Below are 56,585 nucleotides of genomic sequence, written 5' to 3'. Positions count from 1 at the left end.
TGGTGGACCGCCTGCTCGGACCCAGCATCGCCACGCGCACGGCGCAGTTTCTGGTGATCGAACACAGCGACAGCGCTAGCCAATGCGGCAGTAACTTTGCGCCCATCCTCGGACACGGTGACGCGGCCATTCTCAAGGTCCAGCACTGGTTGCAAGGCAGCGGCGCAGTGGACGTTTCCCTCGGTGCCATGGCCGAACAGGCCGGGCTGGAGGAACGCACCTTCCTGCGCAGGTTTCGCGCCGCCACTGGGCTCAAACCCACCGAGTACTGCCAGCACCTGCGCGTCGGCAAGGCCCGGGAAATGCTGGAGTTCACCAATGGCACCATCGACCACATTGCCTGGACGGTGGGTTATCAGGACCCGGGGGCTTTTCGCGCGACGTTCAAGAAAATTACCGGGTTGGCGCCCAGTGATTATCGAGCGAGGTTTGGGGTGAGTCCGATGAATGCTCAAAAGTAGTCATTGATCCTCTCCATCGTCGCAGCCGTCGTGCAATTTGCCGGATGGCCTCAGGGTGTCGTGCAGAATGAAACAGGCCCGGTGCTATCAATTCCCCCTCAGGCGCCCGTTTCGTTGCTCGTCCTGGCTTGTAACACCGTTGGCCTGATCTCTGCACCCCTTTACCTAAAGCCATCGAGCGCAGTTAAAAGGGCACCGCATGACGACGGTCAATCGCAACAAACGGGTAGTGGACCATTCGATCAACCCCCACGCGCCGCTTCATGAAGTCGAAACCAATCGGGCGCTGGCCCGCTGGTTGGCGCAGATTCTCGGGCTTGAATACGGCGGCAGTTATGACCAACAGCTTCATGCTGGCCATGATCTGTACTTGCTGCCCACGCAAACCGTCATAGGTGCAGAGACCGCGTTGCGCTTGGGCGTCAAAGGGCCAGAGGATCTCTGGGGCGGTTACGTCGAGCATGATTTTATCTGCACCAAGGCCATTACCCACGGTCTGCTGAACCGGCATGCGGTCGCGCCTTTGGGCTGGTCGCCGTTGTTTGCCAAGTTGACCCGGGGGGCGGTGCTCGATGGTGTGACGGTGTTTGCGCTCAAGGATGCGCGCCAGGCGGCCGAGCATCTGCTGTACACCGGAGCGATCCGCTTCAAGCCTATCCATGCCTGTGCCGGCCGCGATCAGCGGGTGATCAAGAGTCTGGCGCAATTCGATGAAATCGCCGCCGACCCCGAGGCCCAGACGCTGTTTCGCGACGGTGTGGTGCTTGAGCAGAACCTCGAACAGGTCAAGACCCAGAGCGTCGGCCAGAGCTTCATCAACGGCCAGGTCTTGAGCTACTGCGGTGTGCAACATCTGACGCGCGACAGTGAAGGGCTGGAGGTTTACGGCGGCTCGGACCTGTTGGCGGTGCGGGGCGGCTATATTGAGTTGCTCAAACTTGAGCTGCCCGACGATGTGCGTGAGGCGGTGCGGTTGGCGCAGGTGTTTGACGATGCTGCCAATCAGGCCTTTCCAAGTTTCTTTGCCTCGCGGCGCAATTACGACATCGCCCAAGGTATTGATGTCAGCGGTCAGCCTCGCGGTGGTGTGCTGGAACAGTCATGGCGCATGGGTGGCGCCAGCAGTGCTGAGCTCGCGGCGTTGCAGGCGTTCATTGAGGACCCTTCGTCCAGCGCGGTTCGTGTGTCCTCGGTGGAGACCTACACTGACCAGCCTCTGCCCCCAGGCGCCAGGGAGGTCTATCGCGGCCCGGCGCACAATGGTGACTTTCTTCTTAAATACGTAACGGTTCATTCCTATGACGGCTAGAAGCGAAACCATTCAGATCGAGATCGACGACGAATACATGAACGGCACCTTTCTGAGCCCTAAATCGAAGGTTCCGGGAGTGTTGTTCGTCCACGGTTGGGGCGGTAGCCAGGAGCGTGACCTGGAGCGAGCCAAAGGCATCGCCGGCCTGGGCTGCGTCTGCCTGACCTTCGACTTGCGCGGGCATACCGGCGGGGCGGGCATTCCGTTGTCCCGGGTGACCCGGGAAGACAACCTGCGGGATTTGCTCACCGCCTACGACCGGCTGCTCGCTCATCCAGCCCTGGACACTTCGGCGATCGCCGTGGTCGGTACTAGCTACGGCGGTTACCTGGCGGCGATCCTGACGTTGCTGCGGCCGGTGCGCTGGCTGGCATTGCGGGTGCCGGCGTTGTACCGCGACGAGCAATGGCACACGCCCAAGCGTGACCTGGACAAGACTGACCTGCTGGATTACCGCAGTACCCTGGTGCACGCCGACACCAACCGCGCCTTGCACGCGTGCTCGCAGTTCACGGGTGATGTGTTGCTGGTGGAGTCGGAGACCGATGACCATGTGCCCCACGCGACGATCATGAGCTACCGAGCGGCGTGCCAGCAGACCCATTCGCTGACGCACCGGATCATCGACGGCGCCGACCATGCCTTGAGCGACCCGGTGTCACAACAGGCCTACACCTCAATCCTGGTGGATTGGATCACCGAGATGGTGGTGGGCGAGCGGTTGAGCATCATTCAGTCGCGGTGATGGCGCGGGGGGCAGGCGGGCCCCATCGCGAGCAGGCTCGCTCCCACAATTGATCTCGTGTGAACATAAAATCTCATGATCACCACAAATCCTCTGTGGGAGCGAGCCTGCTCGCGATGAGGCCCGCTCAGACAACCCATCACTCAGAACCCCGTCACTTAGGCCCCGGCTTGACCCTCAACGCCTTGGCCTTCGCCTCGATCACCAGGTACATCACCACCGTAACCAACAACGGCAAGATGAAATAGATCGCCCGATAGGCAATCAACCCCGCCAGCAGGCTGCCGCGAGAAACCTCATGCTGCAGCAGGGCAATGAACACCGCCTCCAACACCCCCAATCCCGCCGGAATGTGCGTGATGACCCCGGCGATGCTGCTGATCATCAGCACCCCGAGTACCACCGGATAATCCAGTTTGCCCGGCAGCAGGGTAAAGATCACCGCCGCCATCAGCGACCAGTTCAACGCCCCCAGCGCCAGTTGCAGCCCTGCCATGCGCAGCGACGGCAGGTTGATTTCCATGCCACGGATGGTCCAGGCCCGGCGTTTGGAAAACCGGCAGGCCACCAGGTAACCGGCACTGATACACAGCAACAGCACGCCCACACCTTGCAGCGCAGTGCTGCTCAGTTTCCAGCCCGGCGGCATCGTGACCAGGCCGCTGCTGAATACCACCCCGGCCAACGTCATGTAGCCGAACCAGTTCGTGGCCAGGCTCAGGCCGAGGATCTTGGCGATGTTCCCGTTGCTCACCCCCAGCCGCGAATACAGCCGGTAGCGCATGGCGATGCCGCCGACCCAGGCGCTGAGGTTCAGATTGAAGGCGTAGCTGATCACGCCCACCGGGAGGATCTGCCGCCAGCCCAGTTTCTGCCGTATGTAGGTGCGACCGATCAGGTCGAAGCAAGCGTAAGTGATGAAACTGGTCACGGTCAGCGCACCGGCAATGAGCAATGTGCGCAGTTTGAAGTCCGCCAGAGTGGCGAACACTTCCGCCCAGTCGATGCGCCGGGCCAGGGCCGTGAACAACACGATCAGCAGCAGGAAGAAGGCCAGGGTCAGTGGGCGTTTCCAGCGGCTCCAGCGTGATTTGGCTTTGCTTTGTTCGCCCGCGTGGGCATCACTTGGCGCCGTGTGCGCGTCAGAGTGGTTCATGGGGTTCGCTCCGAACCGCGGTGGGCGGCGAAAAAGGTTTCAGACGCGGCTTATGGGCCGGCAGCCAGCCGGCCCAGGCCGGAAAGTGACGCAGGAAGTGAAACACCATGAAGCCGATGGTCATGCGCCACAGCAGGCCTCTCGGGGCGGGGTTGGCCGGCATGGCAGTGCAATGGTTGCGACTCAGATGATCGAGGCGCTCGAACAATTCACGGTTGAAGGCCCGGTCACGGATCAGCACATTGGCTTCCAGATTCAGGGACAGGCTCAGAGGGTCGAGGTTGCTTGAGCCCACCGTGCTCCAGTCCTCATCCACCAGTGCGACTTTGCCGTGCAACGGCCGTTCGCAATATTCGTAGATCACCACGCCGGCCTTGAGCAGATAGTTGTAAAGCATCCGCGCTGCGAGCTTGGCGATCATCATGTCCGGCTGGCCCTGCAGGATCAGCCGTACTTGCACGCCACGCCGCGCGGCATTGCGGATCTCGCGCAGCAGCCGGTAACCGGGGAAGAAATAGGCATTGGCAATGACCACGCGCCGCTGGGCACTGCGCAATACTTGCAGGTACACCTCTTCGATGTCGGTCTGATGCTCATGGTTGTCGCGATAGACCAGCCGCACCTGACCGTCATGATCGTTGAAGGCCAACTCGTTGCGCCGGCTTCGGCGGCGTTGCCACCAATATTTTGCCCGGCTGGGCCGACCGCTCTGCAACAGCGCGAAGTGGTGGATATCCACCACCGCCGGTCCTTTGACCTCCACGGAATAATCCTGCTTGGCCTCGGGGCCGAAGTCGCCGAGATGGTCGGCGGAAAAATTGATCCCGCCGATAAACGCGATCACACCGTCCACCACGACGATTTTGCGATGCAGGCGTCGGAACCAGTTGGTGCGGATCCCCAGGTGCCGTGGGGCGGGGTCGAATATCTGCAAGCGCACCCCGGCATCGCTCAATGTCGCGAGAAATTCCGGGGTCAGCTCGCCGCAACCAAAACCGTCCAGGCTCACGGTGATGCGTACGCCGCGTCCGGCCGCGTCCACCAACAGGTCCCGTAGCTCGATACCGACTTTGTCCTCGAACAGAATGAAGGTCTCAAGGAGTATTTCCTTTTCGGCCCGGCGTATCGCCTCGAAGACCCTGGGGAAATATTCCTCGCCGTTCTCCAAAAGCGTGACCCGGTTATTGCCGTGCCAGCCGTACTCGATGTCCACCAGCGCCGGGTTGCGCTCGGTCGGCGGAACCTCCACCTGTTCCACCGTCGCCTTGTTCATAGTCGCGCTCATAGTTCGATCTCCACCGAAAGCGGGGCATGGTCGGAAAGGTGCGACCAGGGGCGTACGTGCAATACCTTGGGATGACGGGCCTTGAGGTTGCGCACGTAGATGCGGTCCAGACGCAGGACCGGCAGGCGCGCCGGAAAACTGCGGGCCGGCTTGCCCCATTGTTCGGCGAACACCTCCCGCAGCCCGCTGGGTTCGAGCAGCTCGCTGGCTTTGCCGCGCCAGTCATTGAAGTCGCCGGCGACGATGACCGGCGCCTCGGGCGGCAGTTCGCTCAAACGCTGGCAAAGCAGTTTCAATTGCTCGACACGATGCCCCTCGCGCAACCCCAGGTGCACGCAGATGGCGTGGACTTCGCGCTCATCGCCGCCCGGCAGGCGCAACACGCTGTGGAGCATGCCGCGGCTTTCATGGCCACTGATGGAGACGTCCAGGTTTTCGTGGCGAATGATCTGGAATTTGGACAGCAATGCGTTGCCATGGTCGCCCGCCGGGTACACCGCGTTGCGTCCGTAGGCGAACTGTGGCCAGAGACTATCGGCGAGGAATTCGTACTGCGGCATGCTTGGCCAGTTGGAATAGCGCTGCGGGTGGTGCTCGTGGGTGCCGTGCACTTCCTGCAAGAACACCACGTCGGCGGACACACTGCGCACCGCCTCGCGCAGTTCCGGCAGGATGAAGCGCCGATTCAGGGCGGTGAAACCTTTATGGGTGTTGACCGTCAGGACGGTGAAGCGATTGATCCGGTCGAGGTCTTGCGTCCGTTCCTGGGTTGGATCGCGGGTCGTTTCGGTGAACTCCGGGATGCTCATGGCAATACCCCCTCGGCCGGGCGCTCGCCGGGCGTGGTGGCCAGGTCCTTGTCCAGGTCGAAGTGCTCCAGCAAATGACGCGCGTCATAGGGCGCACGGACTTTGATGTCATTGTCGAAATAGCAGAACACCTCCCGGCTCTTGCGGGCGCGGGGTTTCTTTTTCGGGTCGATCAAATGGGCATCGCGCGGTTGTGTGCCGTGGCTCCAGGCCTCGATCCGCTCGCCCCAGCGTTTCAAGGCCGCGTCGGTGTAGCCGCTGGCGTACAACTCCTCGGCTCCGTGCAGGCGCAAGTACACGAAGTCGCTGGTCACGTCTTCGCGATAGGGCCATTTGCCCGCAGTGTCAGCGATCACCAGTGCCACGTCATAGCGTTTGAGCAAGGTGATGAAGTGTGGATCGATAAAACTGTCATGACGGATCTCCACGGCGTGGCGCATCGGCCGTTTTTTATCGGTGTGGGTGCTGGCGTGACCGTTAAGGCGCGGTTCGTGCTCCCGGGCCAGGGCGGCGGCATCTTCGGTGTTGTGGGGCAGTTGCTTAAGGAAATCTTCGAAAAGCTCGGCATCGAATTTGAAACTGGGAGGAAACTGCCAGAGGATTGCGCCGAGTTTTTCCTTGAGCTCCAGCACGCCGGAGGCGAAGAAATTGGCCAACGGCTTGTGAATGTCCCGAAGACGTCTGATGTGGGTGATGAAACGCGGTGCCTTGACGCTGAAGACGAAGCCGGGCGGTGTCTCGGCGTACCACTGGGCATACCGTTCAGGGCGTTGCAGGGCGTAGAACGATCCATTGATTTCGATGCTGTTGACCGCTCGCGAGGCGAATTGCAGTTCCCGTTTCTGGGTCAACCCTTTGGGGTAGAAATCCCCCCGCCAAGGCGTGTAACGCCAGCCGGAAATGCCAATGTGGATCGCCGTCATGTGTCCCTCCCGTGCCAATGACCTCGTACCGCCTGTGTCTTTTGATGACTGTCGCGCGGGGTAGAAAGTTTCGATGGGCTTACCGGCGGTGGGTGCGTGAGCGTTCCATGTTCTGGTTGCCCTACTTAGTCACCCGTGGCGAGGGAGCTTGCTCCCGCTCGGCTGCGTAGCAGCCGTCGCTGTTGGGCTGATCTTTGAATCGAGCCGATCAGGATTTTGGGTCTGCTGCGCAGCCCAGCGGGAGCAAGCTCCCTCGCCACGGATTTTTGGGGTGTGGGTTAAAAGTGTTGAATCAGCTTATTCCTCACCTCAGCCATGCCCTGCGCATCCAGCTCCAGCCACAGATGTTGCTTGCCGGCGATCTGCGCCGCCGCCGGCAAACCATCGCGATACACCAACCGATTGTTCGCCAGGGCCGGCACTTTTGCGCCCGGCAACAAGGTCCCGGCCAGGTTCAGCGGGTCGACGCCGCACACCGCCACCAGGCTGCCATCCGTGGGGCGGCGACGCACTTCACGCAACAGCGGGATGGCTTCGGGCAGGGCGAATTGCTCGCCCGCCAGGCCGCTGACAAAACGTCCGCCGCGAATCTCGCCCCGCGCCTCCAGGCGATGAAAAGTGCGCAGTAACTCGCGCCAACTCGGCAACCAATCCGCCTCCCGCTCCAACAGGCGCCAGAACACCACGCCATAACGGCGCAGCAAGGTCATGGCGATGTGTTCCAGGGTGTCGGGCGGCAGGGTCGCTGGCTGGTTTCCTTCCTCGGGCACTGGGGCGTTACGGCGTAACAAGGCCCAGCGCCCGGCATCGTCCATGCCGCCCACGAACGCTCCACGCCCGCGCCGACTGCTGCGCGCCTGGCGCTTACTGGCAGGGGTGATCAGCGCGCGTAACCCGGCGAAGCTGTCGGCATTCACCAGCCCGGCGCCGACCAGTTCCTGTAGCGCGATCTCCAGTTCGCTGCGCAGCAAGTGCGCCTCGTGCAACAACTCATCGAAAAACAGCGCGCCGTGTTCGCTGAGGGCCTTATGGACTTTTTGCGTCTTGGGTGACAGCTCGCTGGGTGGGGTCTGTTCAGTCAGGCTGCTCCAGAGGGCGACCTGATTGCGCGCCAGTAACACAATCGGCGTGCTGCGCAAGGCGCTGGAGGATTGCTTCTGGCGCGCGCTCAGGCGAGTCCACACCAGCTTGCCACTGCGGCACAGTTCATCGAGCCAGCTCGGGGAATAGTCCTTGATCCGTGCCGGCAACAGGTCGCTGTCCCACGCCGAAGCGGCAGCCGGGTAGCCTTCGAACTGACTGATGATCGATGGCAGCACCGCGCTGCCCCGGCCCTGAGTGGCCGGCGACAGATGCTGCCAGTCGAACAGGAACCGCATGAAGTCCTGCAACATCACCGGCTCGATTTCCCGGCGCAGGCGCTTGACGGTGTAGCGGTGGATGCGCGCCAGCAAATGCCGCTCGCACCATTCTTCCTGTCCGCTGCCGGGGGTGAATCGACCGCGTAGCACATAGCCTTGCTGTTCCAGCTGCGCCAGGGACTGACTGATTGACGGGGACGATAAACCGAGGGGATAGGCGATGGCCTCCAACGGCAGTGGACCAAAGGCGCTGAGCCGCGCGCGCAGTACCTCCACCATGGCTTCATCGCGGTCCCAGGGTTCATCGAAACCCGCCAGCGGCGTCAGCGGCGGTCGCCATTGAGCCTGTGGATAAATGGCTTGCAGACACGTCAGCCGTTCCAGCGCCACCCACAGACCGTGTTCGGCGCTGATCTGTACATGACTGGCGCGGCCGCGCTCGGCCAGGGCCTGCAGCCAGTCCAGCCACGACGGCTGAGCAGTTGCCTCGCTATCGGCGATGCAGGCCAGGCTCATCAGGGCTTCGTGCATTTCATCGAGGTGGGTGGGGGCCGGCCAGGCTTCGTCCCGTACCGCCTGGATGGCGTCGGCGTCCAGTGCGCCGAGGTCGTCGGTAGACTGCGGGTCGCTCCAGCGCCGGTTGATCACCGCTTGAGTGCGGCGTTCTTCCAGCGGTGCGTCGTCGAGAAAGGTGTAGGGCCGGGCACTGAGAATCTCCGCCGCCAGGGGCGAGGGCGCCGGCAGATCGCGGCTGATCAGGCGAACTTCACCCGCTTCCATGCGCCGCAACAGCGTCAGCCAGCCTTCGCTGTCCATGGCTTCGTGCAGGCAGTCGTCTAGGGTCTGTTCCACCAGTGGGTGATTGGGGATTTCCCGCTCGCCGGCGAGGTTTTCCAGGCAGGCGATCTGGTCCGGGAATACGCTGGCGATCAGGTCTTCGCTTTTCATGCGCTGGATCTGCGGAGCGACTTTGCGTCCGCCCGTGTAGCGCGGCAAGGCCAGGGCGACACTGGCATTCCAGCGCCAGCGCACGCCGAACAGCGGCGCGTCCAACACCGCCTGGATCAATATCTGTTCGGCACTCTGGCTATTGAGATAGCGCCAGACCTCGTCCAGCTCGAAGCTGTGGCTGGTGGACAGCGACAGCACGATAGCGTCTTCGCTGGCGGCGGCCTGCAACTCGAAGTTGAAGGTGCGGCAGAAACGCTTGCGCAGGGCCAGGCCCCAAGCGCGGTTGATGCGGCTGCCAAAGGGCGTGTGGATGATCAGTTGCGTGCCGCCGGATTCGTCGAAAAACCGCTCCATCACCAGCGTGTCCTGGGAGGGCAGGGCGCCGAAGGCCAGACGTGCCGGGGCCAGGTAATCCACCAGTTGCTCGGCACTGGCCTGGTTCAGTTGCAAAGTGCCGGTCAGCCAGTCGAGGGCCGGTTGCAAGTTGCCCGGCGTGGCACCGAGCAGTTGGTCCAGTTGGGCTTGCAGACGGGCTACCGCCAGGGACAACTCGGCGCTGCGCCCAGGGGCTTCGCCAAGCCAGAACGGAATGGTCGGCGGCTGGCCCTGGGCATCCTCGACCCGCACCCGACCGGTTTCCACGCGAATGATGCGGTAAGAGGTATTGCCCAACTGGAACACGTCGCCGGCGATGCTTTCTACGGCGAAGTCTTCGTTGACGCTGCCGATGTTCAATCCCTGGGGTTCGAGCAGCACGCTGTAGTCGGCGTTGTCCGGGATGGTGCCGCCGCTGGTCACGGCGGTCAGCTTGCTGCCCCGACGCCCGCGTAGGGTCCGGGTGACAGCGTCGCGATGCAGGTACGCACTGCGCACGCCCTGACGACCATTGAGGCCCTCGGCGAGCATTTGCAGCAATGCCTGATAGTGTTCGTCATCCAGCTCGGCATAGGGCGCGGCGCGGCGAAAGGTTTCCAGCAGCGCCTGTTCCTGCCATTCCTGGCAACTGACCTCGGCGACGATCTGCTGGGCCAGCACATCCAGTGGCGCCTTGGGAATATGCAGAATGTCCAGCTCGCCACGGCGCACGCAATCGAGCAGGGCGACGCATTCGATCAAGTCGTCGCGGGTGGTGGCGAACAGGCGCCCCTTGGGCGTGCCGCCAACCTGATGGCCCGAGCGGCCGACCCGTTGCAAAAACGCCGAGATCGACCGCGGCGAGGCGATCTGACACACCAGATCGACGTCGCCGATATCGATGCCCAGCTCCAGGGACGCGGTGGCGATCAGCACCTGCAACTCGCCGCGTTTGAGCCGTTGTTCGGCGTCAAGGCGAAACTCCTTGGCGAGGCTGCCGTGGTGGGCAGCCACGGCGTGCTTACCCAGGCGTTCGCTCAAATGACGGCTCAGGCGTTCGGCCAGCCGTCGGGTGTTGACGAAAATCAGGGTGGTGCGGTGTTCCCGGGCCAGGTCGGCGAGGCGGTTGTAGACCAGTTCCCAGACGTCATTGGCCATCACCGCCGAGAGCGGCACTGGAGGCACCTCGATATCGAGGTCCCGGGGGCGGGCGTGGCCGATATCGACGATTTCACAGCTGCGCCCCTGGCCGACGAGAAAGCGCGACACCGCTTCGATGGGTTTTTGCGTGGCGGACAGACCGATGCGCATCAGCGGTTCGGCGCACAGCGCTTGCAGACGCTCCAGGCTCAAGGCCAGGTGACTGCCGCGCTTGCTGGCAGCAATGGCGTGGATCTCGTCGACAATGACGGTGCGGGTGCTGGCGAGCATTTGCCGGCCGGAATCGGAGCCAAGCAGCACGTAAAGCGATTCGGGCGTGGTCACCAGAACATGCGGCGCGCTCTTGCGCATCGCAGTGCGGTCTTTTTGTGGCGTGTCGCCGGTGCGCACGGCGGTGGTGATGTGCAAGGGCGGCAAGCCCATCTGCCGCAATTGTTCGGTAATGCCGGCCAGTGGGTTTTGCAGGTTGATCTGGATGTCGTTGCTCAGTGCCTTGAGCGGCGAGACGTAGACCACCAGGGTCTGGTCCGGCAGCCCGCCCTGTTCCAGGCCTCGGTGTACGAGGTCATCCAGTACGGCAAGAAATGCTGTGAGGGTCTTGCCCGATCCCGTGGGCGCGGCCACCAGGGTCGAACGGCGCTGCCCGATCAACGGCCACGCCCGGGCCTGAGCGGCCGTGACCGCCGGGAATGTCTGGCTGAACCAGGCGCGAACGGCGGGATGAAAGCCTGCCATGGCGTGGTCGGCTGGGAAGGGCAGATTCATGTGGGCAGTTATGCGGGTGGGATGGGGAAGATGCAAGTACCGTCCGGGATCTCTATCGCCAGATAGGGGCCCCTTCGCAAGCAAGTCGGATCGCCGCACCGCCGCTCCCACATTTGGAATGCATTCCCATGTGGGAGCGGGCTTGCTCGCGAAGGGGCCCTAAAGAACAGTACAAAATACCGGATCTGCACTTTACGGATGACGGTTGCGCACTAAACCCGCAAAATGCAACGATTCCGACAACGCCTGCGGGCGTTGTCGACCCCAAATCTTTTGCCAACAGACCGGGCCTGCTGACTTTATGCGAATGCGCCTTATGTTACTGGGCGGCGGAAATGCCCTTGGGCAGGCGCTGATTCGCCTCGGTGCGGAAGAAGACATCGGTTTTCTTGCCCCCCGCCCCCCCGAAGACGGTTGGGATGCCGCGAGCCTGACGCAGCTGCTGGACGACACTCGACCGGACGCCTTGATCAACCTGGCGTACTACTTCGACTGGTTCCAGGCCGAAACCGTCAGCGAGCAGCGCCTGGCCAGCCAGGAGCGCGCCGTCGAGCGCCTGGCCGAGTTGTGCCAGCATCACAACATCATTTTGCTGCAACCGTCGAGCTATCGCGTGTTTGACGGTTCCCGCGCCACGGCATACAGCGAAAAGGACGAACCCGTACCCTTGGGCCTGCGCGGCCAGGCGTTGTGGCGAATCGAGCAGAGCGTGCGCGCCACCTGTCCGCAACATGTGCTGCTGCGTTTCGGCTGGCTGCTGGACGACAGCGCCGACGGCATCCTGGGACGTTTCCTGGCCCGAGCCGAACAACCCGAAGACCTGCTGTTGGCCGACGACCGTCGGGGCAATCCGACGCCGGTGGACGACGCGGCGCGGGTGATCATTTCGGTGCTCAAGCAACTCGATTGCGCCGCGCCGTTGTGGGGCACCTACCACTATGCCGGGCACGAGGCGACCACGCCGCTGGCGTTGGGACAGGCGATCCTCACCGAAGCCCGGGCCTTGCATCCCCTGGCAATCGAATCGCCCACCCCCCAGGCACACGCCGCACGACCGGACGCCGCGGAAGAACCGCAACACGCAGTGCTGGCCTGCAAGAAAATTCTGCACACGTTCGGGATCAAGCCCCGCGCCTGGCGCGCCGCACTCCCGGGCTTACTGGATAGGTTTTATCGTCATGGCTGAAGGTCCTGTTTTAATCACCGGCGGCGCTGGTTTCATTGGTTCGCACTTGGCCGACGCCTTGCTCGCCAAGGGGCATTCGGTACGCATCCTCGATGACCTGTCCACCGGCAAGCGCAGTAACCTGCCGCTGGACAACCCTCTGGTTGAATTGATCGAAGGCGACGTGGCCAATGCGGCACTGGTAGCCCGGGCCGTGGCCGGTTGCAGCGCCGTGGCGCACCTGGCAGCAGTGGCTTCGGTGCAGGCCTCGGTGGACGACCCGGTGCGTACGCACCAGAGCAATTTCATCGGCACCCTCAATGTCTGCGAAGCCATGCGTCAGGCCGGGGTGAAACGGGTGCTGTTCGCCTCCAGCGCAGCGGTTTATGGCAACAACGGCGAAGGCCAGTCCATCGACGAGGAAACACCCAAGGCCCCGCTCACGCCGTATGCCTCGGACAAGCTGGCCAGTGAGTTCTACCTGGACTTTTACCGTCGCCAGCACGCGCTGGAGCCGGTGGTGTTCCGTTTCTTCAACATCTACGGCCCGCGCCAGGACCCGTCCTCGCCCTATTCCGGGGTCATCAGCATCTTCAGCGAACGGGCGCAGAAAGGCCTGCCGATCACGGTGTTCGGCGATGGCGAGCAGACCCGGGATTTTGTTTACGTCGAAGACCTGGTGGACCTGTTGGTGCAGGCCATCGAAACACCTGAGGTGCAAGTGGGCGCGGTGAACGTCGGCTGGAACCAGGCCACGACCCTCAAGCAATTGCTCCAGGCCCTGGCCACGGTAGTGGGCGATCTGCCGCCGATCAGCTACGGCCCGGCGCGCTCCGGCGACATCCGCCATTCCCGGGCTGATAATCGCCGCCTGTTGGAGCGCTTCAGCTTTCCACAACAAACGCCCATGAGCGTGGGGTTGGCGCGGTTGCTGGGCCACTGAATGAGAAAAGGCGCCTTGCAAGGCGCCTTTTTTGTCACGGCATACACTGTTGTGGCGAGGGGATTTATCCCCGCTGGACTGCGCAGCAGTCCCTGTAATCGCCACCGCAGTGCGTCAGGTTCACCTCATGTGTTTATTTGGGGCTGCTGCGCAGCCCAGCGGGGATAAATCCCCTCGCCACAGGATGTGTTGTCAACTTGCCATTGTGCTGCAGGTTAAAACTTGTAACCCAACCCCACCATGTAGATCCACGGGTCCACATCGACATTCACCTTGGCCCGGGTGCCGCTGGCCACGGCGTTGTTGTCCACATAGGCGGTGGTGTCGATGTCGATGTAGCGAATCTGGCCGTTGACCATGATGTTGTCGGTCAGCATGTAGTCGGCGCCCACTTGCCACGCCATGCCCCAACTGTTGCTCGCCCGGAAGTTGCTGAAGCCGTTGGCGCTGGCTTCGCTGCCGACGTGTTCATCGTAGATCCAGGTGTAGTTGATGCCGGCGCCGACGTAAGGCTGGAAGGCCGACTTGGCGTCGAGCGGGTAGTAGACCAGGCTCAGGGTCGGCGGCAGGTGCTTGAGGGTACCGAGCTTATTGTTGGCCGCGCCCAGGGCGGTGCCTTTGATCTTCACATCGTGCTCGAACGGCGATGCCGCCAGCAGTTCGATCCCCAGATTATTAGTGATCATGTAGGCGAAGTTCAGACCCAGCTGAGTGTCGCTGCTCATGGTCGCCTTGCCGCCCAGGTCGGCGCCGGCCAGCGGGCCACGGTCGACCTTGACGCTGGAACTGTCGGCTTCCGGATTGACGGTGATAGCGCCGGCGCGAACGATGATATCGCCGGCGGTGTGCGCCTGGGCGAGCGGGGCCGCGAGCGCGAGGGCGACGAGGGAAGCGCTGAGCAGAGACTTTTGCATGGGGGCTCCAGAGGGCATCTAAAATTGATGTCCCATGGTATGCAGCGCTCTAATCCGGTCTTTTGACTCAGCTCAATGAGTCAGGGTCTATTAATTGACTCAGCTCAATAAAATGATGATGAGGAAATCTTGAGGGCCCTTCGCGAGCAAGCCCGCTCCCACATTCGACCGCATTCCTTCTGACGAAACTCGGTCAACTGTGGGAGCGGGCTTGCTCGCGAAAGCTATTTCAAAGGCGATACATAACCGCCGGATTCACTCCGGCAGCTCATACACATAAATCTTCTCAGCCGCCATCTGATACCCGGCATCGGCCAGTTCACTGGTGGACGGTTTGACCTGCATCGGCCCTTCGACCCAGTACGGCTGGTACAACTCGTCGAGCTTGACCCCGATTTCACTTTTCACATGCACGATCTGATTCGACGGCGGTGGCGGTACGTGGATGCACGCGCCGAAATACGGCACCAGCAAAAAGTCCGTGGTGCGGCCTTCCTCGCTGACTTCCAGCGGCACGATGTAACCCGGCAAACGAATCTGCTGGCCGTCGAGTTCCTTGACCACCGGCGCGTTGGGCAAATCCTGCTTGGCCGCCGGGGCCGCTTCGGCGGCCAGGGCATCGCTCATCTGCGACAGGTCGTGCAGCGGGGTCATGTTCGGCACTTCCGCCGGGGCGTCCGGCGGGATCATTTCCTGCCACGACAAGTCCCTCGGTTCGGCCGCCCACAGCGGTAGGGCGACCGTCATCAACAGCGCAAGCAAAGCGCGGGGCATCTTCAACGTCCTCATAAACGGATCGACAGGCCATCGGCCAACGATTGGCGATAGGCGCGCCAGGCCGGCACGCTGCCCATCAGTAAAGCGGCGACCAGAATGCCAGCCATCAGCGTCCATTCATATTCGCTTGGCCAGGCCAAGGGCAGATACAACCCATAGGCCGACTGCACATAACCCTGCGCGGCGGCGATGCCGATGTACAGCAGGGCCAGCCCGGCGGCGACCCCGGCCAGCGCCAGGGCGAAGGCTTCGAGCACCAGCAGGGTCGCGATGTGCCACGGCCGCGCGCCCACCGAACGCAGAATCGCCATCTCCCGACGCCGCTCGTTGAGGCTGGTGAGAATCGCTGTGAGCATGCCGATCAGGCCGGTCAGCACCACGAACAGCGAAATCACGAACAGGGCTTTTTCCGCGGTGCCCATCAGACTCCATAACTCTTGCAACGCTACGCCGGGCAGGATCGCCAGCAACGGCTCGCCGCGGAACTCGTTGATCTCGCGCTGCAAGGCGAAGGTGGAAATCTTGCTGTTGAGGCCAAGCATGAACGCGGTGATCGCCTTGGGCGTCAGGTCCATGTTGCGGGCCTGGTCGGCGCTGATGCGGCCCTTGCCCTGGGCCGGTACACCGTTTTTCCAGTCGATGTGGATCGCCTCCATGCCGCCGAGGCTGATATGCAGCGTGCGGTCCACCGGGGTGCCGGTGCGCTTGAGAATGCCGACCACGGTGAAGGGCTTGTCATCGTGCTTGACCAGGCTGACCACCGCCACGCCGTGGGCCAGCACCAGTTTGTCACCGAGCTTGTAATGCAGCGCCTCGGCTACTTCGGCGCCGAGCACCACTTCGAACGGATCGGTGGCGAAGGCGCGGCCCTCGGCCAGTGCCAAGTGTTGCCGGCGACCGTACTGATAATGCTCGAAGTAGGCCTCGGTCGTGCCCATCACCCGGTAACCGCGATGGGAATCGCCCAGGGACATGGGGATCGCCCATTTCACTTTCGGGTTGCTGGCGAATTGCTCGAAGCTGTCCCAGCGAATGTTGTTGGTGGCGTTGCCGATGCGAAACACCGAATACAGCAGCAGGTTCACCGAACCCGAGCGAGCACCGACGATCAGGTCGGTGCCACTGATGGTGCTGGCGAAACTGGCCCGCGCCTCGGTGCGTACCCGCTCTACCGCCAGCAGCAGGCACACCGAAAGGGCGATGGCGAAAGCGGTGAGGATCGCGGTGAAACGGCGGTTCGCCAGGCTGGCCATGGCAAGACGGAACAAATACATCTCAGACCTCGAGTGGCGTGGCGGCGCGATTGAGATCGGCCAGCGAGAGGTGGCGGTCGAACAGCGGCGCCAGGCTCTGGTCGTGGCTGACGAACAGCAGGCTCGATCCGGCCGCACGGCATTCGGCGAACAACAGCCGCAGGAAGTTTTCCCGGGCATCGTAGTCCAGGGCCGAGGTGGGTTCGTCGGCGATCACCAGTTCCGGTTGGCCGATCAACGCCCGGGCGGCCGCGACCCGTTGCTGTTGGCCGATGGACAGCGAGTCGGCGCGGCGCCCAAGCAGATTTGTGTCGGTCAGACCCAGGTGCGCCAGCAGTGTGGCAGCGGCTTGATCGACGCTGCCGTGACGCTGGATCGCCCGTTGTGCACGCAGTTTCGAGAAGTGACAGGGCAGTTCAACGTTCTCGCGCACCGAGAGAAACGGCAGCAGGTTGAATTGCTGGAAGATGTAGCCGGTGTGGTCCACGCGAAAACGGTCGCGGGCCCCGGCGCCCAGTTCAGTGAGTTCCTGGCCAAGCAGGCGAATGCTGCCACGGTCCGGTGTCTGGACGCCGCCCAGAAGCCCCAGCAGCGTGGTCTTGCCGCTGCCGCTCGGCCCCTTGAGGAACAAGGTTTCACCCGCTTCCAGGCGAAAGGCCGGAATATCCAGCAACGGCGGATGCCCGGGCCAGCTGAAGCCCAGGTCGGACAGTTCGATGAGTGCTTGGGTCATGTTTACCGCTTCAAAATATGAATACCTGTGGGAGCGGGCTTGCTCGCGAAAGCGGTGTGTCAGTCGACTTCAAAGTTGAATGTGCCGTCGCCTTCGCGAGCAAGCCCGCTCCCACATGAGGGATTCAGTGTATTCAGAACTTCAGGGCAGGTGCCTTGGCCGTCACTTCCACGCCTTGCTGGCCGCTCGGGCTGATCAGTTGTACCTGAATTTTCTGGGTGGCCGGGAAGGTTTTGAACAGGGTCGCCAGGTCCAGGCTCTTCAGCGCCCCTGGTGTGGCGCAGGTGAACTGGTAGTGGGCATGGATTTCACTGTGTTCGCCGTGGTGTTCGTCGCCATGGTCATCTTCGTCGTGGTCATCGTGGTCCGGTTCATCTCCAAACAACGGGCTTTCCAGTTCCTGCTGGGCCACGGTGCATTTGGCGGCGGCGGGCAGGCTGAACAGCGCCAGCGGCTTGTCCAGTTGCGCACGCACGGCGGCGACCTTGGCCTTGTCGGCATCGCTGGTGGCGGCGTGTTCAAAGCCCACCAGGTTCATCGCCGGGCTTTCCAGCTCCAGTTCCAGGGTTTGGCCATCCAGTGCAGCATTCAGCCGGCCGACACCGTGTTCATGGGCGCCGAGGCTGCCGTGCGCGTGATCATGATCGTGGTCATGCTCGACCGCCGCATGGGCGACAGCCAAGGGCAGCAGGGCGAACGGCAGGGCGAGAAGCAGACGGCGCATGACGAGTCTCCAGATAAAATGAGTGTTCTGTTATGTAATCTTATAACGAAAGTGCGCAGAGTTTGACCGGCTGCTTGGCGTCGCGCAAGGCCCATGGGAGCATGGGCACATGAAATTTTCAGGAGCACGGTAATGTTGCGGATACGCGGAACCGTCGGTGATTGGCCGGTGGACTTGTCGATCGACATGGATGAGGGCGACTGGGCGCAGCTCGGCGCGCAGTTGCAAGCGGTCAAACCCGATAACGCGGCGACGCCTGCGAGCCGGCCGGCCAATCAGGACGATGCCTTGTGGCAGATCGCCAGGGAGCTGCTGCGCAAGGCCGGGCAGTTGAGCGGCCCGGACCTGCTGGAACAGCTCGAAGGCCTGACCGGCAGCGCCCCGGCCGGCAAACGCCTGTTAGTGCGCTTGCGCCATAGCCCGGACGTGAAAGTCATCAGCGGCGGCGATACACCGCTCTACAGCTGGCACGAAACCGCGTAGGCGCTATGTAGGAGCTGTGTAGGAGCTGACGAGCGAAGCGAGGCTGCGATCTTTACCCCCTGACGCTTGAATCCCAAGCGAAAGATCAAAAGATCAAAAGATCAAAAGATCGCAGCCTTCGGCAGCTCCTACAGGGGTGTGCGGTGTATTTAGTACAACGCCGCGAACAGCTTGCGGCGATAGGTCGTCACCAGCGGATGGTCGTTGCCCAGCAATTCGAAGACTTGCAGCAAGGTCTTGTGGGGCAGGCCTTCGCTGTAACTGCGGTTGCGGATAAACAGCTTGAGCAGCGCATCGAGGGCCGGCTCATACTGCTGGCGGGCCAATTGCTGGATTGCCAGTTGATACACCGCTTCGTCATCCTGCGGGTCTTTCGCCAGGCGGGCCTTGAGGTCGGCGGCGTCCGGCAGATCCTTGGCCAGGCCGAGGAACTGAATCTGCGCCTTGGCCCCGGCCAGTGCGGCCTTGTGCTCATCGCTTTTCACCGCGTCGAGCACGGTTTGTGCCTCAGTCAACTCACCTCGCTCGGTCAGGCAACGGGCATACAGGATCAGGGCCTTGGCGTTGGTATTGTCCTCCCCCAGCAGTGCAGTGAGTACGGCCTCGGCATCAGCGAAACGCCCCTCGTCGAACAGCGCCTGGGCCTGTTCAAACGGGTCGGCGGCGGCCGGAGGCGGCATCTGTACATGAGGTTCGAGCATCGCCCGCACGGCGGACTCCGGCTGGGCCCCGGCGAAACCGTCGACGGGCTGGCCGTCCTTGAACAGCACCACGGTAGGCAAGCTGCGAATGCCGAAGCGGGCGACGATGTCCTGCTCGATGTCGCAGTCGACCTTGGCCAGCAGCAGTTCGCCCTGATAACTCTCGGCAATGCCCTGCAGCATCGGCATCAGCGCCTTGCACGGCGCGCACCACTCGGCCCAGAAATCCACCAGCACCGGTTTGTGAAAAGAGTTGGCGATCACCGACTGGTCGAAATCGGCGGTGGTGGCGTCGAAGATGTACGGGGTGTCCTGGGTCATGGGGATCTCGTAGAACGCTTTGAATGAGGCAACTATACGGCTTGGTGGGGGTGGGCTGAAAGCGCAGGACTTTAGTCTTGTGGTGTCTGATAGGGCGCTATCGCGAGCAGGCTCGCTCCCACAGGGGATTTGTGATGAACACACATTTAGTATCCGGCACGAAACCCTGTGGGAGCGAGCCTGCTCGCGATGCTTTTAAGGCTGACGCCGCGCGTGGTACAGGCTCACATGCCGAAACTCCTCGGGCTCGGCCAGATCTGGCAGGGTCATGGCTTCGAGCATTTCGATGCGCCGGTACAGCGGATGCTGGAAGTCCCGCACCCGGGAGTCGGCCACCAGAGCCTCGCGGCCGCGACTGAGGAACTGGTCGAGCAACGGCAGGTTGGCGCGGTCGTAAAGCACATCCGCGACCAGGATCAGGTCGAAGCGATCGTCCTCAGCGAAAAAATCCTCCGAATACCCAAGCTTTACGTCATTTAGCAGGGCGTTGGCCTGGCACGCAGCAAGCGCCAGCGGATCCAGATCACAGGCCACCACTTCCAGCGCCCCGGCCTTGAGCGCCGCGATACCCGCGACGCCGGAGCCGGCGCCGAAGTCCAGCACCCGCTTGCCTTCGACCCAATGTGGCTGTTCGACCAGATAGCGTGCCATGGCCAGGCCGCTGGCCCAGCAGAAGCTCCAGTAAGGGGGCTCGTGGAGAATGCGCCGGGTTTCTTCCGGGCTGAACGCGCGGTCCATGTTATCGCCGTCGATCAGCCACAGTTTCAGGTCAGTGCCAGGCAGCGGGCAAGCCACCAGGTGCGCATCTCCAAGCAACTGACCCAATGCGTGTTGCAGGTCTTGCGGTGAATTCATGGCGCTTTGACAAATTGCAGCGCGCCCAGCGCCTGAGTGGTCGGCTGGCTGATGCGTTGCTCCGGCAGATGCAGGATCAACTGGCCGGACTGGCTGGCGCGGCCGCGCAGTTCCACGCGGGCGCCAACCGGGAAGGCTTCGGGGTTGAAGCGCAGGCGAAAGGGCAGGGCCTGGTTATTGCCGATCAGGCTGGAGCTGGCGAGTAATTGTTGCGGCCGGTCCTTGTCATCGATCACCAGCAGTGCCAGTTCGACCTCGGCCCCGGCCGGTATCCCTTGCAGGGTGCCGCTCAACTCCCGCTGATGCGCCGGCAGCGGTCCCAGTTCGGCGGCCTGGCGGGCTTTTTCCTGGGCCTGTTTCGGCGCAGGGGTCTTGGCCGGGGCGGGGGCATCGGGTTTGGGGGCGTCGCTGCTGCACGCCATCAGCAGGCTGAATAGACTGAGCAAAACGAGCGATCGTAGCGGCATGTGTGGCTCCAGCAAGGTAAATTCCAGGGGTCTGACGGTAACCCCGTCTGTATACCGTAAACCCTATGGCTTGTCTTGCCAGTGGGATGCGCTACCATGGCCCTCCCTTTTTTTGTTGCCTGCCACCATGCACTGTCCCTTCTGCGGTGCCAACGACACCAAGGTCATCGACTCGCGACTGGTCGCCGAGGGCGAACAAGTCCGCCGCCGCCGCGAATGCCTGGCCTGCGGCGAACGTTTCACGACGTTCGAGACCGCTGAACTGGTGTTGCCGCGCCTGATCAAAACCGACGGCAGCCGCCAGCCGTTCGACGAAGAAAAACTGCGCGCCGGCATGCAGCGCGCCCTGGAAAAACGCCCGGTGAGTGTCGAGCGCCTGGAAGCGGCGCTGGTGCACATCAAGCACAAGCTACGGGCCACTGGCGAACGCGAGGTTAAATCCCTGGTGGTCGGAGAACTGGTGATGGCCGAGCTGCAGAAGCTCGATGAAGTCGCCTACATCCGTTTCGCCTCGGTGTACCGGCGCTTCCAGGACCTGAACGAATTCCGCGAAGAAATCGACCGCCTGGCCCGCGAACCGGTGAAAGAATGACCAGCCCGGCGCAACAGGCCATCCTCGACGCCCAATACATGGCCCGCGCCCTGGAACTGGCGCGGCGCGGTCACTACACCACGCATCCCAATCCCCGGGTAGGTTGTGTGATCGTGCGTGACGGGCAAGTGGTCGGCGAAGGTTGGCACATTCGCGCCGGCGAACCCCATGCCGAAGTCCATGCCCTGCGCGCCGCCGGTGAGCAGGCCCGGGGCGCCACGGCGTACGTAACCCTCGAACCCTGCAGTCATCACGGGCGCACACCGCCCTGTGCCGATGCGTTGGTCAATGCCGGCGTGGCGCGGGTGGTGGCGGCGATGCAGGACCCGAACCCGGATGTTGCCGGTCGCGGTCTGCAACGCTTGGCCCAGGCCGGTATCGCTACTGAAAGCGGCGTGCTGGAGGGCGAAGCGCGCCTGCTCAACCAGGGTTTCCTCAAACGCATGGAGCACGGTTTGCCGTTCGTGCGGGTCAAGCTCGCCATGAGCCTCGATGGCCGCACCGCCATGGAAAGTGGCGAAAGCCAATGGATTACCGGGCCGGCCGCACGTTCGGCGGTGCAGCGCTTGCGGGCCCAGGCCAGTGTGGTGCTGACCGGCGCCGATACGGTACTGGCGGACAACGCCCGGCTGACCGTGCGCGCCGATGAGCTCGGGCTGGATGCCGAGCAGACCGCGCTGGTCATGAGTCGTCCGCCGCTGCGGGTGCTGGTAGACGGTCGCCTGCGGGTGCCGCTGGATGCGCCGTTCTTCAAGGCTGGCCCGGCGCTGGTCGCTACTTGCATGGCGGTGGAAGAACAGTACGCCAACGGTCCCGAATGCATGATCGTGGCGGGCGATGACGGTCAGGTCGATCTGCGTCAATTGCTGGTGGCGTTGGCGGCCCGGGATGTCAATGAAGTGCTGGTGGAGGCCGGTCCGCGCCTGGCAGGGGCTTTCGCCCGGCAAGGCCTGGTGGACGAATTCCAGATTTTCATCGCCGGCAAGTTCCTCGGTTCTTCGGCGCGACCGCTGCTGGACTGGCCGCTGGCGCAGATGAAAGACGCTCCAGAACTGAAAATCACCGAAATCCGTGCCGTGGGCGATGACTGGCGAGTCACCGCCGTTCCCGTCGCGCAGGCGAGCGTATAATTCCTGGCTTTCGCTCAAGCGGCGGCCCGTTCTCGAGGAGGACTCCATGTTCACCGGCATCATCGAATCCATCGGCAGCATCCGTGCACTGACCCCCAAGGGTGGCGACGTGCGGGTCCATGTCGAAACCGGCAAGCTCGATCTGAGTGACGTCAAACTGGGCGACAGCATCGCGGTCAACGGCGTGTGCCTGACCGCCGTCGAACTGCCGGGCAATGGTTTCCTGGCGGACGTCAGCCGCGAAACCCTCGACTGCACCGCCATGAACGATCTCAAGAGCGGCAGCCCGGTCAACCTGGAAAAAGCCCTGACCCCCACCACCCGGTTGGGCGGGCATCTGGTCAGCGGCCATGTCGACGGCGTGGGTGAAGTGGTGTCGCGCAGCGATAACGCCCGGGCCGTGGAGTTTCGCATCCGCGCCCCGAAAGAGCTGGCCAAGTACATTGCCCATAAAGGCTCGATCACCGTCGACGGCACCAGCCTGACGGTCAATGCGGTGGATGGCGCCGAATTCCTGCTGACCATCATTCCCCATACATTGAGCGAAACCATCATGGCTTCGTATCGGCCCGGTCGCCGGGTCAACCTGGAAGTTGACTTGCTGGCCCGTTACCTGGAGCGCCTGCTGTTGGGCGACAAGGCCGCAACACCGGCAGCCGGTAACATCACTGAAAGCTTTCTGGCCGCCAACGGCTACCTCAAATCCTGACCCAAGGGGGTGCCGCGTGGCGCTCAATAGCATCGAAGAACTGGTTGAAGACATCCGCCAAGGCAAGATGGTCATCCTCATGGATGACGAAGACCGCGAGAATGAAGGCGACCTGATTATGGCCGCCGAGTGCTGCAAGGCCGAGCACATCAACTTCATGGCCAAGCACGCCCGTGGCCTGATCTGTATGCCCATGACCCGCGAACGCTGCGAGCTCTTGAAGCTGCCATTGATGGCGCCGCGCAACGGTTCCGGCTTCGGCACCAAGTTCACCGTGTCCATCGAAGCCGCCGAGGGCGTGACCACCGGTATCTCCGCCGCTGACCGTGCCCGCACTGTGCAGGCTGCCGCCGCGAAAGACGCCAAGGCCGAAGACATTGTCAGCCCCGGGCACATCTTCCCGTTGATGGCTCAGGCCGGCGGTACCCTGGCCCGCGCCGGCCACACCGAAGCGGCGTGCGACCTGGCGCGCATGGCCGGTTTCGAGGCCAGCGGCGTGATCTGCGAAGTGATGAACGACGACGGCACCATGTCCCGTCGCGCGGAACTCGAAGCTTTTGCCGCCGAACACAACATCAAGATCGGCACCATCGCCGACCTGATCCACTACCGGATGATCCACGAACGTACCGTTCAGCGGATTGCCGAGCAGCCGCTGGACAGCGAACTGGGCCAGTTCAACCTGGTGACCTACCGTGACTCGGTGGAGGGCGACGTGCACATGGCGCTGACCTTGGGCACCGTGTGTGCCGAAGAACCGACCCTGGTGCGCGTGCATAACATGGACCCGCTGCGCGACCTGCTGATGGTCAAACAGCCCGGTCGCTGGAGCCTGCGGGCGGCCATGGCCGCGGTGGCCGAGGCCGGCAGCGGCGTGGTCCTGCTGCTCGGGCACCCGCTCGATGGCGACGTGTTGCTGGCCCACATCCGTGAAACCGGCGATAACACCATCGTGAAAAAACCGACCACCTACAGCATCGTCGGCGCCGGTTCGCAGATCCTGCGGGACCTGGGTGTACGAAAAATGCGCTTGATGAGCGCACCGATGAAATTTAATGCGATATCCGGTTTCGACCTGGAAGTTGTAGAATACGTGCCCTCCGAATAATGGCCTGCGGATTTCGGCATTATTGTTCACTTAAGGCTTGATTAGATTCATTGTGGCGAGGGAGCTTGCTCCCGCTGGACGTAGGAGCTGCCGAAGGCTGCGATCTTTTGATTTTGATCTTTCGCTCTCGACTCAATTGTCTGGGGTAAGATCGCAGCCTCGTTGCACTCGACAGCTCCTACGACGCAGCTCGGCGGGGAGCAAGCTCCCTCGCCACAAAAGATGTGCAAGTGAACTCATGACGGGATCTACGGCCCTGTATTCGTGGCTAATATCACCAAAGGAGCGCGTATTCGAACGCGCTCTGGCTCTTTAAGAGATCTGACGAATGACCCTGAAGACCATCGAAGGTACCTTCATCGCCCCTCAAGGCCGCTACGCTCTGGTAGTGGGCCGTTTCAACAGCTTCGTGGTTGAGAGCCTGGTTGGCGGTGCGGTCGATGCCCTGGTTCGCCATGGCGTGAGCGAAAGCGACATCACCATCATCCGTGCGCCTGGCGCCTTCGAAATTCCGCTGGTTGCGCAGAAAGTCGCTCAAAAGGGCGAATATGCGGCGATCATCGCCCTGGGCGCGGTCATTCGTGGCGGTACTCCGCACTTCGAATACGTGGCCGGCGAATGCACCAAGGGCCTGGCCCAGGTGTCCATGGAGTTCGGCGTGCCGGTCGCCTTCGGCGTGCTGACCGTTGATTCCATCGAGCAAGCCATTGAACGTTCCGGCACCAAGGCCGGTAACAAAGGCGCCGAAGCCGCCCTGTCCGCCCTGGAAATGGTCAGCCTGCTGGCGCAGTTGGAGGCCAAGTGATTAGCGACGAAAGCGATCGTTTCAACCCGCGCGATCCCAAGCCAGCCGATGCCGGCAAGCCTTCGAAGAGCGTCAAGCGTCGCGAAGCCCGTCAGCTCGCGACCCAGGCGCTGTATCAATGGCACATGGCCAAGCAATCGCTGAACGAGATCGAAGCGCAGTTTCGGGTCGACAACGATTTCAGTGACGTTGATGGCGCGTACTTCCGCGAGATCCTGCACGGCGTCCCGGCCCACAAGACCGAGATCGACATTGCCTTGGCCCCTTGCCTGGACCTGACCATCGAAGAGCTGGATCCGGTTGAACTGGCCGTGTTGCGCTTGTCCACCTGGGAACTGATGCAGCGCGTCGATGTTCCGTACCGCGTAGTGATCAACGAAGGGATCGAGCTGGCTAAAGTCTTCGGCTCCACCGATGGCCACAAGTTCGTCAACGGTGTACTCGACAAGCTGGCCCCGCGTCTGCGTGAAGCTGAAGTGAAGGCGTTCAAGCGCTGATTGGCGCTTGTTATCCCAATGGGTGAGTTTGAGCTGATCCGTCATTACTTCGCCGCCGCGTCTTGTGCGCAGGGCGGCGAGGGCGTTGCGCTCGGGATCGGCGACGACTGCGCCTTGCTGGCCGTTCCACCTGGGGAGCAGTTGGCGGTGTCCACCGATACCCTGGTGGCCAGTGTGCATTTTCCAGACCCTTGCGACCCGTTCCTGCTCGGCCAGCGCTCGCTGGCCGTGGCGGTCAGTGACCTGGCCGCCATGGGCGCTACTCCTTTTGCATTTACCCTGGCCCTGACCTTGCCGACGGTGACCGCCGATTGGTTGCAAGCCTATGCCCGCGGTTTGAACCAGATGGCCCAGGCGTGTGATGTCGCGCTGGTGGGCGGTGACACGACGCGTGGGCCGCTGAGCATGACCTTGACGGTGTTCGGTCGCGTGCCATCCGGCCAGGCCCTGACTCGCGGCGGCGCGCAGCCCGGTGATTGGCTATGTGTCGGTGGCGAGCTGGGCAATGGCGCTGGCGCATTGCCGCTCGTGCTGGGGCAGCGCACTGCCGAACCTGATGTCGCCGAGCCGTTGCTGACGCATTATTGGTCGCCACGCCCGCAAATCGACCTCGGTCTGGCGCTGCGAGGCAAGGCTGGCGCGGCGATGGATATCTCTGATGGCCTGCTGGCCGATTGCGGGCATATCGCGCTGGCGTCAGGTGTGGCCTTACAAGTTGAGCGCGACCGCCTGCCATTGTCCAAGGCTTTGGTAACGTTCCTGGGCCGAGCGAATGCCGTGCATGCCGCATTGAGCGGTGGTGACGATTACGTGTTGCTGTTCACCTTGCCGCCTGTCCGACTGCTGGCGTTGCAGGCCGAGGGCTGGCCAATCCATGTGATCGGCCGCGTGGTGGCCGGGCAAGGTGTCACGCTGCTCGACAGCGATGGGCGCGACATCACCCCACAAATTCGGGGCTATCAACATTTTCGGGAGACACCGTGACAGATCATCCCAACCAGGTCCCAGCGGAGTTCGTTCCGCCCTCGGTCTGGCGTAATCCCTGGCATTTCCTGGCGTTCGGCTTCGGTTCGGGCACTTTACCTAAAGCTCCGGGCACCTGGGGCTCGCTGGTTGCGCTACCCTTCATACCGTTGTGGCAGATGTTGCCGGACTGGGGCTACTGGCTGATGCTCGGCATCACCATGCTGTTCGGCTTCTGGCTGTGCGGCAAGGTGGCGGATGACCTGCGGGTGCACGATCATGAGGGTATCGTCTGGGACGAAATGGTCGGCATGTGGATCACCCTGTGGCTGGTGCCTGAAGGATGGTATTGGCTGCTGGCGGGTTTTCTGATGTTCCGCTTCTTCGACATTCTCAAGCCTTGGCCGATTCGCTGGATCGACCGAAAGGTGCACGGAGGCGTCGGCATCATGCTTGACGATGTATTGGCTGGCGTTTTCGCCTGGCTGGCTATGCAAGGATTGGTGTGGTGTTTTACCTGAGGGATTCAGGCATGAATGTAAGCCGTGCGCTGCTTCTGTTGTTGTGTCTAGGGCTCTGTTTCGGTGCGCGGGCGGCCGAGGCGACGACGCTGCCCGGCAAGGTGCGCGCGGCCAGCGAAGAGTGGGAGGATTACTCCCAGGCCGATGGCAAGGGTATGGCGTGGGACATCTTGCGTGAAGTGTTCGAGCCCGTCGGCGTGCGGTTGGAAACCCGCAGCGTGCCCTATACCCGTTCAATCGGGCTGGTGCAGCGCGGTGAGGTCGACGTGCAGGTCGGTGCTTATCTCGATGAGTCGGAGGGGGTGCTTTATCCCAAATGGCACTACGATATCGATCACATCTACGCCTTGGGGCTAGCCTCCAAACCGTCCCCGACACTGGAGACGGTCGGCAACTATCGGTTGGTGTGGATGCGTGGCTACGAATACGACAGCTATCTGCCTGGTATCCGCAAATTCAACGAAATTCACCGCGCGGTGGGTATCCTGCCGATGCTGGTCCATGACCGCGCCGATTTTTATATCGATGCGTTGATGGAAATCGAGAACTTGCTTGCCAAGGCCGAGAATCCCCAGCAGTTCAAGCGTTCACCGTTGATCAACCTGCCGCTTTACCTGGGCTTCGCCGACACCGAAAACGGTCGGGTGCTCCGGGACCTGTTTGACCGGCGCATGGCAGAACTGGTGAAAAACGGTCGACTGAAGCCGATATTCGAACGCTGGAAGCAACCCTATCCCTTCGACGACCACGGCAGGCCACCGAAGGCGTAATCAATCTTTTCGATGGTTATGGCCGATAATTCAGCCTGAGCGTCGGTCGGGACGTGCTGTTACAATGCCCGCCTCTGCGAATCTCCAGTAATAGATCAGGAGCACACCGGTGCCTGTCGTTTTTGTTGCCGCTTCCAAGCTGCCAACGCCCTTTGCGCAATTCACCATGCATGGTTTTCTCGATGAAGCCACCGGCCGCGAGCACGTCGTGCTGAGCCTGGGTGATTTCGCCGACGGTGCCCCGGTACTGGGCCGCCTGCACTCTGAATGCCTGACCGGCGATGCCTTGTTCAGCCAGCGCTGTGATTGCGGCTCGCAACTTGAGGCCGCGCTGCGGGCCATTGCCCGCGAAGGCCGTGGCGTGCTGCTTTACTTGCGCCAGGAAGGTCGCGGCATTGGCCTGCTGAACAAGATTCGTGCCTATGAACTGCAAGATGGCGGCGCCGATACCGTGGAAGCCAACGAGCGCCTGGGGTTTGCCGCCGACCTGCGGGATTACAGCATCTGCCTGCCAATGCTCGAGCATCTGGGCGTCAAGTCGTTGCGCTTGATGACCAACAACCCGCGCAAGGTCAAGGCGATGACCGATATGGGCATCGTGGTGGCCGAACGCGTGCCACTGCACACCGGGCACAACCCCCACAACAAACTTTACCTGGCGACCAAGGCCAGCAAGCTCGACCACATGATGGGCAACGAGCACCAGGGCGAGGTCGACCGGGCGTGACGCGCGGTCAGGTCCGGCGGCGACTGTCCGTCAGTTGGTGGCAATACCTGGCGCTGGCCTTGCTACCGCTGTTCGTGATCAACGCGGTATTCGGCCAGGGTGAAGCGATTCTGCCGGTGCTGGCAATGCCGCTGTTTATCGCTGGCGTGGCATCGATGTTTGTCAGCCTGCGCTTCTTTGGCGCTTACAAACACGCGTTGATCGCCACTCAAAAAGCCCTCGACACCCCCGAAGAGCCCCAAGCCTGGATCGCCTTGGCAGCCCGGCGGCGTGTGGCCTTTCTCGCTGCCGGCCTGCCGGCCTGGATCGGCGCCCTGGCGGTGTTCGTGGGCCTGGAAGCGGTGCCGTTGATGCTGCTGGCGTTGTCCACGACGGTATTGTTCTACCTGTATCGCATCCCGCGTCAGCTCGGTTGATGATCCGCTGCCTGGCGGTCCTGCTGTTGGCCGTCAGCGCCTCGACGGTGGCGGCCCAGCGTGTGGTCAGCCTGGCTCCGTCCCTGTCTGAAATCGTGGTTGAACTGGATTCCGCCGACCTGCTGGTGGGCGTGCTGGATGGCGGCGAGCGGCCCTTGGCGTTGAAAGACCTGCCTTCTGTGGGGCGTTATGGGCAATTGGACATGGAGCGCTTGCTCAGTCTCAGGCCCGATCTGCTCCTGCTCTGGCCCGGCAGCGTCGGCCACGCCCAACGCCGGCAGCTCAAGGGATTGAAGATTCCTGTCTATGTCACCGAGCCCCACAGTCTCGACCAGCTCATCAGCCAAGTAGAAGACATCGCCACGCAACTCGGCCGCCCGGAGCGGGGCGCGAGACGAGCGGCGCAGTTGCGCGGGCGTCTTGAGGCGTTACGTCAGCGCTACCGGCGCGACACGCCGTTGCCGGTGTTCTATCAGGTCTGGGACCGGCCGCTGTACACCGTTGGCGGCGAGCAGATCATCAGCGATGCACTGGCGGTTTGCGGGGCGCGCAATGTGTTTGCCGACCTGATCCTGCCGGCGCCGCAGGTGAGTGTGGAGTCAGTATTGCAGCGCAATCCGCAGATCATCCTGGCCACGGACCGGGCCCAGCTCGACGCCTGGAAAGCCTGGCCGCAGCTGGCGGCGGTGGCGCAGGGGCGGCTGCTGTTAGTCAGTGACAAGGGGCTGGAGCGGCCCAGTGGGCAGATGATCGAGGCGACGGCGCGGTTGTGTGGGTTAATCGCGCCGGACCGCTAGACCGCGGCGTTTGCTTCGCGAGCAAGCCCGCTCCCACTTTGGACCGCGTCCCAGCAGGCAACATTGATCAACTGTGGGAGCGGGCTTGCCCGCGAAGAGGCCAGTTCAGGCAGCACAAGTTCTGGATCAGAGCGCCGGCGTCCAAGTCACCCCAAACAACCAGCTCCGGCCTTCCTCCCGGTACCCATACTGCCCACCTTCGTGGCTATACAGCGCCCGGCTGTAGCCCTTGTCCAGCAGGTTATCCACCTTCAGCTCCAGCTTCACCTCGCGGTTCAACGCCCAACTGCCGCGCAACCCTAGCAGCGCATAACCGCCCAGGGCATTGCGGTTGTTCTCATCGTCGTAGCTGCTGCTCACGGCTTGCCAGGTGGCGCCCAGGCCCAGTCGGTCGAATTGACGGTCCAGGTCCAGGCTCAGGGTCCGGCGCGCACGGCGGGCGAGGGTGTGGCCGCTGTCGCGGTCCCGTGGGTCGATGATGGCCAGGCCCAAATTGCCCTGCCAGCCGAATAACTCTTGGCTCAGGGCTGCTTCGAAACCGTTGATCCGTGCCGAGGCGACGTTTTGTGGGCGGGAGTTGCTGCCGAAAATAATCGCGTCTTCCAGGTCCGTGCGGTACAGCGAAGTTTCCAGGCGGGCGCTGTCGCTCAGTTGGCTGCGCCATTGCAGTTCGTAGCTTTTCGCGGTTTCGGGTTTCAGGTCCGGGTTGCTGAATTGCGGGTAGTAGAGGTCGTTGAAGGTCGGTGCGCGGAAGCTTTCACTGTAGGTCAGCAGCACATCATTGTCCGGATTCACCGGCAGGGTGAGCGTGCCGCTCCAGCTATTCCGGGCACCGAACTGCTGGTTCTGGTCGCGGCGCACGCCCAGTTCGGTGGAGAACGTTTCGCCGCGCCAGCGATGCTGGATAAACGCGGCACGGTTCCAGCGGCTGTCTTCGTCATACGGCGTGCTGCTGTTGATCCGGTCTTCATACCAGTCACCACCAACGATCAGGCTGTTGCGATCATCCAGCGTTACATCGTTCTGCCAGGTCAGCGAGTCGCGGTAGGTGTTGAACACTTCCCGGACATCGCTGAGCTTGTCGAAGGTTTTTTCGCGGTTTTCGCTGTGGCCCAGTTCCAGGCGTGATTTCCAACCGTCGGTGATGCGCCCATCGACATACGTGCTGAAACTGCTCACCGCGAAATCGCTATAGGGCTGCTGGGGCAGCGACTCGAAGGTGTTCGGGTCGAAGCGGCCGAACGGATTGTCGTATTCGCTTTTACCGCGGTTATCCAGCAGGTTCAGGCCCACTTCCAGATCAGCGTTGAGCTCATGACTTACACTCAGGCTCAAGGACTGGTTACGGTTGGCGTCCGCGTCCCGGTCGCTGGCGTAGGATTCATGGGTGCGATTGGTCCCATCGGTTTCATCCAGGCTGGCGCCGAGGTTGAAGCGTGTCTGGTCATCGCCACCGGACAGGCCCAGGCTGCGTTCCCAGGTCTGGTGGCTACCGAAACCCAGGTGCAAGCGCGGTTGCAGGCCTTGTTCGTTAGCGCGGCGGGTGAAAATCTGGATCACCCCGCCCACCGCGTCGGCGCCGTAGATCACCGAGCGCGAACCGCGCAGCACTTCCACCCGTTCGATCTGGTTGATGTTCAGGCGTTGCAAGTTGCTGTCGCCGGAGGTGGAGTTGCCGATGCGCTGGCCGTCCACCAGCACCAGGCTCTGGGCCGATTTGGTGCCGCGAATGTAAATCCCCGGCAGGCTGCCCCGCCCGCCCAGCGGCGCCACCTGCACCCCCGGCACGCGGTTGAGCAGGTCCGTGACGCTGGCCGGTTGCAGGCGATCGATGTCGTCGCGGGTGAAAACCGTGTTGGCGGCGCTACTGTCGTTGCGCGCTTCAACCTGGCGGTTGGCGCTGATGACCACGTCGGGGAGCTTGAGGGCTTGGTCGCGTTCGAAGGTGTCGGCCAGCAGGTCGGTGTTGGGTAGCAGGGAGAGGGCTAGTGTGAGGCGCAGCTTCATGGTGATTCCGAGAATATTGGCTCTACACAAAACCAGTGTGGGAGCGGGCTTGCTCGCGAAAGCGGTGTGTCAGTCGACTTGGATATTGACTGATACACCGCTTTCGCGAGCAAGCCCGCTCCCACAAGGGTTCTGCGTTGTTTGAAAAATCAGAGGCCCAGCAGTCGTAACCGCAGCCGCACCGCCCCTTCGATCCCTGCCTCATCCAGCCCGCATTCAGCCAGCATCTGCGCCGGTTTGGCGTGTTCGACGTAGATGTCCGGCAAGCCCAGGTGCAGCACCGACTTGAGGATATTTTCCCGAGCCAGGAATTCGCTGACCGCCGCGCCGGCGCCGCCCATGATGGCGTTTTCCTCGACGGTCACCAGCAGTTCGTGACTGCCGGCCATTTCGCGCACCAGGGTTTCGTCCAGAGGTTTGACGAAACGCATGTCCACCACGGTGGCGTCCAGGGTTTCAGCGACCTTCAGGGCCTCGGCCAGTTGCACGCCAAACACCAGCAGGGCGGTCTGCTTGCCCTGGCGACGGATCACACCCTTGCCGATTTCGATGGGTTCGAGATCCGTCGAGAGGGTCGCGTTCGGGCCGCTGCCGCGAGGGTAGCGCACCGCCGCCGGGCCATTGAACAGGTGCCCGGTGGTGAGCATTTTGCGCAACTCGTTTTCATCGCTCGGCGTCATCAGCAGCATGCCGGGGATGCAGCGCAGGAACGACAGGTCGAAACTGCCGGCGTGGGTCGGGCCGTCTTCGCCCACCAAACCTGCACGGTCGATGGCGAACAACACATCGAGGTTCTGCACCGCGACGTCATGAACGAGCTGGTCGTAGCCACGTTGCAGGAAGGTCGAATAAATCGCCACCACCGGTTTCGCGCCTTCGCACGCCATGCCGGCGGCGAGGGTGACGGCGTGCTGCTCGGCAATCGCCACGTCGAAGTAGCGCTGCGGGTAGCGTTCGCTGAAGGCCACCAGGTCCGAGCCTTCCTTCATCGCCGGGGTAATGCCCACCAGGCGTGGGTCAGCGGCGGCCATGTCGCACAGCCATTGGCCAAACACAGCGGAATACTTCGGTCCGCTGGCCTTCTTCGGGGCGGTGGCCGGGGCGTCCACCGGCTCCAGCTTGGTGATGGCGTGGTAACCGATCGGGTCGACTTCCGCCGGGGCGAAGCCTTTGCCTTTCTTGGTCACCACATGCAGGAACTGCGGGCCTTTGAGATCGCGCATGTTGCGCAGGGTAGCGATCAGTGTGGGCAGGTCATGGCCGTCGATGGGGCCGATGTAGTTCCAGCCCAGCTCCTCGAACAGCGTACCGGGCACCAGCATGCCCTTGGCGTATTCCTCGGTGCGGCGGGCGATTTCCCAGGCGCCGGGCAGGCGCGAGAGCACCTTTTTGCTGCCTTCGCGCATGCTGGCGTAGGTGCGGCTGGAAAGAATCTTCGCCAGGTAGTTGGACAACCCACCGACGTTGCGCGAAATCGACATGTCGTTGTCGTTGAGGATCACCAGCATGTTGGCGTTGACTTCCGGCGCGTGGTTCAGCGCCTCGAAAGCCATGCCTGCCGTCAGTGCGCCATCGCCGATCACGGCAATCGCCTTGCGCTCGCTATTTTGCAGACGGGCGGCAATCGCCATGCCCAGGGCGGCGCTGATGGAGGTGCTGGAATGGCCGACACCAAAGGTGTCGTACTCGCTCTCGGAGCGCCGCGGGAACGCTGCCACGCCGTCCTTCTGGCGCAGCGTGCCCATGCGCTCGCGACGGCCAGTAAGGATTTTATGCGGATAGGCCTGATGACCGACGTCCCACACCAGCCGGTCGTCCGGGGTGTCGAACACGTAATGCAGCGCGATCGTCAGCTCGATGACGCCAAGGCCGGCACCGAAGTGGCCACCGGTCTGGCCGACCGTGTAGAGCAGCTCCAGGCGCAACTCATCGGCCAGGGTTTCCAGCTCGGCCTCACCCAGGCGACGCAAGCCGTCCGGCGTGTTGGCGCGGTCCAGCAGCGGCGTGGTCGGGCGTTTGCGGGGAATCTCTTGAAACGTCGTGGGCATCAGGCGAATCGTTATAGGTATAGAAAGAGGCGGCAGTTTACCTTATGCATCGCAAGCTGCCCACGCGTAGGCCGGAACTTGGCCGATACGCAGTCTGACCCCGTATCAGCTACGGCGTTCGACGATATATCGGGCCAGCTCGCGCAACGGCTCGGCCGCCGCGTCAAAGGGTCGCAGCGCGCTCAGGGCCTGGTCGCGCAACTCCAGGGCATAGGCCTTGGCTGCGTCGAGGCCGAGCAGGGCCGGGTAGGTCGGTTTGTCGCGAGCGATATCGGCGCCCTGGCGTTTGCCCAGGGTCTGGGTATCGCTTTCGACGTCAAGAATGTCGTCCTGCACCTGGAACGCCAGGCCAATGGCCCGGGCATAGGTCTGCAAGGCCTGCAGTTGGTCAGGCGTGGCTCGACCGCTGGCCAGGGCGCCGAGTTTGACGCTGGCCTCGATCAAGGCGCCGGTCTTGTGCCGATGCATGTACTCCAGCGCGTTTTGATCGAGCTTGAGGCCCACCGAACCAAGGTCGATGGCCTGGCCGCCGACCATTCCGGCGGGACCGGCCGCCAGCGCCAGGGTGCTGACCATGTCCAGGCGAATCTGCGCCGGGCAATCGTTCAGCGTCGGCTCCAGCAGGGCGCTGAACGCCAGGCTCTGCAAGCCGTCACCGGCCAGGATCGCGCAGGCTTCGTCGAATTTCTTGTGGGTGGTGGGCTGGCCGCGACGCAAATCGTCGTCGTCCATGGCCGGCAAATCATCATGGACCAGCGAATACGCGTGGATCAGCTCCACTGCGCAGGCCGCGCCGTTGGCCTGTTCAGGCGCGCCGCCCAAGGCCTCGCAGGCCGCATAGGCCAGCAGCGGCCGGACGCGCTTGCCGCCGTTCATCACGCTGTAGCGCATGGCCTCGTACAACCGCGCCAGCTCAGGGCTTGGGGCGGTGAACAGGCTATCCAGTGCCGCGTTGACCCGGGCCTGGCTGCCGGCCTGATAAGCGCCGATCATTCAGGCTGGTCCGCGTCGAACGGCTCTTCGGTCAGCTCACCATCGCGCTCGAGCAGCAATTGCACCTTTTGCTCGGCCTGGGCCAGCGCCGCCTGGCAGTCGCGAGTCAAGCCGATACCCTGCTCGAAGGCGGTCAGCGAGTCTTCCAGCGACAACTCGCCGTTCTCCAGCCGCTCGACCAGCGTTTGCAGGTCGGCCAGAGATTGTTCGAAGTCCAGTGCAGCTTTTTTGCGGGCCATGGCGGCGATTCCGGTTGACTGTTAAACGGGCGCGACACTAGCAGACATGGGGTATTGGGGCAAATCAGAGCAGGGCCAGCGCGGTCCGTGAGCCACTGCTTTTTGGTAAGGGGGCAGCTCCTGCCGGGCCTGTAGGAGCTGTCGAGTGCAACGAGGCTGCGATCTTCCCTCTGCCGATCGAATCTTGAGCGAAAGTTAAAAGATCGCAGGCTTCGCCAGCTCCTACAGGGCCAACGGGATTGCGTCAGAAATTACGTCAGTTTTCCTATTCGGCTCACGCCCCCCCTCAGTACGTGATTTCCCACACAGAATCGCGCGTTGCCTGATTGTGAATAATCCGCCGAATCGCTAACCTTCGCCGCATCTACGGGCCTCTTGTGGCGGGGCCTTCAGACGTAACCCGAATAATGACAAGCAGCGCCGAGGAAGGGCGCCGGGTTGCGTCATGCATGGCAGGAGGCATACATGCGTTTTCTTTCGTTGTTGATCGTGCTGACGGGCGCGCCGCTGGCGTGGGCCGAGCCTGCCGCCGAGCTGTCGGAGCCCGTGGGCGGCTGGCGCTACAGCGGCTTGCTCGATCGCACTGAGAACCCGCGCGTGGCCTATCCCACACCGCCCATCGACCGAGGCGTGCAGCGCAATCGCACGATGATCGAAGGCCGGCTCAATGCCATGGGCACGGCCCGTTCGCCCCACAGCCTGGCGGTCAACGGCAATCCACTGAATCTCTATACCGACGACGAAGGGCGTTTCGCCCGGCCGTATGCCTTTGGTGCTGGCTCCAACAGCGTCGAAGTACGCAGCTCTGCAGGCCAGTCCCTCAAACGCGTGCAGTTCTATGAAGCCAACAACCAGCGAACCCCGGCGCAGATCCGCGTGGTGCTGGGCTGGGACGATCCCAAGGCCGAACTGGACCTGCACATCGTCACCCCCGACGGTCAGCATGCGTTCTTCGGCCGGCCGGCGTTGAGCAACGGCGGCGGCCTCGACCCCGATGGCGTCGATGGCCCCGGTCCCGAGATGTTCACCATGACCGCACCGATGCACGGCACCTACCTGGTCTACGTGAACTACTGGGGTAACTACGGCAACGGTGGCTACAACTTCGAAGAAACCAGCAACCAGAACGAGGTGATCACCTCGCAGATCAACCTGGTGCTCAACGAAAACACCGTCGATGAAAAACGCGAAACCTTTGTCGTGCCCCTGCGCGCCATCGGCGATCTGTTGCTGGTCAAGACTTTCAACTATTAATGCTCCACGGATGAACAGGCCCTTGTGAATATGAGCGACAACACTGCTTCCCCGACCGCGCCGGCCCCCGCGGCCAAACCCGCGCGCCGCTGGCCGGCGCTGCTGATCGGGCTGTGCCTGGTGGCCGGTGTCGCTGCCGGACTGGGTTGGTTCATGACCAAGCCCAAGGCGCCGCCGATGGAACTGGCCCTGGAAAAACTCGGCCTGAGCCGCCCCGATGGCCTGCTCGAGGCCCATTCTCTGAGCCAGTTGCCCAGGGACTTGCTGGCGGTGCCGTTCCTCAAGGCCACGCTCACCGAAGATTTCGTCTTCTATTACGAAACCCATGCCGACCGCCTCGGGCTGATCGGCAGCCTGCGGCGGATCATCTACGAGCATGACCTCAAGCTGCAGGACAGCCTGATCGAGCAGCTTTTCGACCAGCCGGCCGACGTAGCGCTATGGCGCGGCGCCGACGGGCGGCTCAAGGATTTTCTGCTGGTGATGGATCGCGGTGGCCTGGCCAAGGTGCTGGAGCCGCTGGCAAAAGTGGCGCTGGATGATTCACAGCTCAGCCAGCTCGGCGAGATGAAAGTCGCCGGCGATGTGGTGCCGGTCTATCAACTCACCTATAACGCCAGCAAAGCCCTGGTGTTCGCTTCCCATGGCGACAAGCTGGTGGTGTTGTCCAATCCGACCAGGCTCTACGACCTGGGAAGTGGCCCCACCGACGAACCCGGCATGGTCTCGACCCAAGCCCTCGAAGCGTTGCTGGCCGGTGAAAAGCTCTTCCCCGAAGCCTTCGGCCTGCTGCCCAAGGCGCCTGAGGTCAAGCAACGCATCTCGGTCAATGCCAGCGTGCTCGCGATGGGCTACCAGCGATTCATCCCGAACTTCGCCGGGTTGCGTTTCGATATGGACGACAACGGCTGGCACAGCTTCCTGGCCATGGACGAACTGGAAGACCAGCCAGACTTCGACTTCAAGCCCATCTGGCAAGCCATGCCCATGGGCGCCAGCGCCTGCGTCGCCTTGCCTCTGGCCGCCGAACAACAGAAACCGTTGCTGGTGAAACTCGGTGCCGACGACAGCGCGGCCCAGACCATGATCGAGCACATGGCCGGCGCGGCGGGGCTGTGCTGGTACGCCGATTCACGGCTGTACACACCACTGCTGGTGGCGAACCTGAACGATGACGGCGGCAAGCTCGATGCCGACCTGGGCAAGCTGTTCGGTTCGATGGTGGGCGCCTACGAAAACAATGTCGCCGAACATGCGTTTGCGGTTGTTGAAACACAGGAAGGCCCGATGCACCGCTGGCAACGTCAGGTCAGCTCCAACTTCGGCCCTTACCCGGCCAAGGAGGCCGCGCAGCCCGAGGCGATCACCGGCAAGGCGTTCATGCAAGTCAGCCTGGCGCGGCACGGTTCGACCTTGCTGTTTTCCCTTGACGACAAACTGGTGGACAAGGCCCTCGGCACCCTCGACAAGCGCTTCCCGCCCATGGCCGACGTGGTGCCCAAGGACCTGCTGATGCCGGTCTACTTCGGCCCGGATGCCATGGCGCAACTGATGCAGCGCGAAACCCTCGACAGCTTGCCCCAGGACATGGAGCCGGTGTTCTACAACGCCGCGCAAACCTACCTGATTCCGAAGCTGCGCACCCTGGGCGGCTACGGCAAATACGCCCTGACATTGCCTGAAGGCAGCGAGCCGGACGGTCACTGGCAGTGGTTGCCACTGGAATGGAAAGCGCTGTGATCGGGTTGATCCGTCGCCCCGGATGGGTGTTGATGCTGGCGCTGCTGCTGGGCGGGCCGGCGTTTGCCGCTCAGACAGCCTCGCTGGATGTACAGCAATCGAAGGTCTTTCGCGCCTGGTTCGTGCGTATCGCCCAGGAACAACTGACCAAAGGCCCAAGCCCGCGCTGGTACCAACAGGATTGCGCCGGGCTGGTGCGCTTTGCGGCCAATGAAGCGCTGAAGGTCCACGACCAGAAGTGGTTGCGCAGCAATGGCCTGTCCAATCGCTACCTGCCGCCAGAGCTTGAGCTCAGTGACGCCCAGCGACGTCTGGCGCAGCAATGGCAACAGGGCGGCGGCAAGGTCGGGCCCTACGTCAACGCCATCAAGCTGATCCAGTTCAACAGCCATCTGGTGAGCCGGGACGTCACCCAGGCCCGTCCGGGCGACCTGATGTTCTTCGATCAGGGCGATGACCAGCACCTGATGATCTGGATGGGCCGCAACATCGCCTATCACACCGGCACCACCACCCCAACCGACAACGGCATGCGCTCGGCAAGCCTGCAGCAACTCATGAACTGGAAGGACACCCGATGGATACCCGACGCAGCCAACCCCAACTTCATCGGCGTCTATCGACTCAACTTTCTCTCCCAATGACCGGTGCCCGCATGCTGCGTTTGTGTTCAAAATTGCCCCTGCTGTTCGCCTTGTTGCTGGCGCCCATCGTCCATGCCGAAGACACGGTGGAGCCCAGCGGCTACACACCGTTGGCCGGTGAAAGCTTCTTCCTGCTGGCCGACAGCAGTTTTGCCAGCGACGAGCAAGCCATGGTCCGCCTCGAAGCGCCGGGTCGCGACTATCGGAAATTCCGCATGGAGCCGTATGGCGGTGCCGATATTCGCGTTTATCGCATCGAAAAACCGCTGGATTTCCTCAAACGCCAGAAGAACCTGCACCGGGTGGTCAGCGACGGCCAGTTCAAGGGCGAAGGACTGTCGAACACCCTGGCGTATCTGTGGGACAACTGGTATCGCAAATCCCGTCGGGTGATGCAGCGGGCGTTTTCCTACGAGTCCCGGCAGCAAGTCACCGAACAAGTGCCGGAACTGAAAATGGGCAGCGCCATCGCCGCGCCGACGCCCTACGATGCGCAACCACAGTTCGCCTTGATTCCGGGTCTGCCGGTGGTCAGCCAGTTCCGTTATCCGCTGTGGCAGGCCAAGCCGATCCAGCCGCCAGCGGGGGTCAACCTGGCGGGTTCGTCGAGTGAATTCATCAGTGTCGCGCCAGGCAACGTCTACGTGCCGCTGGGCCAGTTGAAACCGGGGCTGTATCTGGTCGAAGCGCTGATTGGTAAATACCGGGCCACCACCATGGTCTTTGTCTCCAACACCGTGGCGGTGAGCAAGATCGCCGGTGACGAGCTGCTGGTCTGGGCCGCGCGTAAACACGAAGGTCGTTCGGTGCCCAAGGTCAACGTGCTGTGGACCGACGGCCTGGGCGTGATGAGCAGCGGCGCCACCGATGAAGACGGCTTGCTGCGCCTCAAGCACGTCAGCCCGGAGCGTTCGTTCGTCATCGGCGAGGACGAGGAGGGTGGGGTATTCGTCTCGGAAAATTTCTACTACGACAGCGAAATCTACGACACCAAGCTGTTCGCCTTCACCGACCGGCCGCTGTATCGGCCGGGGGACTGGGTGTCGCTGAAAATCGTCGGCCGTGAATTCAAGAATGCCCGGGACTCGGTGCAGCCGACGGCCGCTGACGTCAATCTCAGCGTGCTGGATGCCACCGGCACCGAGCTGCAAACCCTGGCGCTGAAACTGGACGCCAAGGCCGGTGCCCAAGGCCGTTTCCAGTTGCCGGAAAACGCCGTGGCCGGTGGTTATGAGTTGCGCTTCAGCTACAAGGACCAGCTCTACAGCAGTGCCTTTCGCGTAGCCGAATACATCAAGCCGCACTTCGAAATCGCGCTGAACCTCGCCAAGCAGGATTACCGCACCGGCGAGCCGGTCAAGGGCGCTCTCGTGCTGCTGTACCCGGACGGTAAACCGGTGGCCAACGCCAAGGTGAGCCTGAGCCTGCGGGCCCAGCAACTGTCGATGGTGGATAACGAGCTGCAATACCTGGGGCAATTCCCGGTGGAGCTGACCAGCAGTGAAGTCACCACTGATGCCAAGGGCAACGCTACCCTCGAACTGCCGGCCGCCGACAGGCCGAGCCGCTATACGCTCACTGTGTTTGCCAGCGATGGCGCGGCGTATCGGGTCAAGACCACCAAGGAAATCCTTATCGACCGTGGCGCGGCGAATTTTCGCCTGAGCGCGCCCCAGCGTTTCAGCGCCGCCGGCGAGAACGTCTCGTTCAGTTACACCCACGAGGGTGGCACCGCGCAAAGCAACGCCGTGACGCCGGGCAGCTACGCCTGGGTGCGGCTGGAAGACCAGACCACCGGCGAAGGCAAGCTGGCGGCCAAGGACAAAGGCTTCAGCCTGACCTTCGAGCGCCCTGGCACCTACAATCTGACGCTCAAGGACGATCACGGTCGGGTGATTGGCGCCACCGGCCATTCAGTGACCGGCGAAGGCATCAAGGCCGTGCCGGGCACGGTCGAGATCGTCCTCGACAAGGCCCAGTACCAGGCCGGTGACGAAGCCCTGGCGCTGATCACTTTCCCGGAGCCGGTCAGCGATGCGCTGTTGTCGCTTGAGCGAGACAAGGTCGAGGCCACGGCGCTGCTGTCCAAGGGCGGCGACTGGCTGAAGATGGAAAAGCTCAGCGACACTCAATACCGCGCGCGCATCCCGGTGAAGGACGCTTTTGCGCCAAACCTGACCTTCTCGGTGCTGTACACCAAGGGCGGCCCATACAGCTTCCAGAACGCCGGTATCAAGGTGGTTGCGCCGCAGATCGACGTCGCCATCGTGACCGACAAAGCCACTTATCGGCCTGGCGACACGGTGACCGTTGACCTGAGCACCCAGTTCGTCGGCAAGGCGATCCCGGCGCACCTGACCGTCAGTGTCGTGGATGAAATGATCTACGCCTTGCAACCGGAAGTGGCGCCGACCATCGATCAGTTTTTCTACCATCCGCGTCGCAACAACGTGCGTACCAGCGCCAGCCTGTCGTTCATCAGCTACGACGTGGCCCTGCCGGGTAGTCCCGGTGCGCCGGGCAAGGCCAACCGCAGCGAGCGCGGTGTAAAAGTGCTGGAGCGGCCTCGTCGGGAAGACGTCGACACTGCCGCGTGGCAACCGGAACTGGTCACCGACGCTAACGGCAAGGCCCGTTTCACCTTCAAGATGCCGGACTCCCTGACGCGCTGGCGCATCACCGCCCGGGCCATCGCCGACGACGGCCAGGTGGGGCAGAAAAAGCAATTCATCGGTTCAGAGAAACCGCTGTACCTGAAGTGGAGCGGCCCGACCCGGTTCCGCAGCGGTGACAAACCGCAAATGGGCCTGTTCGCTTTCAGCCAGTCCGAACAGCCATTGAAGGCCGAGTTGCTGATCCGTTACGCCGGTACTGAACAGCGCGTGGTGGCGGACCTGAAGCACGGCATCAATTATGTGGCGCTACCGTCTCTGGAGCTGAGCAACGGGGACTTGAACGTACAGCTGCAGGTCAACGGCGAAACCCAGGACACCCTGGCCGTGCAACTCAATGCCATTGGCAACGGTTGGCAAGTCACCCAGAGCCAGCGTCTTGACGTGGCGAGCGGCGACACACCGCTGAGCCTGCCCCTTGATGCCAGCGATATCCGCCTGCGCCTGGACGACAGCCCGCAAGCGCTGTTCCGGTCGACCCTGGATGACTTGTTGAGCTACCCCTACGGCGGCGTCGAACAAACCGCCAGTCGTCTGCTGCCGTTGAGCATCGCCTACCCGACCCTGACGGCGAACCCGCAGGTTCGCGATCGCTTGCGGCTGATCATGCAAAACAGCCGCCTGCGCCTGGTACAAATGGCCGGGCCTGCGGCGAGCTTCACCTGGTGGGGCCAGGTGGGCGAACCGGATGCGTTCCTCACGGCCTACGCTTATTACGCTGACTGGCACGCCAGCCAGGCCCTGGACCTGAGCCTGCCGCCGGAGCACTGGCAGCGGGTGCTGGAGGTCTACGCCAAACAGGCCGGCGATACGCCGTTGCTGCAGCGTGCGCTGATCCTGTCGTTCGCCAAACAGATGCAACTGCCGGTGAACACCTTGCTCAGCGGGTTGATGGACGATCTGGCGAAAGCCGGCGAGGGCAGCGGTGCGAGCGTGATGGACAGTGGCGAAGACAGTCTGGTCATGAGCGCGCCGGATTCGGCTCTGGGCCTGGCCAGCGCGCGCGTGTTGACCGCTTCCCTCGCCAGGCAGGTGAAGGTGCCGCTGCCGGAGGCCTTCAGTCGGCAACTCGACGCCGCACAACAGCAACTGGACGTCAGCTCCCAGCCGTTCGTCGAGGCCTTGAGCCTGTCGCTGCAAAGCTTCGATCAGGCACGTGCCAAGGCCTTGCTTGAGCGTCTGCTGCCGCAGCAATCCACCCTTGAGCGGGCCCTGGCCTTGACCTGGCTGCAACGCAGCATCGAACAGGCTGCGCCCGCCGTGGCACTGACCCCGGGCGAAGGCTGGAAGGCCCGGCAAGGCGCCACCGGTGAAACCTACTGGCAATGGCAGGGCGCGCAGCTACCGACCCTGCTGACCCTCAGCGGTGCCGAGGAGCGCCCGCTGCAGGCGGCATTGAGCTACCAGAGCCAGCAAGCGCCGGTGGCGCCGATGGCGGTGACCATCACCCGGCGCTTGTCCCGTCTGGTGCCGGGTGACGAGGCCTTCACCTTCAAGCTCGAAGCCGTGGGCAACAAGCCGCTGTCCAGCGACAGCCTTTATCTGGATGAAGTGATCATCAACAGCAAGGCGTCTACGCCGCTGCGCTACGGCATGCTCGAAGTGCCGCTGCCGCCGGGTGCCGATGTGGAGCGCACCACCTGGGGCATCCAGCTACTGGGCAAGGCCGGCAGCGAACCGACTGCCCTGGAGAAGGCCCGCTTCGAGCCGGGCCAGATGGGTTACGCGGTGCCGCTGGACGCCCTCAGTGGCGAGCTGCGCCTGCGGCATCTGGTGCGCTTCTCACAGAAAGGCCAGTTCACCTTGCCGCCGGTGCGCTTCACCCAGGTCTATGCGCCACAGCATCAGGCTCGGGAGCAGAAACCAGCGCTTGGTCAGGTCACGGTCAACTGACATGCGCAGACCTTGGGTCTGGTGGCTGTTGTGCCTGATCCCTGCGCTGGCTACAGCGCAGGACGAGCCGTTGCGCCTGGCCTTCGACGGTCAGTTGCTGCGGGTGAGTCAGACTCAGGTGCTGGACCGTCAGCCCTTGCCCGATGCTCTGCAGGCGCCGCTGGGCAGCGTGTGGAAGCTGTTTGTCTACGCGTGGCTGGTGGATACCGATGCCCATGAGCCGGTTTATGAGTGTCGCGGTGAGTCCAAAGAGGAAGTCTATTGCTGTAGCGCCGGGCAGAGTATCGGTCGCGATCAGGCGTTGGTGAAATCCTGCGGCCTGTATTTCGAGCCGCAGCGGCTCGGTCTTTCGGCTTCGAACTGGCGCGAGTACTGGCAGGCCCGCCAAGCGCCGTCGTGGCTGCTTGACCTGCCGAGCCTGCAACCGCAAAAACAGGTTCGCGTGGCTGAACTACTCAAGGCACTGTCGATGCTACCGGCTCAGGATCAGGCTCGTCGGGTGCTTCTGGACGTGGTGCTCAATGCAGCGGATGGGCGTCTCGTCGGCCAATTGGGCAGTCGTCTGCGGGTCAAGACCTGGAGCTGGCTGGGTGAGCAGGACCCGTCATCGCGCCAGGGCGGTTTTGCCGGTTGGCTGGCCGACGGCACGCCGGTGTGGGCCGGTGGGCGTGGCACCAGCGAGCAGATATTGAAGGCCTACGGTGATGGATTGGCGGCGGCACTGCCGTCCCGTTGGCCGGCGGAAACGGGGCGATGCGTGGAGGTGGACCTGTTCGCCCGGTATCCCCTGCAACGGGTGATGGCCGGTGACCGGCCGGCCACCCCAGGTCCGTTGCGCGGCGATTATCGTGTCGAATTCGCCAACGGCAACCAACTGGATATCCACAGCGACGGCGAGCTGTTCCTGCTGCCCGGCAAGCTGGTGGCGCGACTGGATCGCGAAGAGTACGTCGCCCGAGTCCTGCAGCGTGAAGCCAAGGCTGAACCTGCCGAAGCGGCCAAGGCCCTGGCCGTGGCGATCCGCAGTTACCTGCTGCAAAACGCCCAGCGTAACGGCGATTGCCTAAGTATTGATGACAGCAGTCATCGCCAGCGCGTCGCCCCGCGTCCGGCGGCGGCGCAAACCCGCGCCATCGCTGCCTGGACCAGCGATCTGGTGCTGGCCGGCACCGACGTGACCTACCACTCTGACCAAGCCGGCCCGGACAAACTGTCCTGGGCGCAAGCCGTGGAGCAAGCCAACGCGGGCCAGCGCTACGACGCCATCCTGCTGCAGGCCTACCCGCGTGCCAGCCTCAGCCGCTGGGACAATCCGGTGGCGTCGTGTGAAGCGCTGCCCGCCGCCCAGGACTGGCTGTTGAAACAGCGACGCGGCTGGCGCCCCCGGCTGGCAGGCGAGGTGGGGTACAACGAAATTAGCGCTTTCGCCGTCTGCCGTGTCGCCTTTGGCCGGCCCTATGTCGACCGCGAACGCCGGCGCATCTACGTGCGCGGTGTGCTGTCGCTGCAAGACCGCCTCGATCTGACCCACGAATACTTGCACCTGGCCTTTGAAGCACATCCCAACGGCCAGGACGAAACCTACATCGAAGGGCTTGCCCGTCACCTTTTGCTGGAATAGACCATGACACTCCGTTATCCACAGGCCTTGCTGTTGCTCTGCGCTTTGGCCGTGTTGCCGCCAGCCATTGCGGGCGACGGCATCAAACTCGACACGCCGGTCGGCGGCTGGCGCAGCGGCGCGCCGGGCGGTGAAGGCGAGAGCTTCAGCCAGACCGTCAACTACCCGGCTTCGTCGGTCAACACGCCCCAGGGCCAAGCCAATACCGCCCGCATCAGCGGCCAGATCAAAGGCGCGCCCAAGAACAGCAACGAGCCGGGCAAACTCATCATCAACGGCGTGACCCTGCCGCTGAAACTCGACCCGGAAGGGCGCTTCGACCGGCCGTTCTCGTTCCCCAACGGCAGCAACAGCGTCGAAGTGCGCAACCCTGACGGCCAGCAGCGCCACCGCACCCAATTCCTCAACACCAGCGGCGGCGCCACCCCGGCCAAGCTGCGGGTCTTGCTGACCTGGGACAGCGACGGCACCGACCTGGACCTGCACCTCGTCACCCCGGACGGCGCCCACATCTGGTACGGCGACCGTGTCGTGCCCAACGGTGCCGCGCTCGACGTCGACGTCACCACCGGCTACGGCCCGGAAATCATCGCCATGCCCGCGCCGATCAAAGGCCAGTACCTGGTGTACGTGAACTACTACGGCGGCGGTTATCGCAGTGACGAGGACGGCGAGCAACAAGCGGCACAAGCCCTGACCACGGCGCAGATCACCGTCATCACCGAAGAGGGCACGCCAAGCGAGAAGATGGAAACCTTCGTGGTGCCGATGCGCACGGCGGGGGAGTTGATGTTGGTCAAGAGCTTCAGTTACCCCTAAGGCGCCGTCAGCAAGATGTCAACCTGGGGGGCTGTGGGAGCGGGCTTGCTCGCGAAGACGACAGTACATTCAACATCAATGCAAACTGACCCGCCGCCTTCGCGAGCAAGCCCGCTCCCACATTGGATCTGTGGTGGACTGCGGGTTTGTGAACACCCCAAAAAAACTGGGGTGAGCTTTGCTCCCACAAGGTTGATCAGCGTTTGTGACAATTAAAAAATCTCACGCGTGAGCTATTGAGGGCAGTAGACATTCCCTGTAGTGTTTCTCACGCGTGAGTTTTTTCGCAGTGAGGTCAGCACCATGAACAGTCGCTCTCCAACAGATCCTGCGGGGTCTGCTACCGATTCAGCGAGCCGCAAGGGAGAGCGCTCGAAGCCGTCCGTGAAAAAACCATCCAGCTTTTACATGAAGCAGATGCGCGCGGGCTTGAGTGCCGCCGGGTATGTGAAACACGAGACTTGGGTGCTTCCCGAAAACCGGAGCCTGCTCAAGCAGATGGAGAAACAGCTACGCCAACCGATTCTGGCTGGCTCATTCATGTCGGAGAATTACATGAGCGCAGGTAACAACTGGAACATTGATCGCCTCTTCAGTGCCCTTCAGGCCCTCGACGAAGTGGTGGCGAACGACATCACCCTTTCTCTCGTTCAAGGTTCCGAGTCCAGCATCAAGCTGGAAATGAACGATTTCGGCGGCTTGCCGATTTACATCGCCGTGGTGGGGGATCAGATCATCGTCGACACCGTTCTGGTGGATGTCGAGTCGATCAACGACGTCGCGGCCTTCAACGATGCCGTGCTGCGCAGCCGGGAAATGTTCCCGCTGTCCTCGATCGGTATCGAATCCATGCCCAACGGGCAGATTGTCTACAACATGTTTGGCGCACTGAGTTCCGACTCCAGCCTGACCAACGTCGTGACCGAGGTTAAAACCCTCGTCGACAACGTCCAGCGCGCCAGCGAAGCCTTCGAACGTTTTTTCATCTAATTTTTCGGGAACAGGAACCATCCAATGACTCAGTCCATCTGGAGCAAATTGTTCACTGCGCTGCGTGGCGGTGCCAACGAAGTCGGCGAATCGATCGTCGACCAACAGGCCCTGCGCATCCTCGACCAGGAAATTCGCGATGCTGACAGCGCACTGGCCAACGCCAAGCGTGAGCTGGTCACCATCATGGCCAAGCACAAGCTGTCGACTGATCGTGTCAGCGAGTACAACGCCAAGATCCAGGACCTGGAGTCCAAGGCGCTGGCGGCCATCCAGGCCAACCGTGAAGACCTGGCGCTGGAAGTGGCCGAAGCCATTTCGACCCTGACCACTGAGCTGGACGCCGAGCAGAAGCACGCGACCGAGTTCGGTGGTTACGCTGAAAACATGCGCAAGGACATCGTCAAGGCCGAGAACCGCATCAAAAGCCTGCGTCAGCAAGTGGACATGGCCAAGGCCCGTGAGAGCGTGCAGAAAGCCCAGGTCAGTGCTTCGATTGCCAGCGGTGGCGCCAATGGCAAGCTGGAAACCGCCGTCGGTACGCTGAACCGCCTGCAGGCCAAGCAACAGCAACGTGCCGCAGAGCTGCAAGCCCAGGACGAACTGGCTGAAGCTTCGACCGGCAACGACCTGGAGCGCAAACTGCGCGATGCCGGCATTACGCCGAACGAAGGCAGCGCCAATGCGATTCTGGAACGCCTGAAGAAAAAATCGGCTGAGTGATCTGTTCGGGCTGATCAATTAAGGCAGGCTGAGCGCAAAACTTGTGGCGAGGGAGCTTGCTCCCGCTGGACTTTGTAGGAGCTGGCGAAGCCTGCGATCTTTTGATCTTTTGATCTTTTGATCTTTCGCTTGGGATTCAAGTGTTGAGGAAAGATCGCAGCCTCGTTGCACTCGACAGCTCCTACACAGCTCCTACACAGCGCTGGGGCTCAGCGGGAGCAAGCGCCCTCGCCACAAGAATGTCCGGCGTTCGTTGGATTTAATTGTGGCGCAGTACTTCTATCCAAACCCCGCAACAGGTTTAATGCTGTCCGGCCACTACGCTCGAGTGCTCAGACGCCAGAGCGATTTCCCGCCAGGAACAAAGCCCCACGGAGTCAGGGACGAAATGTCGATTTTTCTTTTACTGCGAACCTACGCCTCGTCCTTCTTCCATCGGTTCGGCTGGGCGGGCCTGGCCATTGCGTTGGGCGTGCACCTGTCCATCGCCTGGATCGGCCTGGTGCTTCTAGGCGAACAGCACCTCATCGCTGCCGCCACGTTTATCTACTTCTATCTCACCACCACGCTCACCGTTGGCTATGGCGATCTGTTGCCGCAGACAGCTGGCGGGCGGATTTTCGTGGCGACCTGGATCATGCTCGGGGGCATTGCCCTGTTGACGACGGTCATCGGCAAAACCACCAGCAGCGTCATTGATGTATGGAGAAAAGGCATGAAGGGCAAAGGCGATTTCACCGGCAAGACCGGCCACACCGTTCTCATCGGCTGGGAGGGCGCCTCCAGCGAGCGGGTCATCGAATTGCTGCTGCAGGACGAGACGTCCAATGACAACCTGATTGTCATCTGCGATTGCGTGCTTGAAGAAAACCCCATGCCCGGCAAGACGACTTACATCAAAGGTGAAAGCCTGTCCTCTGTCGCACTTTTGCAACGCGCTGGTGTGCCGGGTGCCGAACGCGTGCTGGTGCGCACCCACTCAGACGATCTGACCCTGTCCACCGTGCTGGCGGTCAATCAACTGAAGCCTGTTGGGCATGTGGTCGCCCATTTCAATGACAGTGAAGTGGCTGCACTCGCCAGCGCCTACGCGCCCAGCCTGGAGTGCACTTCCAGCATGGCCATCGAGATGTTGGTGCGTGCTTCACAGGATCCGGGTTCGTCAGTGGTCATCAATGAATTGCTTTGTGTGGGCGAGGGCGCCACTCAATACCTGATGAAACTGCCCGAAGCGTTTGATGCTGCGTTCGGCGATCTGTATGTGCAAATGAAAGAGCACCACAACGCCATTCTCATCGGCTACCGCGCCAAAGGCGCCCGGCACCCTTCGATCAACCCACCCTGCGACACGCGTGTGGGCGGTGGCGGTGACCTCTTCTATATCGCCTCCGCGCGTCTCAAGGAAATCTCCAATGGGCTGGTTTAAGCGGTTGATGGGCATCGAGGCGCCGAACTCGGGCAAGGACTCCAAATGGGTCGCCAACCCAATCCCGGCCTCCGTCGGGCCGCTGGGCCTGGCCTCGGGCAAAGAACTCCGGTTCGATAGCACGCTGAAACTGTTGCTCGACGACAACACCAGCGTGGTCATCCCCGATGCCCAACAGATCTGGAGCACCGGCATCGTCGACCTCGGCCAGTCGAACTGGCTGACGCGCTGTTACATGAACGACGAGGATTACTGGCTGCAAGTGCACACCAGCGGCGACGTCGCCGGGCAGGTCGAGTCGGTGATCCTGTTCAATTACCTCAGTTACGTCACCCTCAACAGTGAAGCGGAGTTGCGGCGGCTGGCCGGGCCCGAAAGCTTGATCGGCCTGCCGACCTACCACCACGACGGTGTCGAATACACCCGCGAATGGGGCACCGAGGAAGGCCAGACAGAACTGGTGGCGTTGAGCGAGCGCGTGAGCAATCCGGATGAGTCCTACAGCGTCGAGCACCGCTCAATGCTGTATGCCCGCGAAACCGGTCTGACCGATCGCCGTGAGTTCCTGCTGTTTTCCGTCGAAGAAGACGCTGAAGGCACCATCAGCTTGAGCACGTCGCTGGGCATTTCGCTGTACACCACTGATCTGAACACTTTTTAAAAAAGGAAGAAGTCCATGCTTGAAGCGCTCTCCATTTCCCTGAACAAAGCCGCCGTGCTCGGGTTTGTGCTGTACATCCTCGGTGCGGCCGTGCTGTTCGCGCTGTACCAGTTCATCTACACCCGGATCACCCCGCACAAAGAGTTCGAACTGATCCGTTCGGGCAACGTGGCCGCCGCCATCGCGCTGGGCGGCGCCATCATCGGTTTCGCCATCCCGGCCAGCAATGTGATTGCCTACTCCATCAGCCTTCTGGACTTCGTCGTCTGGGCCGTGATCGCCGCGTTCGTGCAACTGCTGGCGTTCCTGGTGACCAGCCTGGTGCTCAAAGGCGCCTCTGAACGCATTAAAAAGGGTGAAATCGCCGCGGGCATTTATATCGCGGCAGTGGCCATCAGCGTCGGCATGTTGAACGCCGCGTGCATGACGCCTTCCCAGAACTGATTGCGCCACGGAGATCCCATGAAACGAAGCAAGTACGTTCAGCTCTCGCTGGCCGCGTCGGTCGCCATGGCGATATCAGGCTGCGGCCCGACGGAAAAAACCTACCCGGTACAGAAGAAGTACAACTTCCAGTCCGTGCAGCAATGTGCCGATGAAAAACTCCCGGTAGACGTTTGCTCCGACGCCTACATGACCGCCATGGCCGAGCATCGCCGCATCGCGCCGGCGTACAGCAACCAGGCCGATTGTGATGCCGACTTTGTTGCCGATTGGTGCCAACAGGATTCCACCGGCCAGTTCATCCCCAGGCTGGGTGGTTTCGAACTGACCGCCGATGGCCAGGTCACCCAAGCCCAGGTGGACGCGGCCAAGGCGCAACTGCCGGCCTCCGAAGCCAACGCGCAAGGCTCAGGGTTCTCCGGCACCAGCCTGCTGACCGGGCTGCTGATCGGCAACATGCTGAGCAGCAACCGCAACAGCTACTACTCCCAACCGGTCTACCGCTATCGCGATGATCGCGGCAACTACGCGTCCTCAACACTCGCCCAGCGGATTTCCAAAGGCTCGACCTTTACCAAGTCCAATCAGGCGAGGTATGGCAATTACACCGACACGGTCCGTTCCGCCAGCAAACCGATCTCTGTTGCTTCGTCCACCTCCCGTGGCGGTTTCGGCAGCAAAGCCAGCGCCCGCAGCGGTTGGGGCGGCTCGAGCAGCTCCGGGCGATCGAGCAGTTAAGGAACGCGCGTCATGAAGAAAGTCCATTGCGCCGAACGTCATGACTGGAAACAGACCGCCGAGAGTCTCGGCTTTCTGTTCCACACCATCGACGACGAACCCTATTGGGACGAGAGCGCGTACTACCAGTTCACGCTCAAGCAGATCGAAGACGATCTCGAAGACCCGACCACCGAGATCCATGAGATGTGCATGGACCTGGTGGCCCGCGTGGTTCAGAGCGAAGAGCTGCTGGAGCGTCTGAGTATTCCCGCGCCGTTCTTCGACATGGTTCGCACCTCATGGCTCGAAGGGCATCCGCACCTGTATGGGCGCATGGACTTCTCCTACAACGGCAGCGGCCCCGCCAAGCTGCTGGAACTGAACTACGACACGCCGACCAGCCTGTACGAGGCGTCGGCGTTTCAGTGGGGTTGGCTGGAGCAATGCATCGAGCGCGGACTGTTGCCCGGGCATGCCGACCAGTTCAACAGCATCGACACCAAGCTGCATCAGGTCTTTGCCCAACTGCAACTCAAGCAACCCTTTTACTTCGCCTCGATGAAAGACTCGATCGAAGACAAGGGCACCACCGACTACTTGCGCCTGATCGCGGAAAAAGTCGGCATCGAATCGCGGCACATCGATATCGAGGATATCGGCCTTACCGGTGAGGGCCGTTTCGTCGATCTGCAAGATCGCTGGATCCCGCACCTGTTCAAGCTGCATGCCTGGGAGTTCATCTTCCACGAGCCTTTTGGTGCGGCGATTGCCGAGAGCGATACGCAGTTTTTCGAGCCGGCCTGGAAATCGATCATCTCCAACAAAGGCATCCTGCCGTTGCTGTGGGAATTCAACAAAGGTCACCCGAACTTATTGGCAGCCCATCTCGACACTGACTCGAGTAAAGCCGTCCCCAAGGGCTGGGTCCGCAAACCGTTCTTTTCCCGGGAAGGCGCCAACATCGAGCTGCAAACCGCTGATGGCCTGATCGTCAAAGAAGACGGCCCCTACACCGACGCCCCCTTCATCCTCCAGGAATTCGCCCCGTTGCCGAAGTTTGGCGACAGCTACACATTGATCGGCTCCTGGGTCATCGGCGACCAGGCCGCCGGCATCGGCGTGCGGGAAGACAACAGCCTGATCACCAAGGATTCGAGCCGGTTCCTGCCGCATTTGATCCTCGACTGAATCTCTGGGTCAAGCACTGAACCCCTGTGGGAGCGGGCTTGCTCGCGAAGGCGGTGCATCAAGCGACATCAATGTTGACGGTGCCGCCGTCTTCGCGAGCAAGCCCGCTCCCACAGGTTAATGCGTATGCCCCGACGTTTTCAGGTCCACCAGTAGCGCACCAGATGAAAGAAAATCGGTGCGGCGAAGCAGACGGAATCCAGCCGATCCAGCATACCGCCGTGGCCTTCGATCATGTGCCCCCAATCCTTCACGCCACGGTCGCGTTTGATGGCCGACATGACGATCCCACCGGCAAACCCCAGCAGGTTGATCAGCAAGGCAATGAGGAACGACTGCCAGGGATTGAAGGGCGTGATCCACCACAACGCGCCACCGATCAGCGAAGCCAGCAGAATGCCGCCGACAAAACCCTCGACGGTTTTCGACGGCGACAGGTTCGGCGCGATCTTGTGTTTGCCGAACAGCTTGCCGCACACGTACTGCAGCACATCCGACAGCTGCACCACGATCACCAGGTAAGCGATCAGCAACAGATTGCGCCCTTCAAAACCGGCGATGTCCAACGTCAGCAGCGCCGGCACGAACGAGATGCAGAACACCGCGATCATCAGCCCCCACTGGACCTTGGAAGCGCGCTCCAGAAAGTGCGTGCTGTCGCCGCCCAGGGACGCGAGGATCGGCAGCAGCAGGAACACGTACACCGGGATAAAGATCGAAAACAGCCCGTACCAGTCAAAATAAATCAGCAGGTACTGCAGCGGCAGCGCCAGGTAAAACGCCGCCACCAAGGCCGGATAGTCGCTGCGCCGGGTCGGTGTCAGGGTCAGGAATTCCCGTAGTGCATAAAACGACACGGCGTAGAACAGCAGGATGACTGCCGCGTTGCCCAGCCAGAACGCCGTGCCGATCACCAGCACCATCACCCACCAGGCGTTGATCCGCGCGTTGAGGTTGTCGATGACCGAGTTCGGCGCGCCTTTGGTGCGCCACTTGAGAATGAAACCAATCACCGAGGCCAGCAGCAGAATCGCGCCGATCCCGCCAAACAACATCAGGGTATGTCTATCCATGTCAGACGTGCTCCGGGGCCAGTGCCAGCAGCGCGGCGCGGCTGCGTTCAAGAAATTGCGCTTTGCTTTCATCTTCTTCGATGCACAGCGGCGCGCCGAAACTGGTGGTGCACAACAACGGCAGCGGCAATACACGGCCCTTGGGCATGACGCGGTTGAGGTTGGCGATCCACACCGGAATCACCTCGACCTCGGGGTGGCTTTTCATCAAGTGATAGATCCCGCTCTTGAACGGCAGCAGGCCGTCCTCCGGGTTGCGCGTCCCCTCGGGGAAGATGATCAGCGAGTCGCCGTTTTCCAGGGCGTCGAGCATCGGCTGCAACGGATTATGCGAAGGGTCCTTGCGCTCGCGGTCCACCAGCACACCGTTGAACACCCGGTTGATGATGTAGCGGCGCAGCGGGCTGGTCTGCCAATAATCGGCGCCCGCCACTGGCCGGGTAAGCTTGCGCAGTGCCGGCGGCAACGAGGCCCACAGCAGCACGAAGTCGCCGTGGCTGCTGTGATTGGCGAAGTAGATCCGCTGCACCGGTTGCGGCGCGCAACCGAGCCACAGGCTGCGAGCACCCGTGACCATGCGGGCGGCGGAGGTGATGAGGCTGGCGACCACGGGTTCGAACATGAGGATTCCTTGTCCTGAGAAACATAAGCGTAACTGTGGCGAAGTCGCCTGCTCCCGCCGAACCCTGTAGGAGCTGTCGAGCGAAGCGAGGCTGCGATCTTTCCACTGCCCATTGAGTCGAGAGCAAAAGATCAAGATCAAAAGATCGCAGGCTTCGCCAGCTCCTACAGGGGCCAGCGGGAGCAAGCTCCCTCGGCACAAAAACTATCTAGATACTTGACGCTAACCAGGGACTTGCGAGGATCAAGCCCAGCGTCAAGACCACTTGCGTGGCCAGCAACAACGACTGGCGGCGCAGCAGCAACAACGCGCCATGCCGGCGCTCGGTCCAGAGACGACCGCTGCGTTCGACCGGTTGCAGGCCGAGGGCGGTGAGGGCTTGATCCAATGTATAGGTTCGTTCGGCCAGCGATTGGGTGCTGTCCGCCATGCGCTGGAACAGGTCGGCATCAAACGCCACGCGCTGCGCCCAGTACTTTTGCAGCACGCCAAGCAGGAATATCACGACGCTAAAGAGCAGTAGCCACGGATTGACGCTACCGACCAAAAATTGAGCCAGCCCCAGCAGCGCCGCCAACAGGGTCAGCCCCGTGGAAAGCTGATCCAGCGAGTGACCTCGGCGCAACAGGCTCGCCACCGTGTGGAGTTCCATATCACTGATCATGGTCATTCCTCGTGCTTGTGGATAACCGTTCCAACGCCCGACGGTGCGCTGGATGCAAAACAACGTGCGGGCGGGCCCGCTGGATTTGGACGATGGCCGCATCGACGCTGGCGGCCCGGCCCGTGTGCAATAACCACGCGGCCACGGCGCTGGCGCTGCGCGAATAACCCAAGGCGCAGCAGACCAGCAGCGGCCCATGCTGACGCAGGTTTTCGATCATCCGTGCAGCTTCCAGGCACTGCTCGGCACTGGGCGCGGTCAGGTCAAGCACCGGCAACGTGCGATAGGCGATGCCGGTGCTGTCCATGGACATTTCGGCGCAAAGGTCGAGCACGCCGTTAAACGCACTGTCCTTCAATTCCATCGGCGTGGGAATGCGCCCCAACCAGACGTTATCGGCCACCTGATCCGCCTGCGGATGCTTGCGCGTCCAGCATCGCGAATTGATCCACGCCGCCGCCAGATAAGGCGCCAACAACCAGCGCACTGCCGGGCTCAGCCGGCCATCTTCACGTTTCTGAAACCCGCTCGCACCGAATGCCAGGTAATTGAGTGCCACCATCAGCAGCGCCACCGCCGGCCAGATCAACCAGAGCCACGCGCCACCCCAGGCAAACGCCGGAATGAAAAACGCCGCAGCCCCTAAACCATAGCGCAAAGCCAATCGCAGGCGCGCCGGGTCTGCGCTCAATCGCGCTGTTTTCAGCGGGCTGGGCCGATCCAGCGGCCACAACCAGACACACAACCACCCGGCCAGCGCACCGGTGGGCAGGTCAATAAAGTGATGTTGATAGGTGGTCAGCACCGACACACCAATCAGCGCGAACCAACCGTGCATCAGCCATCGCCAGAGCCCTTGCAGGTGCCGCTGATAACACACCCACAGCACCACCAACAACGCGATGTGCAGCGATGGCGCCTGATTGAACGGCTTGTCGAAGCCGGCCAGCACGTCGAACAGCCAGCCGAACAGCCAGCCGAACAGCCCATCCATTTCCGGCCGGGCGAAGGTGAAACGCAATGGCCAGAGCAGAAAACAACTGACCGCAATCGCCTGGGCCGTGAGCAGACGCAAGGCGTGGCGTTTGAGTTCTTCGCGGCTGCTGGGCAACAGCAGCGACAGGCCGTACAGCAGATCAATCGACCAATAGGGCACGATGGTCCACGCCATGAACGGCATGTGGCTTTCCCAGCCGAACACCAGACTGCCCACGTCATCCCGCTGGGACGTCACCCAAGTGGCGAAGCCATACGTGCTGAAAAACAACGGCGCCAACAACAGCAGCCACAGCACCGCCGGTTTCAGCAGGCCGGGCTCGCGAGCGGGGGCGATGACGGCGCTCATCACTGCACGCGCTGAGCCAGCGAAACGCTGAAGATGCCCCATTCATCGACCCGCAAGGTGATCTTGCGGAAACCCGCCGCCTCCACCAGTTGATCCATCTCCGCCTGCGTGCGTCGGCGCATCACCCAGGCCTGTCCGGCGCGGTGGCTGGTGAGGGCGCGGGCGATCAGCTCCAGTTGCGGGTGCCACGGCTGCCCGGTGTAGACCAGGAACCCGCCGGGTTCCACCGCTTCGGCCAGGCCGGCAAGGGAGTCACCGACCATCTGATTATCGGCAAACAACTCATACAAACCGGACACCACTGCAAGCGTCGGTTTTGGCGCCAGTGCCGCCAGATCCGAGCGATCAAAGGCGTCACCTTTGACGAACTGCGCGATATCGCCCAGTCCTTTTTCGAGGATCAGCGCACTGCCATCGCGCACGTTGATGTCGCTGTAATCGCGCAGCAGGATCGACTCCGGCAGCGGACTGACGCCTTGCAGCGCTTCGAGAATGTAACGGCCATGGCCGGCGGCGATGTCGACAATGCGCACTTCACGGTCCTGCTCGCGCAACGTGCCCATGGCCAGGCGCAGCAGCTCCTCGACATGCAGCTTGCGCTGACGAATCCCACGCCAGCCGATGGAGTTCAGGTAGTTTTGGTCAATCATCCGCCCCAGGGCCGAGGTGCCGGTGGGTCGATTGCGGTAGACGTAATCCAGCGTGCTGCCGGAGTCGAAGCCGGTGTCGAAACCCAACTTCACCCCAGCCGACAACTTGCTGCCAAAGCGCATGCTGGCGCGGGTCATGCGCCAGTACAGGTCGCGCAACGAATTGTGCGGCAGCGGCGTCGCCAGGGCTTCGGACTCGGCGCAGGTCGCGCCCAGGCGATCAGCGTCCAGCAGGGAAGGGCGGTCCATTGGGCGGGCAAAGTTTTGCAGAATGAACCGGCGGGCACTGGCGATGGCCGGCGCGCGGTTCTTCTCGCCGAGGGTGTCGTGGAAGAACCCCGGCAGAATGTGTTTTTCCTTGTGCACACTGCCCAGCCGCTCGAAGAACTGCTCCTGGGGTTTACGCTGCACCACAAAGTCGGAACCGGAAATCAGTAATTGCGTCGGCACCTGGATCGCCTGGGCATCGGCCACCACCCGATCGGCGGCTTCGTA

The 56,585-nt window shown here is 62.3% G+C and carries 53 protein-coding genes (2 of these 53 running past the window's edge); 31 read left to right on the top strand and 22 right to left on the bottom strand.

Annotated elements, in window-relative coordinates; all coding sequences use genetic code 11:
• The 3 genes from BMY45_RS04045 to BMY45_RS04035 form a co-directional block, all read left to right on the top strand.
• Positions 1-461, top strand: the final stretch of a protein-coding gene (locus BMY45_RS04045) for a GlxA family transcriptional regulator (RefSeq protein WP_092394843.1). 532 nt of this gene lie to the left of the window's left edge; the window shows 461 of its 993 coding nt (coding positions 533-993); its start codon lies off the left edge, out of view; its stop codon occupies positions 459-461.
• A 199-nt stretch (positions 462-660) separates the two neighbouring features.
• The gene (locus BMY45_RS04040) at positions 661-1,770 is read left to right on the top strand and encodes a DUF3182 family protein (RefSeq protein WP_092394840.1); all 1,110 of its coding nucleotides are present in this window, start codon (positions 661-663) and stop codon (positions 1,768-1,770) included.
• Positions 1,760-2,518, top strand: a complete 759-nt coding sequence (locus tag BMY45_RS04035) for an alpha/beta hydrolase family protein (protein ID WP_092394837.1) — start codon at positions 1,760-1,762, stop codon at positions 2,516-2,518. The genes BMY45_RS04040 and BMY45_RS04035 overlap by 11 nt, the downstream gene beginning before the upstream one ends.
• A 154-nt stretch (positions 2,519-2,672) precedes the next feature.
• Here the strand turns inward: BMY45_RS04035 and BMY45_RS04030 are convergent, their stop codons facing one another.
• The 5 genes from BMY45_RS04030 to BMY45_RS04010 form a co-directional block, all read right to left on the bottom strand.
• Positions 2,673-3,674 (bottom strand): lysylphosphatidylglycerol synthase domain-containing protein, encoded by a 1,002-nt coding sequence (locus BMY45_RS04030; protein ID WP_092394834.1) that lies wholly within the window; start codon positions 3,672-3,674, stop codon positions 2,673-2,675.
• On the bottom strand, positions 3,661-4,959 hold the full coding sequence (gene clsB, locus BMY45_RS04025; RefSeq protein ID WP_092394831.1) for a cardiolipin synthase ClsB: 1,299 nt from the start codon (positions 4,957-4,959) through the stop codon (positions 3,661-3,663). The genes BMY45_RS04030 and clsB overlap by 14 nt, the downstream gene beginning before the upstream one ends.
• The gene (locus BMY45_RS04020) at positions 4,956-5,768 is read right to left on the bottom strand and encodes an endonuclease/exonuclease/phosphatase family protein (protein WP_092394828.1); all 813 of its coding nucleotides are present in this window, start codon (positions 5,766-5,768) and stop codon (positions 4,956-4,958) included. The genes clsB and BMY45_RS04020 overlap by 4 nt, the downstream gene beginning before the upstream one ends.
• Positions 5,765-6,691: a DUF72 domain-containing protein gene (locus BMY45_RS04015; protein ID WP_092394825.1), complete on the bottom strand. Its 927-nt coding sequence runs from the start codon at positions 6,689-6,691 to the stop codon at positions 5,765-5,767. The genes BMY45_RS04020 and BMY45_RS04015 overlap by 4 nt, the downstream gene beginning before the upstream one ends.
• A gap of 278 nt (positions 6,692-6,969) precedes the next feature.
• Entirely contained in the window at positions 6,970-11,283 is a 4,314-nt protein-coding gene (locus BMY45_RS04010) for a DEAD/DEAH box helicase (protein ID WP_092394822.1), read from the bottom strand.
• Positions 11,284-11,584: 301 nt separating this feature from the next.
• On the opposite strand from BMY45_RS04010, the gene BMY45_RS04005 reads away from it, so the two are divergent.
• Entirely contained in the window at positions 11,585-12,469 is an 885-nt protein-coding gene (locus BMY45_RS04005) for a sugar nucleotide-binding protein (protein ID WP_076386543.1), read from the top strand.
• Positions 12,462-13,391, top strand: a complete 930-nt coding sequence (locus tag BMY45_RS04000) for an NAD-dependent epimerase/dehydratase family protein (protein WP_092394819.1) — start codon at positions 12,462-12,464, stop codon at positions 13,389-13,391. Before BMY45_RS04005 ends, BMY45_RS04000 begins: the two co-directional genes overlap by 8 nt.
• A 215-nt stretch (positions 13,392-13,606) precedes the next feature.
• On the opposite strand, the gene BMY45_RS03995 is transcribed toward BMY45_RS04000, so the two are convergent.
• The 5 genes from BMY45_RS03995 to BMY45_RS03975 form a co-directional block, all read right to left on the bottom strand.
• On the bottom strand, positions 13,607-14,305 hold the full coding sequence (locus BMY45_RS03995; protein WP_092394816.1) for an OmpW/AlkL family protein: 699 nt from the start codon (positions 14,303-14,305) through the stop codon (positions 13,607-13,609).
• 255 nt (positions 14,306-14,560) lie between these two features.
• Positions 14,561-15,079 (bottom strand): DUF3299 domain-containing protein, encoded by a 519-nt coding sequence (locus tag BMY45_RS03990; protein WP_092394813.1) that lies wholly within the window; start codon positions 15,077-15,079, stop codon positions 14,561-14,563.
• Between the two features lie 11 nt (positions 15,080-15,090).
• Positions 15,091-16,356, bottom strand: a complete 1,266-nt coding sequence (locus BMY45_RS03985; RefSeq protein WP_092394810.1) for an ABC transporter permease — start codon at positions 16,354-16,356, stop codon at positions 15,091-15,093.
• A 1-nt stretch (position 16,357) separates the two neighbouring features.
• Entirely contained in the window at positions 16,358-17,068 is a 711-nt protein-coding gene (locus BMY45_RS03980; RefSeq protein WP_092394807.1) for an ABC transporter ATP-binding protein, read from the bottom strand.
• A gap of 133 nt (positions 17,069-17,201) precedes the next feature.
• Positions 17,202-17,792, bottom strand: a complete 591-nt coding sequence (locus BMY45_RS03975) for a DUF2796 domain-containing protein (RefSeq protein WP_092394804.1) — start codon at positions 17,790-17,792, stop codon at positions 17,202-17,204.
• Positions 17,793-17,924: 132 nt separating this feature from the next.
• Here BMY45_RS03975 and BMY45_RS03970 point away from each other — a divergent pair, with 132 nt between their 5' ends.
• A complete protein-coding gene (locus tag BMY45_RS03970; protein ID WP_092394801.1) occupies positions 17,925-18,275 on the top strand; it encodes a hypothetical protein in 351 nt (116 codons plus the stop codon).
• Positions 18,276-18,424: 149 nt separating this feature from the next.
• Here the strand turns inward: BMY45_RS03970 and trxA are convergent, their stop codons facing one another.
• The 3 genes from trxA to BMY45_RS03955 all read right to left on the bottom strand — a co-directional run bounded on the left by trxA (position 18,425) and on the right by BMY45_RS03955 (position 20,619).
• On the bottom strand, positions 18,425-19,297 hold the full coding sequence (trxA, locus tag BMY45_RS03965) for a thioredoxin (RefSeq protein WP_092394798.1): 873 nt from the start codon (positions 19,295-19,297) through the stop codon (positions 18,425-18,427).
• Positions 19,298-19,492: 195 nt separating this feature from the next.
• Positions 19,493-20,152, bottom strand: coding sequence for a class I SAM-dependent methyltransferase (locus BMY45_RS03960; protein WP_092394795.1), 660 nt, complete (start codon positions 20,150-20,152; stop codon positions 19,493-19,495).
• A complete protein-coding gene (locus BMY45_RS03955; RefSeq protein WP_047229747.1) occupies positions 20,149-20,619 on the bottom strand; it encodes a YbaY family lipoprotein in 471 nt (156 codons plus the stop codon). Before BMY45_RS03955 ends, BMY45_RS03960 begins: the two co-directional genes overlap by 4 nt.
• A gap of 127 nt (positions 20,620-20,746) precedes the next feature.
• On the opposite strand from BMY45_RS03955, the gene nrdR reads away from it, so the two are divergent.
• The 12 genes from nrdR to BMY45_RS03895 all read left to right on the top strand — a co-directional run bounded on the left by nrdR (position 20,747) and on the right by BMY45_RS03895 (position 29,654).
• Positions 20,747-21,211, top strand: a complete 465-nt coding sequence (nrdR, locus tag BMY45_RS03950) for a transcriptional regulator NrdR (RefSeq protein ID WP_013694316.1) — start codon at positions 20,747-20,749, stop codon at positions 21,209-21,211.
• Positions 21,208-22,341 (top strand): bifunctional diaminohydroxyphosphoribosylaminopyrimidine deaminase/5-amino-6-(5-phosphoribosylamino)uracil reductase RibD, encoded by a 1,134-nt coding sequence (ribD, locus tag BMY45_RS03945; RefSeq protein WP_092394792.1) that lies wholly within the window; start codon positions 21,208-21,210, stop codon positions 22,339-22,341. Before nrdR ends, ribD begins: the two co-directional genes overlap by 4 nt.
• A 46-nt stretch (positions 22,342-22,387) precedes the next feature.
• Positions 22,388-23,050 carry a riboflavin synthase gene (locus BMY45_RS03940; RefSeq protein ID WP_092394789.1) on the top strand — a complete coding sequence of 221 codons (663 nt, stop codon included), beginning with the start codon at positions 22,388-22,390 and terminating at the stop codon, positions 23,048-23,050.
• 16 nt (positions 23,051-23,066) lie between these two features.
• On the top strand, positions 23,067-24,158 hold the full coding sequence (gene ribBA / locus BMY45_RS03935) for a bifunctional 3,4-dihydroxy-2-butanone-4-phosphate synthase/GTP cyclohydrolase II (RefSeq protein ID WP_076383459.1): 1,092 nt from the start codon (positions 23,067-23,069) through the stop codon (positions 24,156-24,158).
• A 328-nt stretch (positions 24,159-24,486) separates the two neighbouring features.
• Entirely contained in the window at positions 24,487-24,963 is a 477-nt protein-coding gene (ribE, locus tag BMY45_RS03930) for a 6,7-dimethyl-8-ribityllumazine synthase (RefSeq protein WP_047229743.1), read from the top strand.
• Positions 24,960-25,460: a transcription antitermination factor NusB gene (gene nusB / locus BMY45_RS03925; RefSeq protein WP_047229742.1), complete on the top strand. Its 501-nt coding sequence runs from the start codon at positions 24,960-24,962 to the stop codon at positions 25,458-25,460. The genes ribE and nusB overlap by 4 nt, the downstream gene beginning before the upstream one ends.
• An 18-nt stretch (positions 25,461-25,478) precedes the next feature.
• Positions 25,479-26,444 (top strand): thiamine-phosphate kinase, encoded by a 966-nt coding sequence (gene thiL, locus BMY45_RS03920; protein ID WP_092394786.1) that lies wholly within the window; start codon positions 25,479-25,481, stop codon positions 26,442-26,444.
• Positions 26,441-26,944, top strand: coding sequence for a phosphatidylglycerophosphatase A family protein (locus BMY45_RS03915; protein WP_092394784.1), 504 nt, complete (start codon positions 26,441-26,443; stop codon positions 26,942-26,944). Before thiL ends, BMY45_RS03915 begins: the two co-directional genes overlap by 4 nt.
• Before the next feature lie 11 nt (positions 26,945-26,955).
• Positions 26,956-27,714, top strand: coding sequence for a substrate-binding periplasmic protein (locus tag BMY45_RS03910; protein ID WP_092394781.1), 759 nt, complete (start codon positions 26,956-26,958; stop codon positions 27,712-27,714).
• A gap of 109 nt (positions 27,715-27,823) precedes the next feature.
• Complete coding sequence (gene ribA, locus BMY45_RS03905) at positions 27,824-28,441, top strand: GTP cyclohydrolase II (protein WP_092394778.1); 618 nt, start codon at positions 27,824-27,826, stop codon at positions 28,439-28,441.
• Positions 28,438-28,857: a hypothetical protein gene (locus BMY45_RS03900; protein WP_047229737.1), complete on the top strand. Its 420-nt coding sequence runs from the start codon at positions 28,438-28,440 to the stop codon at positions 28,855-28,857. Before ribA ends, BMY45_RS03900 begins: the two co-directional genes overlap by 4 nt.
• The gene (locus tag BMY45_RS03895) at positions 28,857-29,654 is read left to right on the top strand and encodes a cobalamin-binding protein (RefSeq protein ID WP_092394775.1); all 798 of its coding nucleotides are present in this window, start codon (positions 28,857-28,859) and stop codon (positions 29,652-29,654) included. Before BMY45_RS03900 ends, BMY45_RS03895 begins: the two co-directional genes overlap by 1 nt.
• A 126-nt stretch (positions 29,655-29,780) precedes the next feature.
• Here the strand turns inward: BMY45_RS03895 and BMY45_RS03890 are convergent, their stop codons facing one another.
• The 4 genes from BMY45_RS03890 to BMY45_RS03875 all read right to left on the bottom strand — a co-directional run bounded on the left by BMY45_RS03890 (position 29,781) and on the right by BMY45_RS03875 (position 34,941).
• Positions 29,781-31,661 carry a TonB-dependent receptor domain-containing protein gene (locus tag BMY45_RS03890; protein ID WP_092394771.1) on the bottom strand — a complete coding sequence of 627 codons (1,881 nt, stop codon included), beginning with the start codon at positions 31,659-31,661 and terminating at the stop codon, positions 29,781-29,783.
• Between the two features lie 149 nt (positions 31,662-31,810).
• On the bottom strand, positions 31,811-33,709 hold the full coding sequence (gene dxs, locus BMY45_RS03885; protein ID WP_092394768.1) for a 1-deoxy-D-xylulose-5-phosphate synthase: 1,899 nt from the start codon (positions 33,707-33,709) through the stop codon (positions 31,811-31,813).
• Positions 33,710-33,814: 105 nt separating this feature from the next.
• Positions 33,815-34,702, bottom strand: a complete 888-nt coding sequence (gene ispA / locus BMY45_RS03880) for a (2E,6E)-farnesyl diphosphate synthase (RefSeq protein ID WP_092394766.1) — start codon at positions 34,700-34,702, stop codon at positions 33,815-33,817.
• A complete protein-coding gene (locus BMY45_RS03875) occupies positions 34,699-34,941 on the bottom strand; it encodes an exodeoxyribonuclease VII small subunit (protein WP_047229733.1) in 243 nt (80 codons plus the stop codon). The genes ispA and BMY45_RS03875 overlap by 4 nt, the downstream gene beginning before the upstream one ends.
• A 465-nt stretch (positions 34,942-35,406) precedes the next feature.
• Between BMY45_RS03875 and BMY45_RS03870 the strand changes: the two genes are divergently transcribed.
• From BMY45_RS03870 to BMY45_RS03810, 13 genes are all read left to right on the top strand, one after another.
• A complete protein-coding gene (locus BMY45_RS03870; protein WP_092394763.1) occupies positions 35,407-36,195 on the top strand; it encodes a YfaP family protein in 789 nt (262 codons plus the stop codon).
• 30 nt (positions 36,196-36,225) lie between these two features.
• Positions 36,226-37,935: a DUF2138 domain-containing protein gene (locus BMY45_RS03865; protein WP_092394760.1), complete on the top strand. Its 1,710-nt coding sequence runs from the start codon at positions 36,226-36,228 to the stop codon at positions 37,933-37,935.
• The gene (locus BMY45_RS03860) at positions 37,920-38,579 is read left to right on the top strand and encodes a DUF1175 domain-containing protein (RefSeq protein ID WP_092394756.1); all 660 of its coding nucleotides are present in this window, start codon (positions 37,920-37,922) and stop codon (positions 38,577-38,579) included. The genes BMY45_RS03865 and BMY45_RS03860 overlap by 16 nt, the downstream gene beginning before the upstream one ends.
• Positions 38,576-43,144, top strand: a complete 4,569-nt coding sequence (locus BMY45_RS03855; RefSeq protein ID WP_092394753.1) for an alpha-2-macroglobulin family protein — start codon at positions 38,576-38,578, stop codon at positions 43,142-43,144. Before BMY45_RS03860 ends, BMY45_RS03855 begins: the two co-directional genes overlap by 4 nt.
• 1 nt (position 43,145) lies before the next feature.
• Positions 43,146-44,765, top strand: a complete 1,620-nt coding sequence (locus BMY45_RS03850) for a DUF2300 domain-containing protein (protein WP_092394750.1) — start codon at positions 43,146-43,148, stop codon at positions 44,763-44,765.
• A 3-nt stretch (positions 44,766-44,768) separates the two neighbouring features.
• On the top strand, positions 44,769-45,584 hold the full coding sequence (locus BMY45_RS03845) for a YfaP family protein (RefSeq protein WP_092394747.1): 816 nt from the start codon (positions 44,769-44,771) through the stop codon (positions 45,582-45,584).
• A 408-nt stretch (positions 45,585-45,992) separates the two neighbouring features.
• Positions 45,993-46,574 carry a YjfI family protein gene (locus BMY45_RS03840; RefSeq protein WP_092394936.1) on the top strand — a complete coding sequence of 194 codons (582 nt, stop codon included), beginning with the start codon at positions 45,993-45,995 and terminating at the stop codon, positions 46,572-46,574.
• Positions 46,575-46,598: 24 nt separating this feature from the next.
• Positions 46,599-47,297: a PspA/IM30 family protein gene (locus BMY45_RS03835; protein ID WP_092394744.1), complete on the top strand. Its 699-nt coding sequence runs from the start codon at positions 46,599-46,601 to the stop codon at positions 47,295-47,297.
• Between the two features lie 388 nt (positions 47,298-47,685).
• On the top strand, positions 47,686-48,723 hold the full coding sequence (locus BMY45_RS03830; RefSeq protein ID WP_092394741.1) for an ion channel: 1,038 nt from the start codon (positions 47,686-47,688) through the stop codon (positions 48,721-48,723).
• On the top strand, positions 48,710-49,384 hold the full coding sequence (locus BMY45_RS03825) for a DUF2491 family protein (protein WP_092394738.1): 675 nt from the start codon (positions 48,710-48,712) through the stop codon (positions 49,382-49,384). The genes BMY45_RS03830 and BMY45_RS03825 overlap by 14 nt, the downstream gene beginning before the upstream one ends.
• A 15-nt stretch (positions 49,385-49,399) precedes the next feature.
• Positions 49,400-49,828, top strand: coding sequence for a DUF350 domain-containing protein (locus BMY45_RS03820; protein WP_092394735.1), 429 nt, complete (start codon positions 49,400-49,402; stop codon positions 49,826-49,828).
• An 18-nt stretch (positions 49,829-49,846) separates the two neighbouring features.
• Positions 49,847-50,566: a DUF1190 domain-containing protein gene (locus BMY45_RS03815; protein ID WP_092394732.1), complete on the top strand. Its 720-nt coding sequence runs from the start codon at positions 49,847-49,849 to the stop codon at positions 50,564-50,566.
• 12 nt (positions 50,567-50,578) lie between these two features.
• Positions 50,579-51,736 (top strand): glutathionylspermidine synthase family protein, encoded by a 1,158-nt coding sequence (locus BMY45_RS03810; RefSeq protein WP_092394729.1) that lies wholly within the window; start codon positions 50,579-50,581, stop codon positions 51,734-51,736.
• A gap of 140 nt (positions 51,737-51,876) precedes the next feature.
• Here BMY45_RS03810 and BMY45_RS03805 read toward each other — a convergent pair whose 3' ends face one another.
• From BMY45_RS03805 to BMY45_RS03785, 5 genes are all read right to left on the bottom strand, one after another.
• Positions 51,877-52,809 (bottom strand): phosphatidate cytidylyltransferase, encoded by a 933-nt coding sequence (locus BMY45_RS03805; protein ID WP_092394726.1) that lies wholly within the window; start codon positions 52,807-52,809, stop codon positions 51,877-51,879.
• A 1-nt stretch (position 52,810) separates the two neighbouring features.
• Complete coding sequence (locus BMY45_RS03800) at positions 52,811-53,431, bottom strand: lysophospholipid acyltransferase family protein (RefSeq protein WP_092394723.1); 621 nt, start codon at positions 53,429-53,431, stop codon at positions 52,811-52,813.
• A gap of 208 nt (positions 53,432-53,639) precedes the next feature.
• Complete coding sequence (locus BMY45_RS03795) at positions 53,640-54,095, bottom strand: hypothetical protein (protein WP_092394720.1); 456 nt, start codon at positions 54,093-54,095, stop codon at positions 53,640-53,642.
• The gene (locus tag BMY45_RS03790; RefSeq protein ID WP_092394718.1) at positions 54,085-55,440 is read right to left on the bottom strand and encodes a phosphatase PAP2/dual specificity phosphatase family protein; all 1,356 of its coding nucleotides are present in this window, start codon (positions 55,438-55,440) and stop codon (positions 54,085-54,087) included. The genes BMY45_RS03795 and BMY45_RS03790 overlap by 11 nt, the downstream gene beginning before the upstream one ends.
• On the bottom strand, positions 55,440-56,585 hold the 3' portion of the coding sequence (locus BMY45_RS03785) for a bifunctional alpha/beta hydrolase/class I SAM-dependent methyltransferase (RefSeq protein WP_092394715.1). The gene runs 612 nt beyond the window's last position; 1,146 of the gene's 1,758 nt are visible here — the last part of the coding sequence; the start codon falls outside the window, past its right edge — the gene reads right to left on this strand; it ends in the stop codon at positions 55,440-55,442. The genes BMY45_RS03790 and BMY45_RS03785 overlap by 1 nt, the downstream gene beginning before the upstream one ends.

The organism is Pseudomonas sp. NFACC39-1 (assembly GCF_900110355.1).
Taxonomy (GTDB): Bacteria; Pseudomonadota; Gammaproteobacteria; order Pseudomonadales; family Pseudomonadaceae; genus Aquipseudomonas; species Aquipseudomonas tehranensis.
Note: the sequence above shows the minus strand (reverse complement) of the source record. Positions and strands in the feature narration are given on the sequence as shown.

What these genes read in the sequence shown, in the direction of transcription:
- trxA (WP_092394798.1), bottom strand. Translation starts at nt 19,297, where the DNA reads ATGACCCAGGACACCCCGTACATCTTCGACGCCACCACCGCCGATTTC.
- BMY45_RS03890 (WP_092394771.1), bottom strand. Translation starts at nt 31,661, where the DNA reads ATGAAGCTGCGCCTCACACTAGCCCTCTCCCTGCTACCCAACACCGAC.
- BMY45_RS03910 (WP_092394781.1), top strand. Translation starts at nt 26,956, where the DNA reads ATGAATGTAAGCCGTGCGCTGCTTCTGTTGTTGTGTCTAGGGCTCTGT.
- BMY45_RS03970 (WP_092394801.1), top strand. Translation starts at nt 17,925, where the DNA reads ATGTTGCGGATACGCGGAACCGTCGGTGATTGGCCGGTGGACTTGTCG.
- BMY45_RS03875 (WP_047229733.1), bottom strand. Translation starts at nt 34,941, where the DNA reads ATGGCCCGCAAAAAAGCTGCACTGGACTTCGAACAATCTCTGGCCGAC.
- BMY45_RS04035 (WP_092394837.1), top strand. Translation starts at nt 1,760, where the DNA reads ATGACGGCTAGAAGCGAAACCATTCAGATCGAGATCGACGACGAATAC.
- BMY45_RS04040 (WP_092394840.1), top strand. Translation starts at nt 661, where the DNA reads ATGACGACGGTCAATCGCAACAAACGGGTAGTGGACCATTCGATCAAC.
- BMY45_RS03835 (WP_092394744.1), top strand. Translation starts at nt 46,599, where the DNA reads ATGACTCAGTCCATCTGGAGCAAATTGTTCACTGCGCTGCGTGGCGGT.
- thiL (WP_092394786.1), top strand. Translation starts at nt 25,479, where the DNA reads ATGGGTGAGTTTGAGCTGATCCGTCATTACTTCGCCGCCGCGTCTTGT.
- BMY45_RS03975 (WP_092394804.1), bottom strand. Translation starts at nt 17,792, where the DNA reads ATGCGCCGTCTGCTTCTCGCCCTGCCGTTCGCCCTGCTGCCCTTGGCT.
- BMY45_RS04000 (WP_092394819.1), top strand. Translation starts at nt 12,462, where the DNA reads ATGGCTGAAGGTCCTGTTTTAATCACCGGCGGCGCTGGTTTCATTGGT.
- BMY45_RS03850 (WP_092394750.1), top strand. Translation starts at nt 43,146, where the DNA reads ATGCGCAGACCTTGGGTCTGGTGGCTGTTGTGCCTGATCCCTGCGCTG.
- nrdR (WP_013694316.1), top strand. Translation starts at nt 20,747, where the DNA reads ATGCACTGTCCCTTCTGCGGTGCCAACGACACCAAGGTCATCGACTCG.
- BMY45_RS04030 (WP_092394834.1), bottom strand. Translation starts at nt 3,674, where the DNA reads ATGAACCACTCTGACGCGCACACGGCGCCAAGTGATGCCCACGCGGGC.
- BMY45_RS03815 (WP_092394732.1), top strand. Translation starts at nt 49,847, where the DNA reads ATGAAACGAAGCAAGTACGTTCAGCTCTCGCTGGCCGCGTCGGTCGCC.
- BMY45_RS03855 (WP_092394753.1), top strand. Translation starts at nt 38,576, where the DNA reads ATGACCGGTGCCCGCATGCTGCGTTTGTGTTCAAAATTGCCCCTGCTG.
- BMY45_RS03870 (WP_092394763.1), top strand. Translation starts at nt 35,407, where the DNA reads ATGCGTTTTCTTTCGTTGTTGATCGTGCTGACGGGCGCGCCGCTGGCG.
- BMY45_RS03960 (WP_092394795.1), bottom strand. Translation starts at nt 20,152, where the DNA reads ATGAATTCACCGCAAGACCTGCAACACGCATTGGGTCAGTTGCTTGGA.
- BMY45_RS03980 (WP_092394807.1), bottom strand. Translation starts at nt 17,068, where the DNA reads ATGACCCAAGCACTCATCGAACTGTCCGACCTGGGCTTCAGCTGGCCC.
- BMY45_RS03940 (WP_092394789.1), top strand. Translation starts at nt 22,388, where the DNA reads ATGTTCACCGGCATCATCGAATCCATCGGCAGCATCCGTGCACTGACC.
- BMY45_RS03800 (WP_092394723.1), bottom strand. Translation starts at nt 53,431, where the DNA reads ATGTTCGAACCCGTGGTCGCCAGCCTCATCACCTCCGCCGCCCGCATG.
- BMY45_RS03985 (WP_092394810.1), bottom strand. Translation starts at nt 16,356, where the DNA reads ATGTATTTGTTCCGTCTTGCCATGGCCAGCCTGGCGAACCGCCGTTTC.
- BMY45_RS03820 (WP_092394735.1), top strand. Translation starts at nt 49,400, where the DNA reads ATGCTTGAAGCGCTCTCCATTTCCCTGAACAAAGCCGCCGTGCTCGGG.
- BMY45_RS04005 (WP_076386543.1), top strand. Translation starts at nt 11,585, where the DNA reads ATGCGAATGCGCCTTATGTTACTGGGCGGCGGAAATGCCCTTGGGCAG.
- BMY45_RS03990 (WP_092394813.1), bottom strand. Translation starts at nt 15,079, where the DNA reads ATGCCCCGCGCTTTGCTTGCGCTGTTGATGACGGTCGCCCTACCGCTG.
- BMY45_RS03895 (WP_092394775.1), top strand. Translation starts at nt 28,857, where the DNA reads ATGATCCGCTGCCTGGCGGTCCTGCTGTTGGCCGTCAGCGCCTCGACG.
- ispA (WP_092394766.1), bottom strand. Translation starts at nt 34,702, where the DNA reads ATGATCGGCGCTTATCAGGCCGGCAGCCAGGCCCGGGTCAACGCGGCA.
- BMY45_RS03810 (WP_092394729.1), top strand. Translation starts at nt 50,579, where the DNA reads ATGAAGAAAGTCCATTGCGCCGAACGTCATGACTGGAAACAGACCGCC.
- BMY45_RS03830 (WP_092394741.1), top strand. Translation starts at nt 47,686, where the DNA reads ATGTCGATTTTTCTTTTACTGCGAACCTACGCCTCGTCCTTCTTCCAT.
- BMY45_RS03790 (WP_092394718.1), bottom strand. Translation starts at nt 55,440, where the DNA reads ATGAGCGCCGTCATCGCCCCCGCTCGCGAGCCCGGCCTGCTGAAACCG.
- BMY45_RS03860 (WP_092394756.1), top strand. Translation starts at nt 37,920, where the DNA reads ATGGAAAGCGCTGTGATCGGGTTGATCCGTCGCCCCGGATGGGTGTTG.
- ribE (WP_047229743.1), top strand. Translation starts at nt 24,487, where the DNA reads ATGACCCTGAAGACCATCGAAGGTACCTTCATCGCCCCTCAAGGCCGC.
- BMY45_RS03995 (WP_092394816.1), bottom strand. Translation starts at nt 14,305, where the DNA reads ATGCAAAAGTCTCTGCTCAGCGCTTCCCTCGTCGCCCTCGCGCTCGCG.
- BMY45_RS03825 (WP_092394738.1), top strand. Translation starts at nt 48,710, where the DNA reads ATGGGCTGGTTTAAGCGGTTGATGGGCATCGAGGCGCCGAACTCGGGC.
- BMY45_RS03795 (WP_092394720.1), bottom strand. Translation starts at nt 54,095, where the DNA reads ATGATCAGTGATATGGAACTCCACACGGTGGCGAGCCTGTTGCGCCGA.
- BMY45_RS03865 (WP_092394760.1), top strand. Translation starts at nt 36,226, where the DNA reads ATGAGCGACAACACTGCTTCCCCGACCGCGCCGGCCCCCGCGGCCAAA.
- BMY45_RS03840 (WP_092394936.1), top strand. Translation starts at nt 45,993, where the DNA reads ATGAAGCAGATGCGCGCGGGCTTGAGTGCCGCCGGGTATGTGAAACAC.
- ribD (WP_092394792.1), top strand. Translation starts at nt 21,208, where the DNA reads ATGACCAGCCCGGCGCAACAGGCCATCCTCGACGCCCAATACATGGCC.
- clsB (WP_092394831.1), bottom strand. Translation starts at nt 4,959, where the DNA reads ATGAGCGCGACTATGAACAAGGCGACGGTGGAACAGGTGGAGGTTCCG.
- dxs (WP_092394768.1), bottom strand. Translation starts at nt 33,709, where the DNA reads ATGCCCACGACGTTTCAAGAGATTCCCCGCAAACGCCCGACCACGCCG.
- BMY45_RS04010 (WP_092394822.1), bottom strand. Translation starts at nt 11,283, where the DNA reads ATGAATCTGCCCTTCCCAGCCGACCACGCCATGGCAGGCTTTCATCCC.
- BMY45_RS04015 (WP_092394825.1), bottom strand. Translation starts at nt 6,691, where the DNA reads ATGACGGCGATCCACATTGGCATTTCCGGCTGGCGTTACACGCCTTGG.
- BMY45_RS04020 (WP_092394828.1), bottom strand. Translation starts at nt 5,768, where the DNA reads ATGAGCATCCCGGAGTTCACCGAAACGACCCGCGATCCAACCCAGGAA.
- BMY45_RS03845 (WP_092394747.1), top strand. Translation starts at nt 44,769, where the DNA reads ATGACACTCCGTTATCCACAGGCCTTGCTGTTGCTCTGCGCTTTGGCC.
- BMY45_RS03805 (WP_092394726.1), bottom strand. Translation starts at nt 52,809, where the DNA reads ATGGATAGACATACCCTGATGTTGTTTGGCGGGATCGGCGCGATTCTG.
- BMY45_RS03955 (WP_047229747.1), bottom strand. Translation starts at nt 20,619, where the DNA reads ATGCCGCTACGATCGCTCGTTTTGCTCAGTCTATTCAGCCTGCTGATG.